Genomic DNA, 55,513 nt, shown 5'->3' on the forward strand with positions numbered 1-55,513 from the left:
TGAGTGGGGTCTGGAAGAGTTAGTCGAGTATGCGCACGTACGATGGCCGATTGAGCAATTTCACAAGGATGCAAAGCAGGTACTGGGGATGGATCAGTTCGAGGGACGAACGTGGACAGGGTGGAACCATCACGTATCAGTGGTGTTGATGACGTACTCGTTTTTGATGACCGAGCGAGCCGCGCAGGGCGCGGCCGCTCGGTTGCCCCCGTTTTCGCAGGTTGCTCGGATCGCAATTCACGAGATGGCGGTACGAACAGTCGAAGAACAAGGAGTTGATCGACAGACCGCTGAACGAGTAGCAGAGGCAATGCTCAGGGGGTTTACTGACTGGTGATCAACCGCCGAAGTAGTAGTATGCAACCTCGTCGGAATCGCAGTTATCACAGTCCATAGTCCCCCTCACGGGACAACACCCTTGAGTATGAACCCGTTAGTCGATTACTTTCACAGTTAGTGACTTGTTAGATCTGGATAATCTCGTGTTGAACTGGTATTTTCACGAGTTGATAGTCTAAGTTGAGTGACACGGCCGCAGGAACAATCGAAGGAGACAGCGTCGCGGCAGCAGTATCGAAACCCTTACTCTCCGGAAGCCGGTGCGAACACGTATGAGCGACGACGCCGTCAGTCCCGAGGAGGTCCGCCACGTCGCGGATCTGGCCCGCGTCGACCTCGACGACGACGAGGTCGACCGGTTTGCCGGACAGTTCGCGGACATCCTCGAGTATTTCGAGACTCTAGACGAGGTGCCGGAAGTCGACCGCGAGGCCGATCTCGCGAACGTGATGCGGCCGGATGAGGAACGCCCCTCCCTCGACAGCGAGGAGGCACTCCGGAACGCGCCGGAAACGGAAGACGGCTATTTCAAAGGGCCAAACGTCTCGTAATCATGTCGGAGAATATTTTCATTACCGAAGAACGGATCGAGGGTGCCGACGACGGCCCGCTGGCCGGCAAAACGGTCGCAGTCAAGGACAACATCTCCACCGCGGGCGTCCGGACGACCTGTGGCTCGAAGATGCTCGAGGAGTACGTCCCGCCCTACGACGCGACGGTCGTCGCCCGGCTCAAAGAGGCCGGCGCGACCATCGTCGGCAAGGCCAACATGGACGAGTTCGGGATGGGGACGACCACCGAGACCTCCTACTTCGGGGAGACGGACAACCCCGCTGCACCCGGCCACGTTCCCGGTGGCTCCTCCGGTGGCTCGGCGGCCGCTGTCGCTGCCGGCGAGGCCGACCTCGCACTTGGCTCCGACACCGGCGGTTCGGTTCGCTGTCCAGCTGCCTTCTGTGGTGTCGTCGGTATCAAGCCCACCTACGGGCTGGTCTCGCGGTACGGCCTCGTCGCCTATGGCAACAGCTTAGAGCAGATCGGGCCCTTCGGCGAAACCGTCGAAGACGCCGCCGCGTTGCTCGACGTGATCGCCGGCAGCGACGAACGCGACGCGACCACGCGCAGCGAGGGCGACGACGCGAACTACGCCGACGCTGCGACCGGCGACGTCGACGGGCTCCAGATCGGCGTTCCCACCGAGTTACTCGAGGGGGCCGACGAGGGCGTCGTCGAGACGTTCTGGGACGCCATCGCTGAACTCGAGGACAAGGGCGCGTCGTATCACGAAGTTAGCCTCCCGTCAGTCGAACACGCCGTCGAGGCCTACTACGTGATCGCGATGTCGGAAGCCTCGTCGAACCTCGCACGGTTCGACGGCGTCCGCTACGGTCACTCGGGCGGCTACGACGGCAACTGGAACGAGACGTTCGCGAAAGCTCGCGAGGAAGGGTTCGGCGACGAAGTCAAGCGTCGCATCCTGCTTGGCACCTACGCGCTCTCGGCGGGCTATCACGACAAGTACTACAAGAAGGCCCAGGACGCTCGCGCGTGGGTCAAACAGGACTTCGACGAGGCGCTTACCGAAGCTGACGTGCTCGCCAGCCCGACGATGCCGGTGCCGCCGTTCGAACTCGGCGAGAGTCTCGACGATCCGCTGAAGATGTACCTTGCCGACGCCAACACCACACCGGTCAACCTCGCGGACCTCCCCGCGATTTCGGTTCCGGCAGGCGAAACCGACGGACTCCCTGTCGGTCTCCAACTCGTCGGGCCAGCCTTCGGCGAGGAACGGTTGATCCGGGCCGCAAGCGCGCTCGCCTGAACGAGACATGGCGGTCGCTCGTCGTCGTTGACCGGCTCGCATCACGGCGTATTCAAGTCTGCTCCTTATTTATCAGCAATCAGTACGATGGGCGTGTCCGTCGCTCCGAGTCCCACCGAAATATTCGACCGCGCGGTCGACGAAGGCGAACGGCGACTCACGCAGTCGACGCTCGAGCTCGCGGCGACCAGCTTTATTGCGGGGTTCACGGTCGTCTTCGGTATCGCTGCACTGGGGGTCGTCGACGGACTAGTTCAATCGCGGTTCGGGGAGATCGCGCATATCGCGGGTGCGCTTGCATTCGGCGTCGGCGTTGTTTTCTTGGTCATCGGTCGAACGGAACTCTTCAACGAGAACTTCGTTGCTCCGGCCGCCAAGGCGGTCGATCAAGACGACTCGTGGATGCTCCGATCGCTCGGCCGCCTATGGACTGTGACCCTCGTTTTCAATCTCATCGGTGGATTCCTCTTCGCGTTCGTCTTCGCTGTCGACGGCGTCCTTCCGTCAGGATCGGCGCATGCGTTGGCGCGGACCGCCGAGGGGATCGTTCATCGACCCATACCGGGGATGTTCGCGAGTGCTATCGTCGGGGGCGCACTCGTGAGTCTCCTGTCGTACCTCCTCGAGGCCGTCAACAGCGTCCGAAGCCGCATCACGCTGGCCTACATCGTCGGCTTCCTGCTCGCGCTCGGTCCGTTCGATCACGTCATCGTCACGGCGGTCCACGTCTTCTTCGGCTTCCTCTTCGATGCTGCGATCGGCTATGGCGCGCTGTTCGAGACGGTCGTCGTCGCTACTGCAGGGAACGTCGTCGGGGGACTCGGGTTAGTGACGTTTACCCACGTTGCGCAGGTTCGGGGTGCGAGAAAATCGGAGTAGTTCGCCCCGGACGGTCTGTCAGAGCGACTTGACGGGGCCGAAAACGGGGCTTCGAGCTCGAGCGGCGATCGCGCCGATTATTCCTCGTATGCGAGGTTCATGATCCACTGCGAGAAGGCGTCGCTGTTGGGATCGACCTCTTCCTCGCCGATAAACGGCGAGAGCATGTCGCCGGCCATCAGGAGCCTGAAATCGAGGTCCCGTGCGGTCGGCGAGATGTAGTAGGTGTTGTGACCCTCGTAGACGGTTTCTTCGCGATCGACCAGATCCTTTTCGACGAGCGATTCGACGATCCGGCTGCCCTTTCGCGAGGAGACATCCAGTTCCTTCCAGAAGTCGCTCTGGTGGATGCCGCCGGACTCGCGGACGAGCTCGAGGCCGGCGCGCTCGTCCTCGGTGAGTTCGGCTTCGGCCGTGGAAACGCTCACGGTGACCACCTCGCCGTGCGCGTCGCTACAGGCAGGAGTGCGTCCATACTACATCCAAGGGAGGGCGAGCCGCTTAAATGTGCCTTTCGTCGTCGACTGTCGATTCGATCGCGGTGCCCTGACTCTCGAGCCCGTCGCCGATCGTGAGGTCGATCTCGTCGTAGCTCGTTCGACATGGCGGTCCCGGCGCGAAGGCGTGATATTCCAGTTCGGGGCCGATCGCGAGCAGTGACGACGACTGGGTGCCGTATCCGTTCTCGTGAACGCAGGCTCCGTATTCGTGGTCGCCCAGTACCTCGCTTGCCCGCTCGAGCCAGTCCATCGCCGACTCGTCGGGCTCGGCCGTCAGCGCTGCGCGAAGCGCATGCGCGTCGGTTGCCTGCTCGTGTCCGATCTCGGCCCGGTGCTCGGGAATGTCGACGTCGTCGTCGACGGCGACGTTGACGACGACGTGGACGCCCGGCTCGAACGCGGTCAGCGAGAGCGTGCCGTCCCACTGGTAACAGAACGCGTCCGTCGCGTCGGCGACGACGAGGTAGAAGCCGCTGTACTCGTCGGCGTCGGTCGCCGCGTTGACGATCGATTTCGCATCCGCGGCGGAGCGAGCCTCGAGGACGTCCGCGACGAGCAGCCCACGCGAGCGCTCGCCGGCCAACTCGGCGTCGGTCCACTTGTTCGTGAGACCGACGAAGACGCCGAACTCGTTGTAGCCGATCCACGTGCCGCCTGCTTCGGCATCCTGTGGCGCGATGACCAGTGGCTCGTCGTTGTAGACGGCAGGCGGAAGCGACTCCCGGTCGACCATTTCGTCACGGTTGGCGGCCACCGTGACCGGCGCGTCATCAAAGACCTGCCAAGCGAGCGTGAGCGTACACACGCGTCCAGCTAGGCACGCCACCGGCTTAACTTCGAGTCCGGCGGCAATCCGGTTCGGTCGACTGGTCTGGCAGCCTACAGCGAGGGTCGAGAGTCGTCCGAACCATCGCTAGCCGATCGAGTGCCGGGTGGAGACGGCTTGGTTGCGGTGTGGTATCATTGCTTTATCGGGTCCCGAGACAAAGAGCACTTGAGTAGCTAGTGGTGGGATCAGAGACACATCCGATGGTGACTCACAGATCCGTGAGTAGCAACGGCACGCGGTCGAACGACTGGGATCGAAACGACGCTCTCGGTCGGTCTGAACGATGAACGGTGCGAAACTCTTCGGCCTCGAGGAAGCCTCGTGGGCGGAACGAGGTCTCTTCGTCGTGACGATGAGCGTGATGCTCGCGCTTGGCGGAGTCGGATTGGCGCGGCCGTCACTGCTGAGTCGTGCGCTCACCGGCGCGAAGGGGTGGATCCTTACCTACTTCGGCTGGTGGTTCATCCTGCTTGGATTCGTCTTGCTCGCGGCCGTGATCGCCTTCACGGCTTCGCAATATGGGCAACTCCGGATCGGCGGGCCCGACGCCGAGCCGGAGTTCGATCTGTTCTCGTGGCTGGCGATGGTGTTTACTGTCGGGTTCGGTGCCTCAGTGCTCATCTGGGGCGTCTCGGAACCGGTCTCGATCGTCCAGCATCCGCCGCCGGAGCCGGCTCCCGTCCAGGGGGCGTCCCTCGAGTCGATGGCACTGGCGTTTATGTTTATTCACGAGGTGTTCCCGGGGCTGGCGATGTGGTATCTCCCCGTCGCGATCGCCTTCGGGATCGTCGTCTACACCGACGGCGTCGGTGACTACAAGATCAGTTCGATGCTCGCCGGGGTCGTCGGCGAAGACCGGATTCCCGGCCTCTACTGGCTGGTCGATCTGGCGGCACTGATCGCGACGATCGGGGGCATTTCGACGACCCTGGGGTTCAGTGCACAGACGATGTCGGCGATCCTCGGCCGAGTGTTCGGACTCGACGCGACGCTCCTGACCTACGTCGTGTTCGCGCTCATCGGGATCGTGTTCCTCGGCGACGTCTGGCTCGGGTTGCGAAAGGGCATTCGCAACGCGGCCCGCGCGACAGTGGTCCTCATCGGCGTCGCGATGGCCGTGCTCGTGGTCGTCGGGCCAAGCCTCTACATGCTCGAGTTGAGTCTGGACGCGACGGGCGTCTGGCTTAGTAATATGTTCCGCCTGACGCTGTATACGGCTCCGAACGCCGACGGCAACTGGGCAGCCAACTGGACCGGCTTCTGGTGGGCCTGGTGGGCCGCCTGGAGCATCTTCGTCGGAAGCTTCGTCGCCCGCGTCTCGAAAGGGCGGACTATCCGGGAGATGTTCGCCGTACTCGTCGTGGTCCCGACGGTCTTCACCTGGATCCAGCACGGGCTCATCGGCGGCTGGGTGCTCGCACCGGGCTATCAGGAACCGGTCGCCGAGGCGATGGCATCGGCGGGTAATCCCGCAGCAATCGCGAGAGCGCTCCAGATTACGCCGTTTGGCACGGTACTCGCGGTGCTGTTCGTCTTCATCATCGCCGGCTACATCATCACCTCGCTCGACTCGGCGGTCTTTATGATCTCGGCGATCACGCTCGGCGACGAGAACCCGAACCCACGAAACCGCGCGTGGTGGGGCGGGCTGCTGGCAGTCTTCGGGATGATGTCGCTTCGACTGGAGGAGTTCAGCGCCATCGAGTCGCTCTCGGTGACGATGGCGCTCCCGTTCTCGCTGTTCCTGTTGCTCGTCCTCTATGGCAGTTACGTCGTTGCCCGCGACTACGTCCGCGACAACGAGACTGCCACCTCGGAGTCCCAGCAACCCAGTCAGCAGCCAGCGGCCCAGAGCACAGCCGACGACTGATCGACGCGTCGGCACAGATACTTCTGAACGCTGAGCGACGAAAAACACCCATCGCCGCGGCGCTCAAGACGGTTCCGGGGACGGAACAACGCCGATCACCTCATATCGATCCCGACTTCGAGCAGCCGATCCCGAACCGCCTCGCGATCAACAGTCCCCGATGCCGTCCGGGGGAGTGCGTCGACGATCCCGACCGTCTTCGGCTGTTTGAATCCAGCAAGGTGGTCGTCGCAGTGGGCGAGGAGCGCTCGCGGCTCGATCGTGCTGTCAGCTGAACTCGAGTCCGCGTCCGGAACGACAAGCGCCGCGACCCGCTCGCCCCACTCCTCGTCTTCGAGCCCGACCACGGCGGCGTCCTCAACGCGAGGATGGTCCCGGAGGGCCGCGACCACTTCACCGGGGTCAACGTTCTCGCCGCCGGTGACAATGCGGTCGCTGCGGCGATTGAGGATCCACAGCCGCCCGTCCGCATCACGATAGCCGACGTCGCCGGTGTGCAAGCCGCGGTCGCCGAACGCCGCGTCGGTGTGTGCGTCGTCGAGATAGCCCGGCGTCACTGTCGGCCCCGAAACGACGAGTTCGCCCTGTTCGCCCGCCTCGACTGCCGCGCCGGTCTCGTCGACGACAGTGACGTCTGTGAACATGAGCGGCTGCCCGACCGTTCCCTCGTGGGCAGCACCCTCCTCGGGAAATGCCGTTGCGATCTGGGAGGCCGTCTCGGTCATGCCGTAGGTCGGACAGACCGGCACGTCACGCTCCCGGCAGCGCTCGAGCAACTCACTCGAGGCCGGTGCGCCACCGAGCAAGACGAACCGAAGGTCGTCGGTCGGTTCCCAGCCGGCGTCGAGCAAACGCTTGCACATCGTCGGGACGAGCGAGACGCCGGTTATACTGTAGTCTTCGAGCACGCGCGCGGTCGCGGCCGGGTCGAACGCGCGCTGGATCACGACGGGCGTGCCGTACAGCGCCGACCGAACGACGGGTGCCAGCCCACCCATGTGATACATCGGGAGACAACACAGCCACCGGTCGTCGCGGGCGACGCCAAGCCGGAACGCGGAGGCGGTCGCGCTCGCGACGAGGTTGCCGACCGTCAACTGGACGGCCTTCGGCTCGCCGGAGGTGCCGGAGGTGAACATAATGAGCTGTGTCTCGTCGCGTGCGAGCGTGGCCGGCTCGACTGACCGCGCGTCTCGCTCGGGGACCGACTCGAGCGTCGCGCTCGTTGCCGGCCGAGCCAGTGCCCGTGTCCGATCGCGCTGTGGGTCGTCGACCGAGTACACGTCGACCGAGTCGGCTTCGGACGCGACTGCGAGTGCAGCCGTCTCGGTCTTGTGCTCACAGACGATGTCGGCGAGGTCGATTCGGGAGGTTTTCGCGGCGAGTTCGCCGGTCGTTTCGCGGACGTTCAACGCGACTACGGTCGTGCCGGTCCGCATCGCGGCGAAAAAGAGCGTCGCGAAGGCGGGGCGCGTGTCCATAAGAACGCCGAGCCGCTCGCCGGCGAGGCCCGCCGACGCGAGCGCTGCCGCAACGCGGTCGACCCGGCGGTCGTACTCGCGAAACGTCCAGTCCGTCTCCGTTGCGACATCGATCAGTGCCGTCCGCTGGGGCGTCGCCCCAACGCGGTGGGCGACCGGATCGCGCGTCGGCCAGTCGATCGGAGCAGTCATCACTCAGTCCAGACGTCGTCGACGCCGAGCCCTTTCGCTTGCGGAACGACTGCCGACCCTTTCTCGAGCAAGACGGGATCGCGCCCCAGGTCCTCCGCGAGCAGGCCGCCGGTCGCGAGCCCGCAGGCCGGCACGTCGGGGATCGCCGCCGCCAGGTGGACCGCACCGGTTCGCGCGACGACCCCGTCGATCGTCGTCGTGACCAGCGGCGTCACCTCGAGTTCGGCCAGCCAGGCCGCAAGCTTGCGTGCCACGTCGATCCCGCCCAGTGCCATCGGTTTCAGGACGACGACATCGGCCGCGTTGGCGTCACAGATCGTGTCGACGCCATGCTCGAGGAGGCCTTCGTCGAGTGCGATCGAAACGCCCGTGTTCTGAGCGCGCAGATCGGCATGGCCCTCGAGTGCGCCTGCAGGCAGCGGTTGCTCAAGCATCGAGACGTCAAGGTCCGCAAAGGCCTCGAGTGCCGACTGGGCCTGTTCGTACGTCCAGGCCTCGTTGGCATCGGCCCGGAGCTCCACGTCGTGGCTGACGGTTTCGCGCACGCGGCGAACGCGTTCGACGTCTTCCTCGACGCTTCGGAGGCCCACCTTCAGCTTGCAGGTGTCGAATCCACGGTCGACGGCTGCACGTACGTCACGTGCGGTGTCAGCCGGCGAGCCGTCGCCGATCGTCGCGTTGACCGGTACCCGACCGATCATCGGTCCCTGGCTCAGATAGCGATACAGCGGTGTCGCCTCGCAGGTCGCCTGTAGATCCGCAAGTGCAAGCGAGACCGCGTGGCGGGCGGCGACCTGTTGATCGACGACCTCGAGAGCTTCGCTCGGACCGCCCGTTCGGAGCGCGTTCTGGGCGCGCTCGAGTGCCTGCTCGCAATCCGCGAGCGACTCCGTCCAGCCCGCCAGCGGCGTCGCCTCGCCGTAGCCGACGACGGAATCGTCGCTGGCCTCGTCGACGAGTCGCACGAGAAACCCCTCGCGAGCGCTGATCGTACCGTCAGCCGTCTCGAGTGGCTCCGCAAGCGCAAGCGAGAACGGACGATACGCGAGCGAGAGGTCGGCGTCGGTCATAGCACCACCAACCCGCCGGCGAAACAGACGGCATAGAGTGCGAGCAATTTCCCCGTCTGCTCGAGTGCAGGGTTGAGCGCCTCGCCGTCGGTGCGTGTCAGGATGGTTCGGGCGACCAGCGCGGCGTAGGGGAGCGTGACCAGCGCCAGTAACACGCCCGGGCCGTAGTCGGTTCCGAGCCAGAACCAGACGGGGACGACGTAGGCCAGTGCGAGCATGGCGACGTACTCGAGGCGGCTCCACCGGTAGCCGAGTCGCACTGCGAGGGTTCGCTTGCCGGTCTCGGCGTCAGTTTCCATGTCACGGATGTTGTTCACGACGATGATCGCCGTCGAAATCGCGGCGATCGGCAGGCTCGCGACGACGGCCGCGGTCGTGATCGTTCCTGCGGGGAGCGTCGTCGTCAGCGGCTCGGCGAGGACGGCGGCGGCCTGCACGTAGTAGGTCCCCGTCACGGCGACGAGCCCGAAGAAGACGAACACGAAGAGATCACCCAGGCCGTGATATCCGAGCGGGTAGGGACCACCGGTGTAGGCCCATCCGCAGACGACGCTTACGAGCCCAATGACGAGGATCGGCAGCCCACCGACGTAGACGAGATAAGTTCCCGAGAGGATCGCCAGCCCGAAGGTCACGACGGTCGCGAGCTTGACCTGTTCGGGCGAAATCAGCCCCGACTGGGTGACCCGGGTAAATCCCTCGCGGTCCTCGGTGTCGGCACCGTTGATCGCGTCGTAGTAGTCGTTCGCGAAATTCGTCCCGATCTGGATCAGCGCCGCCCCCACGAACGCAAGCAGCGCCGGCAACGGCGCAAACACCCCGTCGGCGACTGCCAGCCCCGTTCCCACGATCACTGGGGCCGCAGCCGCGGGCAAGGTCTGGGGACGGGCTGCCATCAGCCACGCCTTCGTCCGTGAAATATCGACCTCGGCCGAACTCATTACTCGCATATCCGACTCGAAAGAGTGTCAACGTTGGCATTGCGAGCCGACAGCTCGGCCGAGTGTTCACTCTGTGGGGACTACACACTCGAGGGGCTCCATCTCGACAAACGCCGTTTCGTACCCCTGATGGCGGGCCACTTGTGGCGGGGATTCGACGGTGATCGTTACCGAATCGCCCGACTGGATGTCCGTGAGTGAGTGCCCGTAATGGAAGCCGACCGTGCCGTCGAGCGTCCCGACGAGGTCGTGGTCGACGACCCTCGAGCCGTCGCGATCGACAGTGGCCTGCAACGACATGTTCGAAAGCGGCACCCGGTTGTACGGTGTCCGCGGCGAGACGAGCAGATACCGGTCGTCGCCGTCGGCCAGTCGCGAGCCCGACTCGAGCAACGTGACCACGAACGCCGCGTCGCCGCTTCGTGGCAGGCCATCCCGTCGTTCGAGGTCGGATTCACGCAACAGGGTGCCGGGATACGCATCGGCAGATAGAAGTGTGGAGTACGGTATCTCGGAGTGGCTCCCGTTGTCACCGTCACCGCCGTGGGTCATCGGCTTGAGCGCGCCGCGTTCGCCCCACCGTTCCCGATCGAGCAACTCGATTCCCTCGACGACCGTCTCGCGAAACGCCTGATCGTACGTGAATTCGAACGTTGCGGTTGCGCCGTCGCCGAAACGTCCTTCGAACACCCCAGTTCGCCGCGTCGTAACCGGTGGCAGATCGACACGCACGGTGTAGGTGCCGTCGGCCGGCAGCGTGACGTTGTCGCCAAAGTGGAGTCCCATCTCCTGGGAGAGCATCGGCCACAGCGACGGGTGTCGCCGCCACCCGCCGTCGCCCTCGATCGTCGCTCGCGGACTGACATCGACGGGAAGCACATGTCCCGTCACGGCGTCCCAGACGACGAGCATCAGATGGATGCCGCGACCGGCCTCCGGTTCGACGAGCTGGCGCTCGGTTCCAGTGACGAGCCAGAACGGATGCGGGTACGTGACCATCGGTGCCAGTCTGTAGTCACCGGCAGTGACTGGCTCGAGCATCCGCATCGATTTCCGGTGACCGGGACGGTACACAGCGTCCGGCGGGTCCTCGAGCATCGGGATCGGCGCGGTGCCCGTGACGTTCCCGTCGCTTCCGGCTCCACTATCGCTTTCACTTTCGTTCCGATCGTCGGTGCCATCCTCCGGAGCCCCACAGCCCGCGAGGGCGATCGCAGCCGGAATCGGGGCCGTCCGTCGGAGGAACGTCCGTCGGTTCATCAGTAGCGTACTCGAGTAGTGTCGCCGTCGACGCCCCGGCTCAGTAGTGCCACGGGAACTCGTCGAAGTCCGGCTCGCGCCCCTCGACGAAGGCGTCGCGGCCTTCCTTTGCCTCGTCGGTCATATAGCCCAGCCGCGTCGCCTCGCCGGCAAAGACCTGCTGGCCGATCATCCCGTCGTCGGTCATATTGAAGGCGTACTTGAGCATCCGCATCGCCGTCGGGCTCTTTGCATTGATCCGGCGGCCCCACTCGAGGGCAGTCTCCTCTAACTCCTCGTGGGGGACGGCCTCGTTGACCATCCCCATCTCTTCGGCTTCCGCGGCGGAGTAGGTCTTCCCGAGGAAGAACACCTCGCGGGCCTTCTTCTGGCCGATCTGCTTGGCGAGATATGCCGATCCGAAGCCGGCGTCATAGCTTGCCACGTCGGGATCGGTCTGGAGGAACTTCGCGTGTTCCTCGCTCGCGAGGGTCAGATCACAAACGACGTGCAGCGAGTGGCCGCCACCGACGGCCCAGCCCGGCACCACACAGACGACGACCTTCGGGATGTGACGGATCAGCCGCTGGACCTCGAGGATGTGCAGTCGGCCCTGCTCCGAGGCCCGTTCCTCGTCGCCGTCGTACTGGTAGCCGTCTTCGCCGCGGATCGTCTGGTCGCCACCCGAGCAAAAGGCCCAGCCGCCGTCCTTCGAGGAGGGGCCGTTCCCGGTCAGCAACACACAGCCGACGTCGGTCTGACGTTTCGCGTGATCCAAGGCGTCGTAGAGTTCGTCGACCGTTCCCGGTCGAAAGGCGTTGCGAACGTCGGGGCGGTCGAACGCGATCCGTACCGTTCCGGAGTCGACCGCGCGGTGGTAGGTAATGTCTCTGAACTCGTCGTTCAGGGCCGTCGGCTCCCACTGTGCCGGATCGAAGAGGTCCGAAACCATTTGCTCGAGTGTCGTCCGCGATACGTGAAATAGGTTCGCGTCGCGATCTCGCGAATTCCGTATAGCATACTGTGATTCATTTGTTGGAAGATGATCGATCCAAGAGCTATCAAACACCGTGGCAAATGTTAGCAATCTTCTGCGGTCGTGCACACCAACGATCTGCTCGAGCGATCGGGACTCCCCAGCCCATCCGGTCGATGAGACAGGCGGCGAGGCCTCGTGATCAGTCCGACCGGTCGACTGCGTCGTCCTCGAGTGCGGTCGCCACGGCCGCAGAGACCTGATCCGCAAGCGCTTCGCGTCGCCGGTGGCTCGCTTCGGAATCGAAGTCGACGGCGAGGACCTGCGTCCCCGGCGTCTCGAGCGAGTCGCGATAGGCGGCTTCGAAGTCAGCGGGCGCGACGCGTTCGAACGCGAGCCCGTACAGATCGCCGAGCGCCTCGAACTCGAGGCCGTGGGGCGTCTTGAACTGCTGCGTAAAGGGTGGGTCGAACTCCTCGATTTGCAGTTTGTGGAAGATGCCACCGCCGTCGTTGTCCAGTAACACGATCGTCGCGTCCACGTCACAGCGCTCGACTGCGAGCAGCCCGTTCGAATCGTGATAGAAGGCCAGATCGCCAGTCACCAGCACCAGCGGGTCGTCGGTCGCGCTGCCGGCACCGAGCGCCGTACTCGCGATACCGTCGATACCGCTCGCGCCGCGGTTCGCGAGCACTGTCAGGTCGGCACCGCGCGGCCGGCCAAAGCGGTCTGCATCCCGGATCGGCATGCTGTTCGAGACGAACACCGTCGCCGGATCCGGCGCGTTCGAGATCGCCGACGCGAGGATCGCGCCCTCGAACGGCTGGGATGCGAGCGCGTCTGCGGTCAGCGCTTCGTCGCGAATCTCCCAGCGGCAGCGTTCGGCGGTGTCGAACTGGGCACGCCAGTCGTCGGTCGATGCGTGGGCGGCCGACTCGGCGCGCTCGCGCTTGTCGAGTGCCTCGAGCACCCCCTCGACCACAGTTCCGGGCTCGGCGGCCAAGAGATCGGTCGCAGTGAACGTCGCTTCACGCCACGCGCCCGCGGGATCGATCAAGAACTGTCGTGCATCGGCGTCCTGAAGCCAGTGGCGAAGCCGTTTCGACGTCGGAGACGCGCCAAACCGGAGGACGACATCCGGCGCTGGCAGTGCATCGATGTAGGCATCGTAGCCACCGTATACTGTTCGTGGTGTGTCACTCTCCTCGACGTGCGGGCCGTATCGCAGTCCCGACAGCGGATCCGCGAGGATCGGCACACCGAGCCGGTCTGCGAGGTCGGTGACCGCATCGGGCTCGAGAGAGCTGCAAGCGGTCGGGTCGGCAGGCCCCGCGACGATCAGCGGCCGGTCGGCGGCCTCGAGCGCCTGGAGCAGCTTCTGATGGTCGTCATGCGTGAGTGTCTGCGTTCCGTCCGCCGTCTCGACGAACGGCCCGTCTCGTCCCACTGCTGCCAGCGTATCGGCGAACGAGTCGGGGACGTCGCCGGGAACCTCGATCGGCTCGAGGGGCTTGCGGAACGGACAATTGCAATGGACGGGACCGGGCGGAACGCCGGTCGTCTCCGAAAGCGCACGCGCGGCACTCGTCCGAAGACTGCGCACCTTCCGCTCGTCGGCTTCGGGTTCGGGCAGTTCGGTGTACCACCGCACCGCGTCGCCGTAGAGTTTGACCTGATCGACGGTTTGATTCGCGCCGCTGTCGCGCAACTCAGGCGGGCGGTCGGCAGTGAGCACGAGCAGCGGAACGCGGGCCTGATCGGCTTCCATCACGGCGGGATGAAAGTTCGCGGCTGCCGTCCCGGAGGTACAGACCAGTGCCGTCGGCTCGCCAGTGCGGCGAGCGCGACCGAGGGCGAAATAGGCCGCTGAGCGCTCGTCTAAGTGCGAGTAGACGTCGATATCCGGGTGGTCGGCGAACGCGACCGTCAGCGGCGTCGACCGGCTGCCGGGGGCGATACAGACGGCCTCGAGGCCGCCCTTGGCGAGTTCGTCGGCGAGGATGCGACCCCAGAGGGTCGCACGGTTCGGTGCAGTCATTGGGTTACTACCGCAGTTCGTCGAGAATCGGGCGGAACTTCAACTGGACTTCCTCCCACTCCTCGTCGGGGTCGCTGTCGGCGACGATCCCGTTGCCCGCAAACAGCGTCACCGTCTCGTCGGCCGCGACGCCCGACCGTAGCCCAACCGCGAACTCGCCGTCGCCGGCGGCGTCGAACCAGCCGACCGGCGCGGCATACCAGCCACGGTCGAACGGCTCCGTCTCGCGGATCGTCTCCCAGGCTGCATCGGGTGGGACGCCGCCGACTGCAGGCGTCGGATGCAACGCCTCGACGAGTTCGAGAACGTGATGCTCGCCCTCGAGCGTCGCTTCGATCGGCGTCCGCAGATGCTGAATGGTCGCCAGCCGGCGGATCGTCTGTTCGCTAACGGTGAGGTCGCGTGCGAGCGGCGCGAGTTGCTCGCGGATCGCGTCGACGACGAGGCCGTGTTCGCGTTGAAACTTCGGATCGTCGCGCATCCGGTCGACGTGTGCCTCGTCTTCGGCCGGCGTTTCGCCGCGGGGAACCGACCCGGCAAGCGCTTCCGTCTCGACGCACGCGCCGTGTTTCGATACCAGTCGCTCCGGTGGCGCGCCGAAGAACGTCCCACCGTCGTCGTGGCCGATCTGAAAGCCATAGCAGTTCGGATATCGGCGGCGCAGTCGCTCGAGCGTCGCCGGGACGTCGATCGGTTCCTCGAGATCGACCGACAGCGACTGTGCGAGGACGACTTTCATCAGCCGACCGTCAGCAATTCGCTCGAGAGCGGTGTCGACCTGTTCGGTCCAGGCCGTCTGCGAGGTCGTCCGCCGCGTCGCGGCGACGCCGGGGGTCGTCTCGTCGTCTCGCGTCGCCGGCTGGTTCGTCAGGCGATCGTGCCAGTGCTCGAGGCGGTCGTCGACCGTCTCATCGTGTTCGCCAACAGCGGTCAGCCACGTCTCGCCGTCGTTGCAGGTCACGAACAGTTGCGGGACGACGAAGGAAGCCGCGTCGAAGCCGGTCCAGGGCGGGCCGGCCTCGTGGCCGTCGTGAAAGGAAAAGCCGCCGAACGCCCGCGGTCGCGCGTGTTCGGGGCCATCGTGTGCGAGGCCGTCGAAGACACGGCTCGCCTGCGTTCGAATCCGATCGAATCGGTCGGTGCCGGTAGCGGTAAAGCGGGCAGCAACCCCACGACCGACGATCTCGAGTCCGTCGGGTGTGGCCCACTGAATTCTCGACGCGGTTTCATCCTCGAGCACCGCACCGAACGCGGCGGTCTCGAGTTCACGGCTCCGGCTGATGAGGTCGACGGCGTTGTCAACCGACTCGGTCTCCCCCGTTAGTCGACCTTCACCCGACGATCGGTCCATCGACACAACCTCAGGACCGGCCCGCCTTCAGCCTAACTATTCGCTGACCTGGTGTATACGTCTAGCTGTACCGTTCTTCCTGCCACGGATCTGCGGTCCGCGAGTAGCCGCGTCGCTCCCAGTAGCCACGCTCCGGTTCGGTGAGGAACTCGATACCGTCGACCCATTTCGCGCCCTTGTAGGCGTACTTGTGCGGCGTCACGACCCGAAGTGGGCCACCGTGGTCTGCGGGCAGTTCGTCGCCGTCGAACGCCCACGTAAACAGCACCTCCTCACGCATGCAGTCCTCGAGCGGGAGATCCGTGGTGTAGTTGTCCAGCGCGGAAAACAGCACGTGGACCGCGTCGTCGTCGACGCCGGCCCGTTCGGCGAGTTCGGGAAACGGAACGCCGGTGAACTCGCAGTCGAACTTGCTCCAGCCGGTCACACAGTGAAAGTCCTGACGTTGGGTCACGCTCGGCAGCGATCGGAACTCCTCCCACGAGAAAGACAGTTCCTCTTCGACCGCCCCGGTGACGGTAAACTCCCACATCTCGGGGTCCCAATCGGGCGTCGCGCTCTTCGAAAGAACGGGGAACGCGTCCGTCTCACGCTGTCCTGGCGGCAGTCGCTCGTCACCGAATTCCCGATACAAGTCCGTTACGTCCGTCGCGTCCATACCCGTGGCTTCGTGCCGATCGACGTAGGTGTGACGCCATCGCCTGCCATCCCTCGAGAAACGCCGAATTTGGCAGCAAGCACAGGGGCAGAAACGAACCGAAACGGTCTCGAGACGAGCACAAGCGGCAGTTTCCATTGAAACCCTCGCTACGCCTTAGTACGATCTTCCCGAGGCTATCGATGCATGGCGAGCAGACAACAACTCACGGAGCAGGACGTCACCGAGAAGCAACCGGAAGCGATCAGTGACGAGGCGATGGGCCCCGCAGTCCTCGCATCGGCGGCGTCGGTCGGACTCTCGCTGTACTACTACTTCATCCGCGGCGATCGCCAGCTCGGGACGTTCGTCGGCCTCTGGCCGCCGACGATCCTCGCGTTCGCGAGTTACTTCAACCAGCGAAAGATGCGCCGACAACTCGAGACGCTGACCCAGCCGGGGACGAAGCTTCGAGAGGCGTTCGACTCGATGATGGGCAACCGATAAGCCAGGCTCGTCCTCGAGTCACGACCACCCATCCGGTCGTCAGTGGGCCAGCGACGCTCGCATACCAACTGTCGTTTCGGCTGCCTGAATTTTTCTTTCCGCTCCGTGTAGATTCCCCGTCAAACCTAAATACCCCCTCGCCGAAAGCCGAATCAGATGCCGAAAGTAGAGATCACTATCCCGGAGCACCTCGAGATGCAGATCGCGCAGATGGTCGAACGCGGTGAGTTCGTCAACCGCGAGGAAGCGATCGAAGACCTCCTGTCGACGGGTATCAAGGCCTACAAGACGAGCGGACCGATGGACGAAGAAGAGGGCGCGACTGGCGGCACTGGCCTCGAAGACGACGGCATGATGGGCCACGACGACGAATACGTCTTCTAACGTCTAGCTTTTCGGCAGTTCGTTCGGGCGTCCGGCAGCGCATCGACCCGTCCCGCCGTCGGTGACGGATTCGGCTTGCCGGACGACGATCAGTGCCGACTCGAGTATCGTGCGTAGCGGCTCGGCACCGTCACCTCCGCCGATCGCACGCGACCGGCGTCGAAATCGTGTTGACTGCCGGTTTACACGCCGACTGTGAGCAGCGGGATCCCGAAGGCAACTGCCACACCGACGAGCATGACGACGAAGCCGACCGCAACGTCCCGTGCTGAGTAGGGACTCATCGGTGCGGTCGTTCGCTCGGCCTCGAGGTCGTGACCGACGTCGGCTGCCGAGTCGTGATCAGTCTCCGTCGCGTGCTCACTATCGTCTGCCATGCCCGGACGTTGGTCCCTCTTCATCTTAAAGACACCTACGTGATGCTTGGAGCAATCGGCGAGACGTATCACCTAGGTATATTTATCAGGTGAGGGATAACCGATCCCACGATGCCCTCCAGTCTCGGACCGTGCTCTCGCCGGCAACTTCTCGCCGGCGCGAGCGGTCTTACAGTCGCACTCGCCGGCTGTACCGGCACAGAGGAATCGACGAGCTCGAGCAGACGCGATCACACGACGCGTCAGTACGAGTCGGCCACCGAGTACGAGCCGTTGTTCGTCCGCTTCGAGAACGACGACCGCTTTGTCTATCGGAACGAGGACGAGGCCACGGCGGCGGAAAACGGCAAGGACGCAGTGGGCAGCCGCTTGCCGCTGTTCGTTTGCTCCGAAAACGACGCTGCGGAACTCTGGATTGACCCTGCCCTCGCGGACGGCAAGACGCGCGAGTTCCGTGACTTCCTCGAGGCGACTGACTTCGGGAGCCAGTCGATCGTCGTCCTCCAGTGGCCGATCGAAGACTGTTACGAGCGGCACGTAATGGGCGTCCGGGCGCTCGACGACGATTTCAAGACATCGTTCTGTCGGTCCCTGAAAGCCCCGACGACGCCCTGTGAGGCAGACCGGGAACTGATGGAAGCGATTATCCTCCGAATCGACCGGGCGTACGCGGAGCGTCCTTCAAGCAGCGGCGGTTCCGAGAGTGCATCGTGTCGCGGCCCAATTATTACAGGAACGAGCAACCCCAACGGAGCCGAGAACGCGAGTGCAGACGCGGCGCTGAACGCGACCGTGAAGATGGAGGGAGACGAATGATCGGAAACGACCGGCAGACACGCCGTCGGTTCCTTGCCGGTCTCGGTACGGTCGCTAGCGTTGCTGTCGCCGGCTGTAGCACCCTCCCCTGGGGGGACGACGGGACGGCCACGTCACTCCGTATGTCGCCGGCCGAGGCCGGGAGCGTCCTCACGGACAACGAGCCGACGGTCGAGTGGCCGGCTCCGGTCCGGCCCGCCAAGAGCGCACTCGAGACCGAACTCGAGCGTGTCGACGCGTTGCTAGCCGACGTTCCCGACCCGCTGAGACCTGATGACGTGCCAAACGGCGTCGTTCGCGAGACGATCGTCGAAAAGCGTGACGAGGCGATGACCATTCGAGCGGACGGTGCCGACGCAATGGGTGCGGCGCAGTATCACGCGTTTCGGGAGACGAGAGACGCACGTGAGGCGGCCCGACACGCCGCAACGACGTGGCACGCTATCGACGCGGATAGAAAGTCGCTCGTCGCCGATCTCCATGACGAGCGAGACGCAGTCGATACCGCAGTGACGGACCGACACGAGGCGCTCGAGTATCGCGGCACCGACACGGCCGACGGGCGACTCCGTGCGTGCCTCTACTATTTCCAACACGAGACCGACCTCGCCAATGCGGCCCGGAGTCTCGACCGCTGGAGCGTTGCCGAGGCTGACGACGTTCTAGAACTCGGCGAGTCCGTCGGCACTCTCGAGTTCGCGACGGCGACGACGACCGTCTGGGAGCACCTCGATGCCCAATGGCTCGCGGACGACGAACCCGTCGCCCTCGAGTCGACGTTCGAGACCGTCCTCGAGCGCTCCATCGAGGCGGCCGACGAAGCCGGATTCCCTGCCCAAGACGACGACTGGTTCGAAGCGATCGGGCTCGGCGATCTGGACGACCAGTACCTCGAGTTCGTCCTCTGGCGGGCCGGACAGCCGGTCGAGGACGCCCAGAATGGCATGAAAGAGGCGTTGCGAGAAGGCGACCTGGCGACTGGACTCTCCACCGCCCTCGAGTTCGAGGTGGCGTATCGGGGGTTCCAGACGGTTCGCGGCCGAATCACCGACGGCGACGTTCGCGATCTCTCGGTCGAGGACGTTCGCGCCGAGCGCCGGGAAGCGCTCGTTGCTGCCCAGCAGGCGCGCAAAGCCGAACTCGAGGGCGGATCGCTCACCGAGCCGTCACTCGGTGCGTACATCCTCGCGGAGACGCTCCGGTCGCTCGCATGGGTTGACGACAGCGTGCGACGTGCCGCTGATCGGGAACCCGAGACGACCGTCTCGCTGACCAGCCAGTACCGCGACTACGTCCGATACCGGAGCCACCTCGAAGCACTGCCGGCCGCCGTTGAGGCGTTTCGCGCTCGGCTGCTCGAGTAGCCGATTGTCCGATCCAGACCCCTTTACTACCCTCGGTGCGAACGATCCGCTAAGAACACATGGCACTGACCAAGCGAATCATTCCCTGTATCGACGTGGATCTCGACGAGGATGGGAATCCGGCGGTCTACACCGGCGTCAACTTCGAGGACCTGAAATACACCGGCGACCCCGTCGAGATGGCCAAAGCGTACAACGAGTCGGGAGCCGACGAGTTCGTCTTTCTCGACATCACCGCTTCCGCGGAGGGTCGCGAGACGATGCTCGATGTCGTCGAGCGCGTCGCCGACGAGGTCTTCATTCCGCTGACGGTCGGCGGCGGCATCCGCACCACCGACGACATCAAAGAAACCCTGCGGGCCGGCGCGGATAAGGTCTCGATCACCACCGGCGCGCTCGAGCGTCCCGAGCTGATCAACGAGGGCGCACAGGCCTTCGGCAACCAGTGTATCGTCATCAGCGTCGACGCCAGACGGCGCTTCGACGAAAAGGGCGAACACTACGTCGAGATCGACGGCGAGTCCTGCTGGTTCGAGTGTACGAAGAAAGGCGGCCGCGAGGGTACCGGGATCGACGTCCTCGAGTGGGCCGCGGAAGCCGAGTCCCGCGGTGCGGGCGAACTCTTCGTCAACTCGATCGACAAGGACGGCACGAAAGACGGCTACGACCTGCCGCTGACGAACGCCGTTACTGACACCGTCGACACGCCGGTAATCGCCTCCTCGGGCTGTGGCAGCCCCGAAGACATGTACGACGTGTTCACCGAAGCCGATGCCGACGCCGGCCTCGCGGCCTCGATCTTCCACTTCGACGAATACTCGATCGAGGAGACGAAAGCCTACCTCGACGAGCACGGCGTGCCGGTTCGCCGCTAGACGACGCGGTCAGCCCGGCTGGCACCCACACGTTTATTTTCTCGGAGTCCTCCGTCTCAAGTAGTGAAATGGCGGTGTACGTGGTGTGGGAAACCGCACGCGGAGAACGACCCACCCTGTGACAACTGCGGGCACAACACCTTCGAGAAGGCAGTCGTCCGAGCGGACGAGACCGGTGAAGGCCACGGCGCGGCCGCCGCCGACGATACCGACGGCGAACCGATACCGTCCGGAACCGTCGATACCGGCCCCGACTACGTCTGGGCCTGCACGAACTGCGGCCGCGAGCACGTCCGCAACTCCCCGCCGTGCTCTCGCTGTGGCAACCCCGACCTCGAGAAAGTCGAACAGACCTACGAGGGGCTCGAGCGCGACCTCGAGACGTCGAGCTGGCTTGCGGTCGCGAAACCCTACCTCCCGATCCTCGCCGTAATCGGGATCGTCATCGCGCTGTTCGCGACGGGAACCGTCCCACCCTCGATACTGCCTGGAATCGGCGCGCCGTCGCCGCCGGATGCACCCGGCGAGGGGTCCGAAGCGGCAGGGATCGACCTCGAGGCGACCGAGCAGGCAGTCCACGATCGGCTCGAGGCCGACCGCAATCAGTCCGAGTCACGAACGTACGACGACGGACTTGCGGACTACGCCGAATACATGAATCGTGCGTTCGTGGTGATCGAGTACGAGGAGTCGAGACCCGACCCGGCCCAAGCGAGTGACTTCGGTGCCGACTGCCAGCGTGAGCCATACGCTGGACGGCTCCAGGGGACGCTGTCGATCGCCGACTACGACGACGAGGCGGCACTCGCCGACGACATCGCCACAGCCCTCAGCGAGGAGACCGGCGACAGCGATTTCGACAGGGAAGGGCTCGACCTCCACGTCGTTGACGGCTCTGTTTACGTGTTCTACGCGGCGTGTAGCAGTTCGAACTGATCGATCGATTACAGCCGGACCTCGTTCGTACCACGGCACCAAAAGAGAACGATCGGGTCGAACCCGAGACGACAGTGCTTACGCGGCCGCTTCGAACGCGTCGCGGAATGATGTCGCCTTCTCGCGGACGGTCACGGCCGCGTCCTCGAGACACTCGAGGGGGTCGGCCCCGCCCTCGGTCTTGATCGTCAGGATGGGCTCGGTCTGGCCGCCCGACTGTTCGGGGTTGACGTCGTAGGTCGCTGCACTCACATCGTCGTGCTCGAGCAGCGCGCCCTTGAGCACGTTCATGAACGTGTGGTCCTCGCCGGCGATTTCGATCGAGAGTTCGTCCTCGGTGCTCTCGGTGACCCGCAGTTCCATGTCAGTCAGTGCGGCCGTCGGCCGCTTGTACCTTTCGAAGCCGGCCCTCGGGACGGCTCACGTCACGATCGTCGTCGCTCGCCGCGACAGTGGGGCCGACCGATCCGGGAACGAGCGACTTTCGCTGAAGGCAAACCACTATACGGCCCCGTTCGAACCACGGCATATGCGCACCCTCGCGGCCCTGCTTGCGGTCCTCGTCGCCGCGTCGCTGATCGGGTCGATCGCGGTCGTCAGATGGATCCACCGGCCGGCACAGCGCTGGCGTGACGTCGCTCGAGCGCGACTCGTCTACGGGATCCCGTGGGGATCGCTGGTCGTGATCGCGTTCGTCCTCGCCGTCTACCTGTTCGTCCAGAGCGGGCTTGCGGACTTCGACGATCCCGTGACGATTCCCTTCCGCACGTGGTCGTATTTCTACCCGCTCGGGATGGCGACGGCGTCGTTTTCCCACGCGGGTCCCGGCCATCTCATCGGTAACCTCGCCGGGACCGCCGTCGTCGCGCCGATCGCCGAGTACGCCTGGGGCCATTATCCGGACGAGCGCGATCCGGTGCGAACCGACTCGTGGGCCGCCGATCCGCGCGTCCGGGCGATCGTCGTCTTCCCGCTTGTGGTCATCGGCGTCGGACTCGTGATGAGCCTGTTCGCGCTCGGCCCCGTCATCGGCTTTTCCGGTGTCGTCTTTGCCCTTGCAGGCTTTGCACTCGTTCAGTATCCGATCCTGACGATCATTGCCACGCTCGGCGTCCAAGACGTCGTCTTGCGGCTCTACTACGCGCTACAAGAACCCATCCGTGTCTATACTGCTGAGCCCCGCCCGCCGTCGGCACCCTCCTGGGCCGGTATCGCCATTCAGGGCCACGCACTCGGGCTCTTCGTCGGCTTCGTTCTTGGGGTCGCCCTCCTCAAACGCCGCCACAGCTGCCCCGATCCGCTACGGCTCTGGCTTGCCGTTCTGTTGTTTGGCTTCTCGAGGGAGCTGTGGGCGATCTACTGGTTTGGTGCCGAAAACACGTTCATCCTCTACCAGGGGCCGGGCGTCGCCATCGTCTCGATACTCGCACTCGTGGTCACGCTATCGATGACCGCCCCCGACACGCCTCTGCTCCCGCCACAGCTCCAGCGACTGGTCGCACAGCCAGCCGACGACGATTCGTCGCCTGCCACCAGGCCGCTCGAGCTCGCCGGCAGCGCTCGCGACCGCGTCGTCACTGCTCGTCTCGAGCGCGTACGCGAGATCACCGGTGCGGGACACGATCGCGAGCCGGGCCTGCTGGCGACGCTGACTCGCAGACGAGCCGCGTTTCTGGCGGTCCTCGGCGTGCTCGCACTGCTCGCCGGCATCGCCGTCCCCGCGAACTTTCTCGTCGTCGACGACGCGACGGCAACGTCGGATTCGCCGCTCCAGATTCAAGACTACACGGTCGAGTACGTCGAGGGAGTCCCCAACGAATACGTCTCCGGGATCGGTATCGAGGCCATCGAGAGCGACGACGGTCTCGAGTCGAGCGGGGTGATCGTCGCCAGCGAGCAACGCGAAATCTGGCTCGAGGCGGTCAGCACCCAACGGCTGGCCTTCACGGGCAAGGAAACGATTACCGTCGGCGGCTCCGGCTGGCGCGAGACGGTCCACGTCGACCGCAGCGGCTGGGAACCGGTCGGCAACGACACCGTCTATCAGGTCTGGCTGTGGGAGGACGGCACCGATCGCCAGCTCGCGTACGAATCCAACAACTCGCGGGCCGACGTGCGGATCGCCGGTCGAAACGTGACCATCGGCACCGACGACGGCACGTTCGACCTCGCGGTCACTGCGAGCGAGGACACCGTCACCGCGACGACAGCGATCCCAGCCGAAAACGAGACGACAACGGCTGGCGGGCTGACCTTCGAGCGAGACGAGGAGACGATCTACGCGGCCGCCGACGGGACGCGGGTCGCGATCGCGAGCAAAGAGACGTACAACGGCTTCTGACCGCTATTGCGTGCTGATTTCCGATCTCGTTATACTCGCGTCGGCCACTCGATGCGGAAGACCTCGGCCTCGAGCGTCGCTTCTGCTTCGGTATGGAAGTCGAACTGCTTGGGCAGCGGGAACGCCGCCCGAAACGCATGCGTTACCTCCCCGCCCTCGTCGGCAGCGAACGACTCGACGAACTCCTGGCTGCCCTCGTTGTGGATCGTATAGGAGACCGCCCCGATCTCGCGTGCCGTCTCGAGGAAGTCCCGATCCGCGTGTCGATTCCCACGCTGTGCGCCGAAGGGTGGATTCGAGAGCACAGTCGCATCAGTGACCGAAAACGGATGGCGGGTGACGTCGCCACGAAGCCAGTCGATAGCGCGACCGCGGTCGTCATCAGCCACGACTGCCTGTTCGTTCCGTTGGGCGACTGCGAGCGCGTCAGTGTCGACATCGATCGCCGCAACGCGGTCGCCACCGGCCAGTGCGGCCGCGATTGCGAGCATCCCGGTTCCAGTACCGAGATCGATGACCTGCCCCTCGAGATCGCCCTGTAATCCTGCCAGGTGGCAGAGATGTGCGGCCAGTTCCGGCGGGGTGAGATACTGCTCGAGGGCTGGTGACGGCTCCGAAAAGTCCTCGAGAGACTCGAGTCGACGAGCGAGCGTGCGTCGAGACGGGCTGGACATGATCAGGTATCAGTACTCGAGTGTAATGGCTTTCTCGAGGTCGCGGTCGCGTTGCTGGTCGTGTGAGTGTATACGTTCCGTTTTCATGATATATTCGAATAGAGTTAAGGAGAGTCCGTGGAAGTGATAGATATGGACGAGTGTCCACGGTGTGGGGGACCGATCAACGAACTCTCGCTTGGCGATGTGTCGACAGTCATGTGTTCACGCTGTGGTTTTGCCGACATCCCCGTCGAACACCAGCCGGCCAGCGAGGAGGTCGAGTCCTGGCGGGACGCGCTCAACCGGTTTTACGAGCAGTCGGCCGATCGCTGAGAGTCTCTTTCGCTCGCTGCGCTGCCTGACCGCGATACCTGTGAAAAATAACGCCGCTGGAGCGACGGCTTACTCGTTTGCAGGTGCTGCTTCTGCTTCGTCCGCTTCCTCCTCGTGATCGACGTCCTCGTCGGAGCGAGCCGCGACGAGCCCACCGCGAGCGACGCTGTACAGCGGTTCGTTCGCGTGCGAGACACCGCTGATCGAGAACGGAATGTTCGCCTCCTCTAAGTGGTCGCGGAACAGCGCCTCGAAGCCGTTGGGGCTCGAGGTGCCGCCGGTGACGACGACGGGGATGTCGAGTCCTTCTTCGACGTCTTCCTCGTCGACTTCCTGGACGATGTTCTCGATGACGTAGTCGAGTAAGTTCTCGTAGTAGATCGACAGCGCACCCTCGACGCCGCCGACGTCGGTCGTAAAGTCGAGTTCGAAGTCGTCTTCCTTGATCGAGGTGACCTTGTCGACGGGCGTGCCGGTTGCGCGGGCGGCCTGTTCGTCGACCCAGTCCCCACCACGGGCGACGGAGAACTTCATGACGGGCACGGCGTAGTAGGCCAGACAGACGTTGGTCATGCCGGCACCGAACGAGATCCCGAGGCCGGTGAAGTTGTTGTCCGCGAGTTCAGAGTAGATGACGGACATTCCCTCGTTGATCGGCTCGGCGTCGTAGCCCATGTCGTCGAGGAAGGATTCGATCGTCTTCTGGTGGTACAGCGTCGAGAGTTCGGAGTCGATCGGGTCCGCTGGCGTCGAGAAATAGAGCTTCTCGTCGGGATAGGCGGGCTCGCCGACGACCTGCTCGATGATGAGCTTCATCATCGGGATCGCACTCTGCTCGTCGTTCGAGAGGATCCCGTGTTTCATCGGCCGTCGAGTCTCCTTGTTGAAGATGTTCGCGAAATTGAGTGCGTCGTCGCCGACGACGTAGACCTTGTCGTCTTTGCGAATGTGGAGCACTTCGCTTCGCGAGAGCATCTGCTCGGCCATATCCGAGTACTCGATCTCGACGAATGAGTTACGCTGTTGCACGAATACCGTGTCGGTTCCATCCTGCTGTGCAGACAGGATGTTCATGGTCCCGACGTCTAGGCCTTTGGCCATGTGTGGGGAAGGAAACCGACGGATTATAAATCTATGTACGCCACTTACAGATCTGATACTATGAAGAAAGATGCTATTTCTTTCCGCCGCCCGGCGTTAATTTCGTCGTGTCAGATCCCGGATCCGATCGAGTAGCTTTGCGATCGGTGACGTCACCGTCTCGACCGTACTCTTCTCGTCGGCCGTCGCCAGTTCCTCGGCCCGCTGTTGTTCGCGAAGCTCTTTGAGTTTCGCCGTCTGATCGTCGACCGTCGAACTCGAGGTGGTCTGCTTTGTCTCGCCGCCCTTGAGGCCTTTGAGACCGGCGACCTGTGCGTCGACACCCGACGAGCGGGTCGTCGTGGTCCCGACGTTGGTTTCGACGTCGACATCGTCGAAATCGTCCTCGGAGAAGCTCAGTCGTGTGTGCTCGGTCTTCTCGACGCCACCCCACGAGAGTTCGACGCCGTCCATCGCGTCGTCGATGTCCTGTTGGACTTCTGCGTCGGTCACGTCGGGGTCGTCGTCCTCGTCGTCGGTTGCCACTACGTCGGCCTGCTGTGCCATATCGAGATAGTGGGCGATCAGTGCCGCACCCGTTGAAGCGGTGATACCAGCGAGCCCGACGGCGTATACTGCGACCACCTGAACAGTATAGTCGTTGTTGTAGCCGTTCCAGTGGTGTGGATAGGCGAAAAGGAAGCCAGCGACCGCAGCGACGGTGATCGCCGCGCCGCCGATCGACGTATACAGCATCCGCCGTTCCGACGGGAGGAGTGTGACGATCCCAAGCATCACGACGGGAAGAGACACCATCGCAAGTGCATATGCGGGACCGACCCACGCGAAGTAGCCGGCGGATCGGGCTTCGTGCGTGTTGCCCCACAAAAAGAGCACCAATGCGACGATGGCCAGCCCGATCCCGCCCAGAAACAGACCGAAGCCGACGTAGACGTCGGCCCGATCCTCCGGTTCACCGATGTATCGACGATAGAGGTCGAAGAGATACCCGTCAGGGGCCTGTTCCGCTGCCATTGACCCCCCGTTTACGCTCCAGTACTATGACTGTTGGGACGAGAAACGAACTCGATACCCGCCCGCTTCGCTCCGCGAACGGCACACTCGGTGTCGACGCGACATGACGTGTAAGCCACGGTGAACGACACCATAGTTTGATGATGGCTCGGCCAAAAGCTACTTCTATCTCGAATAATGGCTGGTAATACGAACACCGTCCTCGTCGCGGACGACGATCCCGCCGTCGTCGATCAACTCCGGTTGTGGCTCGACGACTATCGGGTTGAGGCGACGACGGATGGCGACGAGGCGATCGCACGCCTTGCGACCGCCGACGCAGTAGTGGTTGATCACGACCTCCTGCCAGTATCCGGAGCCGTCGCAGCCGAGCTCGAACACCGTGCGACGACACAGACGATGGCGATCCTGTGTGAGAGCACGGACGCCCATAATTGTCCGTTTTCGATCGGCAACACGCTCGTCAAGCCCGTCGAGAAGGACACAGTGGTCGAGACCGTCGACAGGCTCCTCCGTCGCGCCCGATACGACGAGCTGATCGCGGAATGTACGACGCTTGCAACGAAACGAGGGGCACTCGAGGCCGGTGGCGACACCGCATCCGGCGCACGATCTGAGACGGTCCAGCGGGATCTCGACGAGCTGTTTACGGAACTCGATGACCTGGTGGGAACGTTCGACAGCGATGATTTCCGGGCGGCGTTCGCGACGTGTGAGGTCGGGACGGCCATCCAGCCACGGTGTGCAAGCGAGTTCTCCTGACGGCACCGAGCGTGAGCACCATCGATATTCTCCGCTCTCGACAGCGTGCAGTATATACGTTCGTGGCAGCAAGGGCTGTCAATGAGTCAGGAGCCGGAGTACAGCGAGGGCGACCTCCGAAACACCGGGATGAGTCTCAAACACGACCGTGAGTGGGACTACGAACTCGAGCAGATCGTCGAGGCGATCGAGGAACGAGACGCAACGAAAGTCGGGCTACAGTTCCCCGAAGGGCTGAAGCGACGCGGCCCAGCCGTCGCCGACGACCTGCGCGAACTGACCGGCGACGACGTGACGTTCATGCTCTCGGGCCAGCCCTGTTATGGGGCCTGTGATCTTGACACCTATCTGATGAAACGCACCGACGTGTTCGTACACTTCGGTCACTCGCCGATGAAGAACACGGACAAGGTCATCTACGTGCCGCTGTTCTCGAACGTCGAGGTGACGCCGATCATGGAGGAAGCGCTCGAGACGCTCGAGCCAGCCGAGGAGACGGAGGGTGTCGGGCTCGTCACGACGGCCCAGCACATGAATCGCTACGAGGAGATGACGGAGTTCTTAGAGGAGCGTGGCTACGAGGTCCACAGCCGTCGCGGCGACGAGCGACTGACCCACGAGGGGCAGGTACTCGGCTGTAACTACGCGAGCGCGGCCGTTCCCGCCGATCAGGTGCTCTACGTTGGCGGCGGGAAGTTCCATCCCCTCGGGCTGGCGATGGAACACCCCGACAAGCACGTTGTCATCGCAGACCCGGTCAACAACGTCGTCACCGTCGCGGACACGGAGAAGTTCCTGAAACAGCGCTACGGCGCGGTCCACCGCGCGATGGACGCCGAGAAGTGGGGCGTCATCTTCTGTACCAAGATCGGACAGGGACGCTGGGAACAGGCCCAGGAGATCTTGGACGACAACGACAACGCCTACCTCATCACGATGGACGAGGTGACGCCGGATCGGCTGCGCAACTTCGATATGGACGCGTTCGTCAACACCGGCTGCCCGCGGATTACGACCGACGACGGCCCGCAGTTCCACAAGCCGATGCTTACCCCCGGCGAGTACCGAATCGCCGTCGGCGACGAACCGCTCGACAGCCTCTCGTTCGACACCTTCCACGGCACCTGGTAACGCCGACGCCATCCTTCGTCGACGCACAGTTGTGAGTCGATCACGCTGCGCTCGTCGCCCGTCGCATCGACGGTCAACAGAGACGATAACACTTACCCAGTCGGTCCCCGCATCCTCAGATATGATCGAAAGCGACTGGGACGACTGGCTCGTCCGCGACGTCGAAGACGCGACGCCAGAGGGTGTCGCGATCTGGTATCTCGGCTGTAACGGCTTCGTCCTGAAGGGGAGCGAGGGCACGACGATCTACATCGATCCCTATCTCGGACTCGGCGACCCGCCGCGGACGGTCCGGATGATTCCCGTGCCGTTCGATCCGGACGATGTCGCGGAGGCCGACGCCGTCCTCGCAACGCACGAGCACACCGACCACGTCCACGGCCCGAGTCAGGCCCCGATCCTCGCGAACACGGGCGCGACCTTCTATGCACCCGACGATAGCGTCGCGAAAGCCCGCAACGAAGAGGCATGGACCGACGAATGGGACGTCACCGACGAGCAGCTGACCGAAGTCACCGAAGGAGAAACCCTCGAGATCGGCGAGTTCACCGTCCACGTCGAGACGGCCAACGATCCCGACGCGACCCATCCCGTCAGCTACGTGTTCGAACACGACGCCGGGACCTTCTTCCACGGCGGCGATACGAAACCGACCGACGAGTTCGAGCGGATCGGCAACGAGTACGACATCGATCTCGCGGTGTTTGCCTTCGGGACCGTCGGACAGATTCCCGACAAACAAACCCGCGAGCCCAAGCGAACCCGCTGGTACAACGACGAAAATCAGGTCGTCGAGTGTGCCAGCGCCCTCGAGTGTGACCGCCTCCTGCCGAGTCACTGGGATATGTGGAAGGGCCTGACCGCCGATCCGAAGGCGTTACACCACCACGCAGCGAGCTTCGAGTATCCGAAGCGACTCGAGGTCGCCGAGATCGGCGATCGCGTCGATTTGTAGCGATTTTCGAACTGTCCACACGTTTTATAGTAATGGTATGGTAACGTTGAGCCCATATGACCAGCACCGCCGATATGGACGACGTAATCGAGGTCAGTGCCGACGGGATCTCCGTCCAGAAGACGTTCGAAGCGGACGAGTTTCCCGTTCCTGCGATCCGATTCGATCTCGAATCGGACCGTGACGAGCCAGTCACGGTGCAACTCTCTGAGGAGATTCCCGAATCGTTCCCGATGGACAAAGTCGGGTTTCATCCCGACTATCATAGCGACGACTGGACGGCCTACCAGGACAACCACGTCGAATTCACGGCGACGCTCGAGCCTGGTGGCGATCTCGAGACTGTCTATGGCATCCAGATCGACGACGACAGCCGAGCCACGGAGTTTCTGACGGAACCGACGATCGTCGAGCTCGAGGCTGGCGACGACGATCGGTCGGATGTCGACGAAGTCGACGACGACGTCATCGGCAACATCGTCTCCGAAGACAGCAATCAGGCCGTCAAAGACATGATCGCCGGCGAATCTGATGCCGTTCCCGGCCTCGAAGGCGACGAGGACGACGACAGCGACGTGGAAGATGACGAGGACGCCTCGGGACTCGACCTCGATCTCGAGGCTGTCGACACTGACCCCGATCCGGTCGACGACGAGACGGCCGACGGCGATGAAACGCCGGACATCGATCTCGGGTTCGATGACGAAGAGCTCCCGGAAGCCGACGACGAGCCGGATATCGACCTCGGCTTTGACGAGGATGATGAGCTGTCCGTCGGGGAAGACGAGCCGGACATCGACCTTGGGTTCGACGAGGACGACGACCTGTCCGTTGCGGAAGACGATCCGGATATCGATCTCGGAGTTGACGAAGACGACGACCTGTCCGTTGCGGAAGACGATCCGGACATTGATCTCGGAGTTGACGAGGACGACGCCGAATCGGACGCCGAGGATAACACTGAATCGGCTGCTGATGAGGACACCGAACCCGCCATCGAGGAGGACGCTGAACCGGCTGTTGAAGCGGATCCCGAATCGGCCGCTGAGGATGACGCCGAACTGACGACTGACGAGGACGACGAGCCGGCCGTCGAAGAAGACGCTGAATCGACCGCCGAGGACGACACCGAACTGACGGCTGAGGAGGACGACCCAGCCGTCGAAGAAGACGCAGAACCGACCGCCGAGGACGACACCGAACTCGATGTGACGATCGACGCCGACACGGACGAGACAGCCACCGAAGACGAGTCGGAAACTGAAGACGCCGAACCGATCGACGACGATGCCGAACCGGCGGCAGACGAGGAGGACGTCTCCGACACTGCACTCGAGACGACCGATGATGCTGCAGACGAGCCGGTCGAAGCGAGCGGCGACGAATCGGACTCCGAGATCGAAGCGGACACGACCGACGACGAGGAACCGCCGGCACTCGAGGGTGAGCCTGACGCAACTGCCGAGACAGAGCCAGACGACCAGGATGACGACGACACGGCCGAACCGGAAGCCGAGCAGACGGACTCGGCCGACGAAGCTGACGCTGACGAACCGACGGCTGACGACGCGGTCGAGTCGCCCGCTGACGTCGAAACCGCGACCGTCGAATTTGACGGCTCGGTTGCGGCTCGTCTCGCGACCGAGATCCGCGACGGGACTGTCGACGACGACGATCTCGAGACGATTCAGGCCGAACTCGACCTCGAGCCGTCGGGGCCGGAGATCGCGAAAGTCGAGCACCTCCACTCCCGCGTCGAGGAAGTCGCAGCCTACACTGACGCACTTGAGACGTTCCTCGAGGACAACGGCACGGGCGCACAGCTCATCGAAGACGTCCAGGACGATCTCGAGGCGCTCGAAGACGATCTCGCGTCGATGGACGAACGACTCGAGGGGACCGAATCGCACGTCGACGAACTCGACGCGGACGTGGCCGATCTCACCGACTGGAACGCCGATCTCGAGACGGATCTGAGCGATGTCACCGACGACGTCGCCGAACTGGACGACACCGTCGAGGCGATCGACGACGATGTCGACGACCTCACGGATACCGTCGACGACGTGGAATCTGATCTCGAAACCGTCGCGGACGACCTCGAAGCGGTCCGGGAGGACGTAACGGACATTCAGGACTGGCGTGACCAGCTCGGTTCGATGTTCGCTAACTAAGGAGCGCGATCGTCGGCTATCGGATTCGGACTGTGCTGGAAACGCAACTCGTTTATCCGTCGCCGATTGAGAACTGGTCGATGGGCGAGACGATACCGATCGCTGTTCCACGAAAGGGGCGACCGCTCGAGTCTGTACTCGATCGGATCGCAGATCGCCTCGGCGTCCCCGACCTCGCCGACGACATTACATCGACGCTTCGTCACGAAAAAGCACTCACGAAGGGGTCAATCGAGCCCGACGAGGAGGACGTCTACCATCGTCTCGCAGACTACAGTACCGTCGCCGATCCGACCGCGCCCGAATATACGCTGTTGCGCGACGACCGCGCCGGCAAGCCACGACGGATCGTCTTCGACAGCGTCACGATTCCGTTAGCCGATGCCGAGGGCGCTCCTGACGACGCGGCGGTCCAGCTCGTGGGCCGCGAGGAACCGTTTCGGGCGCTGCGAACCCACGAGTTCGCACTCGGGTTCGACAGCGCCGATCTGGTCCTCGAGGAGGTCGTCGAGCTCCGACCGGAGCCACTCGATCGGATCGCCGACGTGAACGCCCGCATTAATCCCGCCGACACCGACGTGCAAGTCGTCACCGGGCTCGGCGATACCGTCTACCACACGCTACTGGCCACGCCCGAGGTCGCACCGTCTGCCGAATCGATCGATCGGGACTTCCTCGAGACCTACGAAGGACAGCTCTGTATCGAGCCCAGATACGAACGGCTCGTCCAGGCCGTGCTCGGAACGCGGCTCCTCGATGGCATCGGCTTCCGGTATCCGGACGAGGGCCGCGAGGAAGAAGCGGCGATCGCCGACGCGGGACTTGGCGTCTATCTGACCGTGACTGGCTCGACCGCCCGCGATCACGGCCTCCTGCTCGGTGAACAGCTGTTCCCAAGCGAGACCGTCCTGCTCGAGAACACGGCAGAAACGACCGACACAGTCGACCACGTCCGCTCGCTGCTGAACGGGGCCGATCTCGAGACGGAACTTGCGGTCGGCCACTAAGCGCACTTACGAGTCTCTCCTACTCCCAGTTGTGCAGCGAGTCGCGGAAGATTTCCGCGACGTCGGCTTTCGTGACCGGGCGCGGATTACACCGGAGCAGCCGTTGCTGGGTGTCGACCGTCTGTTCGGCCAGCCAGTCGATCTCGTCGTCGGTGATGCCAGCGAGGTCGTGGAGCCCGCTCGGGAGGACGTTCAGATCACGCTGGAGTGCAACGAACTCCTCGCGTGCGCGATCGGCCGCCGTTCGCGTGCTCAGTCCGTCCGTATCCGCGCCGAGCAGCTCGGCGATGGTCGCGAAGCGTTCGGGATCGCTGGCGACGTTGTACCCCAACGTGCTCGCCGGTGTGAGCACGGCGATCGTTTCGCCGTGATAGGTGTGATACTTGTTGCCGACTGGATACGCCATCGCGTGACAGAGGCTTGCACCGGCGGTGAGACCGGCGATCGCGCCGTAGAGCGCCCCCTTCAACATTGCCTCGCGCGCCTCGAGGTCGTCACCGTTGTTGACGGCTCGTCGGACATTGCTCGAGAGGAGGTCGATCGCCTTCTCGCTGAACAACTCCGTAAAACCAGTGCGCCCGGCGTAGACCGGTCGGTCGGCAGGGTCCTCGGGACGGAGCAGGGTGTCGTACCGATGTGTCGTATATCCCTCGATGGCATGGCCGAGTGCGTCCATCGCCGTTTTCGCGGTGAGATCTGGCGGAAGTGACGTCGTCAGCGTCGGGTCGAGCACCGCGGCATCGGCTCGTACGTTATTGCTCGAGATACCCTCTTTGATCTCTTTCTCGGCAACCGACAGGATCGCAACCGGCGAAATCTCCGAGCCGGTGCCGGCCGTCGTCGGGAGCAAAACAAGGGGCGGGCCCGACTCGGTGAGTGTCTCGCCGGAGCCGGTCGGTTCGGCGACGTAGTCGAGGATTTCGCCGCCGTTGGCGACGACCGCACGCGTCGTCTTCGCGGTGTCGAGACAGCTGCCGCCGCCGAGCCCGATGTAGAAGTCGTAGCCGTCCGTGCCCATCTCCTCGCGGACGAACGAGATACACTCCTCGACGGCCTCGATCGAGGGTTCGCGCTCCGAGCCGTCGTAGACGTCGACATCGAATCCCGTGTCTTCGACGTGGTCGGCGACCCGGCCTGCATGGCCGAGCTCGGCGAGCGTCTCGTCGGTCACGATCAGTCCGCGTGCATCGTCTTCGACGCCCAGATCCTCGAGCTGGAAGCCGAGTTCGCTGGCTGCGCCGCGACCGACACGGATCTCTGGCATCTGAATCTGCCAGACGGTTTCAGGCATGCGTTCGTGTGGGCTAGCGGAGACGGACCGCTCGTAGCTCACAGCCCCCACCCCGGTTGCATGGCCTCGAACTGCTCGGGATCGTGTCCGTAGACGATTTCGGCGTCATGACGCCGCTCGAGTGCTTTGATGCGACGGAGGCTGTCGAACCACTCGGTTTTGCCCCAGAGGAGGTGTGCCCCGAGCGGAATCTCGTCCTCGAAGTTGTCGGCCATGTAGACCTGATCGCCGGTGAAGACGAGCGTTCCCTCGTCGTCAAGATGGATCACCGTCCCGGTGAGTCCGGGCGTATGGCCGGGGAAGCGGACGAACTCCATGTCCTCGAAGTGTTGCTCGCGATCTTGGTGTAACACGTGCCAGTTCAGGTCGTGGTCGAAGTCCTCGAGGATGTACGCGCCGCTTCCCTCGTCGGTCTTCGCGCTGTAGTAGGCGAACTTGATTTCGCGCTCGTGGACGAAAACGGGGACATCCGTCCCATCAAAAAACTCGAGCCCGCCGGCGTGGTCGAGGTGCAGGTGGGTCTGGAAGACGTAGTCGATGTCGTCGATACCGAATCCGGCCTCGTTCAGGTCGTCGTCGAGCCGATGTTCGTGGGCGTCGTGTGGATAAAACGCCTGTAGGAGTCCCTCCGGCCAGTGCCCCTCGAGTGCGTCGTGATGGGAGCCAGTATCCCAGAGGATCGTTCCCTCGGGATGGTCGATTACGAGGCTCCAGACTGGAATTTCGCCGTAATCGATGTCGGGATTGGGCTCATCGTGTGTGCCGAGCACGTGCCCTTCCATCATGTAGTTCATGTCGACGTCGAGACCACCGCGGTCGAGAACGTGTATGGTAGCATCAACCATGGTATAGTACCACAACTAGGCAACCAGAACCTGCCTAATAATCATTCGGGCAGAGAGTTTGTCGCCGGTAGCACATCGAGACGACTCGATAACGGTCCGGTTGCGCTGCTCTAAGCGACTCAAATCGAACCGCTCTTACCTTGACCGGAGTCTGCTTGGCGCTGTACGCGCCAGCATATATTCAACGTCTGCTTGCAGAAAACTTATCACGAATATGGTCACTCTTCACGCACATGCAGTCCCCCTGTGACCGGCGTACCGCCCTTCGGATTGTCGGGCCAGCCCTCGCGGGCGCATTTGCCGGTTGTGTCGCTGATCGAGGCTCCGACAAATCGAATCCGTCTCCAAGCCAGCCCTCGACACCGACGCAAGCCCAACTAACGACTGCTGAATTCACGTTCGATATCGGAGTGGACGCCCAGTTCACGGACACGCATCCTGCCCGGATTCACACCGCGCTGACGAACACTGCAGCGACGCCGCTCACACTCGTTACAGGTGTAACGCCACCATTCACTTCGTATCTAAGCGATGGCAAGCCGGACACGAACCGACTCATCCTCATCCCCAACGGCCCGGATGCAGCCCATGACCCAATAGAATGGATGGGTGAGACCGATCCGCTTCCGATGACCGCTGAGGACGGGTGTTGGAACATAACACAAGGTGTGATATTCGAACAACTCGGTAGTTCCACGACGCTTGACCCGGGAGAAACCACTCGCCAGCAGTTCGCTGTGTACGGGTATCAGAACGACCCGTGCCTTCCACCCGGCACCTACAGGTTCGTCGATAACGCCACGATTCACCGAGGACGACCCTCGAGCGAGTCACCGGCGTTTGAGGTAACGCTCGAGTTTACGCTCACGCGTACCAACGACCAATCACTCTCAGTTACGGGATCTGGAACAACTGTTAGCAAACACGAACAGTAACCGACAGCTCGGTTGGCTAGCGCTTTCTCTCGTCGATTGTGAACTGCGGGCTGCGACTGCCAGACAACGGGTATCACCGGTCAAACGCACGTAGCGGCTCGTCTGATGCAGCCGACGACGGCATGATCTCGAGGTGCGAATTGATATAGCTATATGCAGTTTATCGGCCCAATTTGAGACACTGTCTTTGAGTACGATCATAGTTATACTCTATTCACTATTTCTCACAGAAGCGGAATGTGTCGACGTGAGGATCGGCAATTACGTAGTAGCCCGTACCGTCGAACTGCTCTGGCCGTCTCCTAGTGCACTGTACCGACATCCCAGTGAGATCACTGTCGATCCGACACCTATCACCGGGTGGCAGCGTAAATCGACTCGAGATAGGTCTCGCGGACGCGATCGCCCCAATTGTGGGTGTAGGTATCGATGACGTCGCCGGCGACGTCGCCCCGGAGATACTGCACGATCCCCCGATCACCAGTTCGGTCCCGCAGATGCGTCGTGAAGAAGTGCCGGAAGTAGTGTGGTGTGACGTTCTCCTGGGTCCCTCCACCGGTGCGGTACCAGCCGTGGTCGCGGGCGTGTTTCTCGACGAGATAGCGGACGTCCGACGGCGTGAGCCGCTCGCCCCACGAGTCGCGAGTATCGAGAAAGAGCGGCCGCGCTGACGATACCGCGTCCGGGCGGATCGCCAGCCACTCGCATACCACCTGCCGAAGTTCGCCGTCGACGGGGACGACTGTATCCCGCTTTCGTTTGTTCGAGGCCGTCCGTTCTTCACCGTTGATGGTTGCACCGCGGGCTGGCTCGGCAGAAATGAACACCGACGCGGGCCGGCGCTCGAGCCCGACACGCGGCGTCCAGTCAAGCTCGAGTGCCGGCGTCTCGAGGTGGAGATCCCGCAGATCGAGGTTACAGAGCTCGCCAACGCGCATCCCCGTCTTGAGGAGCGTGACGACGACAGCTCGCTCGAGGGGATGAGAAATCGAGTCAACGAACGACTGCATTTCCGGCACCGAGATATCGCGTCGCGTCGGATTCGTCTCGATCGATTCAGACAGTTCCTCCATGACGAGCGCCATCGGATTATCGTCGAAGACGCCGACACGAGTCATGTAGTCGTAGAACCGATTGAGATAGGATGCGTAGGTCGCGATCGTGCTGTCTTCGAACTCGCCGCGCAGCGAATGGACCCAGGCCATACACTCTCGGCGTTGAGCTGTGCCGACCGCGTCGACGTCGAAGCGCTCGCGAAGGAAGGTCTCGAATCGCCGCAGCACTCGCTCGTAGGCTGCAAGCGTCCGTTCGCTCTTGCCGTGATAGCGCTGGTCATCGAGGAAGTACGCGATCGGATCCGCTACGTCCGCCGGCGCGTCGCCGGTCGGTTCAGTCGCCATCCCCACCACCGTCGACGGTCGTATATCCACCGTGGCGACCGCTGTATCGAATTCGGTTGGTCGCCTGTAACTCCTCGAGTGTCTCGTCCAGTCGTGACTCGATGTCGTCGGAGACCGCCTCGAGTAGTTCGTCCCACGAATACGTGTCAGAAGAGAGTAGTTCGAGGACCTGTCTTTCGAGGCCGTTACCCCCAGGGTCTGGGTCCGGAGAATCGGGTTCCCCTGAGTCGGGATCGAACCCTTTGCGTCCGGCTTGGACCATCGTCCGAACGAATTCGCTTTGACTCATGTCGAGGTCGTCGGCGTGGGATTGCCACTCTGCTTTCTGGTAGGCTGGGACGTAAGTCTTGACAGTCGATCGAGAGGTATCGGCCGAATCGCTCATAGCAGATCGATCAATCGCGATGATATTCAATCTACCCATTATTCGAGCTAAGTATATTTATCTTAGAAGGTAGCACTTAAATAGCGCCAGTTGTGGTCCCACAAATCTAGATGTATATCATAGACGGTCCTATTAACCGATATATTAGATATTGCCAGCTAGTCCCACAATTCCAGATATACTACTGCGGTTGTGGTCTCGATAATCGGGCATACGACCGACAGTCGTGTGGATACGTTGTCTCGTCTCGGCCAACAAACGGGCAGAATAGTAGACAGTGTTTCACTTCGTCACCGGGATTGCTGCCTGAGAGAAGGACGGGAAACTCGGTAATTACGCATTCGTGCTGGGCAGCCATCATATTCTTTATCTAACTTAACATACGCTCTCAAATATGGCCAAGAGAGCAGCCACTCAGGAGGGGTCCACAGACGAAGACCAAAACAGCGGCAAGGGGAAACTCAGGAAGGCAGTGGAATTTATTCTGGACGTTCTGGATCTAATTGCCAGCTTCTTCTAGATCGATTCGTTCATCACCCCCCACTTACTCGAGCGGGCGCGTCACCAGCCAGCGATCACTCGCCGATCAGCGACTGATACCGCTGCTCGAGCACGACCATGTGCTTGCAGTGAACGGCAGCCGCCGTCGACGATCGTCTCGGGTGGCCTCGCATGGATGTCCCCAGTCGAGTGGCCACTCGGTCGACGGCTACTCCGGTCTCTGGGAGGGACTCTGTCCGTTACTCGAGTCGGCGTCACAGGGATGCGGTCGCTGGGATGTGGGAAGTGCGAACGGAGTGAGAAGACACTATCAGAGCTCATCGGGCTGTGGTCAGGGACCGATTTGTAGTGGACCGATTTTCACTGCCCAGTGAGGTGTGAGAGCCCTCACAGCCGTCGGGACACTCGTCTCGCACGCACCGTTGTACACTCATCTCGCATGCACCAGTACGATTGTGCGGCTGCATACGTGCTACATGCAACGCATGAATAGAGGTGACAACAGGTTCGGTTATTGTCTGCGGCCCTGCGTCCAGAACGCCGGAGACAGTGCGCTGCCAGACAGCTGAGGTAGATATTGAACCAATGCCGTTGTGGACGAAGACCAGCGCGAGCCGCCTTAGAACGCGACTGACGCGATTCTGTTGCGTTCTCATTGGCGGGATAGACACACAGCGGTTTCCGGGGACTGGTTTCCCGATCGATACACGCGACGACGTAGCGGTCAGATGATTACCGTCGTGCTCGAGCCCTTGCGGCGTTCCTGGACAGAATCAGGACAGAAAGCCACGAGCGGCCGGCCGAAATCCGACAGTCGTCACTGATAGAAGGGCAACAGCGGCTGTCACTGTGCCTGCCTCTTGCCAGTACCTCGAGGTGCGCACTGTCCACCTTCGAACTAATAAATCCTATAACGCTATACAGAGTTTCTTGACATCGACGGCAAACCACGGGACGATCAGCAGGGATCATCGTTGTCGACCATCGACGTGTCATCCGTCGGGTCGCTCGAGTCCTGAGCCCATCGGTCGGCTGGTTGCTGGCGCTTCCGGACCCGAAGTCGCTCCTGTAGCTGCTTCTCAATCGCGGCCTGTACCTCGAGTCCTCGATCGGCATCGATATCGTGGGCCGTCGCGGCCCGACCGAAAAACGAGGCGGAACTGGCGGTGTCTGCAGTCACACTGGCGAGGTGACGACGGCGCTGAAAGATCGTCGCCTCGTGAAGGACGGCCTGCACCCGGTAGTAGGGAACGATCTTCGTCGTTCGCCGCCAGAACCCCGTCTGGGTGAGGACGTATCGCTCACCGGTGTGGAACCCACGATTCGTCCATTTGAGGTGGGCAGCGACGGGGACGACCGCGACGAGAACGGCGGCGATGTACCACCGGTCAAGCGGCGTGTAGCGCGCGACAGCGAACGCACCGGCGACCGACGCAGCGACGACCAGCAGGTAGCGGACTGCGTACCGTTCTCGAGCGCGACGGGGTGGCGACTCGAGGTCGATCGGGCCGAAGGGTTCGATCGCACGCGCAAGCGCGACGACGCGGTCGGCATCGGCGAGGGGAATCGCGGATTCGGTCCCGCGAGAGTCGGACTGGCCGGGGGCGTAGCCGGCCGTCTCGACGCTCAACGCGGCGTAGCCGAACCAGCGGAAGGGAATCGCTTCCGAGATCGTTAGTGCCTGGACCTTCTCGAAGGGGATCGTCCCGCTGTAGTGCTGGAGAAGCCCCCGCTCGTAGTAGAGTTCGTCGCCGGAACGCGTGAGTCGGAAGCCGTAGTAGCGGGTAAACGTGAGGATTGCACTGATGAGCCAGGCAGCAAGCAGGAAGACCAGAATCGCCCACACGAGCGCGAACGCCCCGGTTGCCGGACCCGGGAGGCCGCTGATGCGGTCGGCGGGGACCAGCGTAGTGGGATCGAACCCGCTGGCAAACGAGAGCGCGATCCCGCCCAGCACGCTCGCGCCCGGGTCGATGGTGAAGACGCTCAGGATCACGAGTTCACGGGGCTGGATTTCGAAGAGGAGTTCTTCCTCCTCGGCCGTCTCTGCTGTGGATCCAACGGCGGCTTCCTCACCCTCGAGTGAGTCCGTGTCTTCGGCCTCGGTACGTGTGCCCTGTCGCAGTTGCCGTCTGAGGCGATGGGCTTCTGTCTCGGAAACGTACCGAAGACTGACTTCGGTCTCGCCACCACCAGCAGTTTCGATGTGGACGGCGGCGATGCCGAGGAGTCGGTCGACCACGTTCTGTCTGATGTCGACGTTCTGAACCCGCCCCAGCGGGAGTTCGCGGGTGCGACGTGAGAGGACGCCGGAGGTGACGTCGAACGTGTCCGCGGTGAGTTCATATCTGAACCGCTGGTAGTAGGCGAACTCGTAGACGATCCCGGTGATGATCCCGAGGACGACGAGGCCGACGATCGACAGCAGATCCATCCCGTTGCCGCCCGGCGAGACGACGACGCCGATGATGAAGAAGACGAAGCCGGTATTGAGGCTGCGCGAGAGCGACCGGACGGCCACCGACGCTGGATGGAGTTTCTTCATACGGCGTCTTCACCCGCGCTCTCGATTGCAAGTCGGCGAAGCGACTCCTGGAGTGCCTCGGCGCGTGCCGGCGTCAGGCCAGGGATCGCGACGTCCGAACTCCGCGAGCCAGCAGTGTAGACGACGACCGTCGCAAGGCCGACCGCTCGCTCGAGCGGTGATCGCCGAGAATCGACGTGCTGGACGCGAACGAAGGGCACGACCGTCTTGGTTCGCGTAAAGACACCCCGGCGGATGTAGAGATCGTCGTCTCGAAGCTCGAATCGCCAGATGCCGTAGCGTCGCCAGGCGATGAAGACGCGAATCACGGCGAGTGCAACTGCGATCACCGCGGCAGCGGGGACGATCGCAACCGGCACGGCGTCGCCGAGTTCGGTTCGTGAGAGGCCGATCGCCCCGCCGACGATGAATCCACCGATGATCGCGGCTCGAGCGAGTGCGAGCACGAGCCAGACGATCCGAACGCGCGGCGTGAGCCGTTCCATACGTGTCGTGACGGAACTGATTCGATTAAAGGGTGGGAAAGCGGCGGTCGTTTGCACCGGGTGAGAGCTCCGATCGAGACATGGATTTCGTTCGATTCGGAGTTCCACGACCGCCCGTAGTGCGACCGAGCGTCGTCGACGTGGACTCCAGTAACTAGAAGAAAGGAAACGAACCCTCGGGATAAGACCGACTCCTGTCAGTGAGTCGTCGTTCGGACGTCTTCGACGCGATAGAGGTCGTCCTGCAGGCCGTCGCCGTCACAGTCTTCGTTCGGACACTCGTAGTGCCAGCCGTCTTGGGTCGCGTCTCCTTCTCGGAATCGATCGCCACATACCTGACAGAAGAGTTGTCCCTTTTTGCACGTATCGCGGTGTAGCTCGAGGGCGAGCTCGGTCTGGAACGACTGGTTGCAGTTACGACAGGTGTGCATATTTCGTCTGACGTGAGCATCCGCCAAAACTGCTTGGGTTCTTTTATTCCGCCAGATTCGTGCGTGATTCGGCGTCACTGACCCGATTTGGGGCCGATAGCCGGGCAAAAAAGAACGGTTGAAATTCGTGTTTACTCGACCTCGAGTTGTTGATTTGTTGGGGGATCGGCCATCTCATGTTCTGTGTGATCGCGCACCACTATCGAGTGTCGAAATAGTGGTAGTTAGAGTTACGGGAGTGGGTCAAACCGGCGATAGTCTCCCTGATTGATTTCTGTCTGGCGATCTAACCGCTCGGTAATGGACTCACTCGTCATCGGCGGCCGGCTGTTCGCAGGAGTGTTGCTGATTCTGGCGAACGCCTTCTTCGTCGCGATCGAGTTTGCGTTGACTCGTGCTCGACAGTTCACCAAGGAGGAGTTCGTCGGAGACACGCCCGCACTCGAGCGGGCATGGGAGATGACTGACAACCTCGAGCTCTACCTCACCACGTGCCAGGTCGGGATTACAGCCTCGAGTATCGCCGTCGGGATCGTCGCAGAACCGGCGCTGGCCGCGATATTCGAACCACTGTTCGTGAACACGGCGCTTGCTTCGATCGGTAGCGGAGCGATCATTGCCTTCCTCATCATCAACCTCGTTCACCTGACCCACGGCGAACAGACGCCGACGTATCTCGGCGTCGAGCGCTCACGGCTGGTCTGTCGGTACGGCGCGACACCGCTGTACTGGTTCCACTGGATCATTTCACCGATCATCACTCTCGGCGACGGCATCGCGAAGCTGACCCTCAAGCTCTTCGGGATCGAGATGACTGGCGCATGGCTCGAGACCGAAGAGGACGTCATCGAGTCGCGGGCCGACCTCCGGAACAAGCTCGGGTCGGTCCTCGAGAAGGGAGAACTCCCGGAGGAACGCCGCGAAGAGGTGATGAACGCGTTTCAGATCGGCGAGCAGGCGATTCGTGAGGTGATGGTGGATGCCGAGGATATTATCGCGCTGTCGACGGAAGCGAGCCCCGAGGAGAACTTTCGAAAAATGGAAGACCGCCCACAGACGCGGTATCCGCTGGTCGGCGACGACCTGACCGACTTTCGCGGGATCGTCTACACACCGATCCTCGTCAGATACCGCGAGGAACTGGCGAGCGGTGACGTCGACTTCGCGGAACTGGCAGCACCGCCGATGACGCTGTCCCCCGATACGGACGTCAGCGACGCGGTCGACCAGTTCCAGGCGGAAAATCAGGAACTCGCATTGGTGATCGAAGACAGCGAGGAACGGAGTTCCTCGAGCAGCCGGACGCAGTCCGGCGATGGCAATGTTACCGGCCTCGTCACTGTAACCGACTTGCTCGAGGCGGTGATGGGCGACATCGAGGACCCGCTCGATCAGCGGCAGGTCGAAGCGGCCGATCGGTAACGAGATCGAACCGACGAACCGATTACGTGACGTCGAGAGCGGACTACGCGGCTGCGCGCCGCCGGCTTTTCCGTGTCGCGGTGGAACGAACAGCCATGTATCACGACATTCTGGTACCGACCGACGGCAGCGACTCGAGCACGGCAGCGGTCGACGAGGCTGTCGCGATCGCCGACGGGGAGGCAGCGACGGTCCACTTTCTCCACGTTATCGACGAGGGGACAGAGATGTCCGCGGGTGCGTCGGGGATGATCGCACCGCAAGTCACGGAAACGCTCGAGGCGGAAGCGGAGTCGGCCCTCGACGATGCCGAACGACGGGCCGGGAATGCCGGCGTGACCCACGACCGGACGACCCGCGAGGGCGACCCCCACGATGTGATCGCGGCCTACTGCGACGATGCGGACATCGATCTCGTCGTCATGGGTGCAAGCGGCCGCTCGGGATTAAAAGAACACCTCCTCGGGAGTACGACCGATCGCGTCGTCCGAACGGTCGAGACGTCAGTGCTGATCGCACGGCCCTGAGCAGGGCGAATCGCAGAGCGAAAAAAGCGCTGTCGACTCGGTTAGTCGTCCTGGCCGAGAATGCCGCGCTCGGTCATCTTGCGGGGATCAAGGACCTCGTCGGCCTCGTCCTCGTCGAGGTAGCCCTTCTCTAAGACGACCTCGCGGACGGTCTTGTCCTCCTTGAGCGCGGTCTTGGCGACCTCGCTGGCCTTGTCGTAGCCGATGTGGACGTTGAGCGAGGTGGCCATCGCCATCGACTCCTCGACGCGGTCTGCACAGTACTCCTCGTTGGCCTCGAGCTTGCGGACGAATCGATCGCCGAACACCAGGCTCGCGTTCGAGATGAGTTCAGCCGACTCAAGGAAGTTGTGTGCAAGCACGGGCTTGTAGAGGTTGAGGTCGATCTGGCCCTCGGCAGCGCCGGCGGAGACAGCGGCGTCGTTGCCGACGACCTGCTTGTGGACCTGGTTGACGGCCTCGGCGACGACCGGGTTGATCTTGCCGGGCATGATCGAGGAACCGGGCTGGTTCTCGGGCTGTTCGATCTCACCGAGCCCGTTGCGCGGCCCGGAGGCGAGCAGGCGCAGGTCGTTTGCGATCTTGTTCAGCGAGCCGGCGACAGTTCGCAGCGCGCCGTGGGCTTCGCTCATCGCGTCGTGGGCCGCCTGGGCCTCGAAGTGGTTGTCGGCTTCGCGGAACTGGACGCCAGTCTCTTTCGTGATGTACTCGGCTGCGCGACCAGGGAACTCGGGGTGGGTGTTCAGACCGGTGCCGGTCGCCGTCCCACCGAGCGCGAGTTCCGCGAGGTGGTCGCGGACGTTGTCGACGCGGGCCAGTCCCTTCTCGACCTGCGTGCGGTAGCCGCCGAACTCCTGGCCGAGCGTGACCGGCGTCGCGTCCTGCAGGTGGGTGCGCCCGGTCTTGACGACGTCGTCGAACTCCGCTTCTTTTTCCTCGAGCGCCTCGCGGAGTGCGTCGAGTGCCGGAATGACGTCTTTCTCGACGGCCTCGAGGGAGGCAACGTGCATCGCGGTCGGGATGACGTCGTTGCTCGACTGGCCGTAGTTGACGTGGTCGTTGGGGTGGACGACGCGGTCACCGATCTCGCTGCCCATGAGCTCGGCGGCGCGGTTGGCGATGACCTCGTTGGCGTTCATGTTCGAGGACGTGCCGGAGCCGGTCTGGAAGACGTCGACCGGGAACTGGTCGTCGTGTTCGCCGGCGATGACCTCGTCTGCAGCCTCGATGATCGCCTCGGCGACGTCCTCATCGACGAGGCCGAGGTCGCGGTTGGCCTGTGCCGCGCCTTTCTTGACGACGCCGAGCGCGCGGACGAACCGACGGCTGAACGTGATTCCCGAGATGGGGAAGTTCTGGATCGCGCGCTGGGTCTGTGCGCCCCAGTAAGCGTCCGCTGGCACCTGCATCTCGCCGAGACTGTCCTCCTCGATTCGGTATTCGTCTTCGTCTCCCATACGCGAGAACTCTCAGTCAGTCAGGTAAAATCCACCGAAAGCCCAGTCTCGTCCGAGCGAGCGCGCTCACGGACGGCCGACTGGAGCCGTTCCCGGCCGATGCCGTGGAGCTCGCGGGCCGTCTCGAGTTCGAGATCGGGAACCGTTGGCGTCCCCCAGGAAAACGTCCGCGAACTAGCCGTATCGACGGCGAGCGACGCCAGTCCGAGCCGGCGCTGGAAGATCGACCGCCGCGTCGAGACCGTCTGAATCCGATAGTAGGGGATGACGGTCGTCCGGCGGTTCCAAAACCCCGACCGAATCACGAGATGCTCCTCGCCGACGTGATAGCCCAGGTTGACGTACTTGAGATGAGCCGCAAGGGGTACTGCGACGAAGACGGCCACGGCGAGATACCAGCGCTCGAGGCCTGTACCCTGTGCAAGTCCGAACGCGACGGCGACGACGATGGCTGCGATGGCCGAATAGCGGACGAGGTACCGCCGCCGAGCCAGCGTCGGCGGCCGCTGGAACCGTGGCGTTTCGACGTCAGTGAGGTTCTCGGCGAATCGATAGATGCGGTCGGTCTCGGCAAGTGGGATAGCTGATTGGCTGCCACCGCTACTTTCTGGCCCATAGCCTGCGGTTTCGACCCAGAGGCCGGCGTAGCCGACCAGTCGCTGGAGCGGATTCTCGGTGATGGTCACCGACTGGACCTTGTCGACGGGGATCGAGCCGCTGTAGCGCTGGATCAATCCCCGTTCGTAGACGAAGTCGGCCCCTGCTCGCCCGAGACGGAACCCGTAGTAGTTCGCGACCGTGTAGATCGCACTCGCGACGTACGTCGCGACCGACCACTGGAGCGCAGTGACAGCGATCAAAACGAGCAGTGATCCGACCGCGGCACCGTCGAGCGACGCCGGCCCACCGACGGGACGCGCGATCTCGAGGATGAACGCGGGAACCAGCCCTGACCCGGAGTCAGCGCTTGTGAGGAAGATCACCAGCGCGATCGGGAAGACCGCAGCGCCCCACCGGAACGATGTCAGAGCATACACCAGCAGTTCTGTCGGCTCGAGTTCGAACAGCAGCGTCGGCCTGCGGTCAGGGTGTGAGCGCTCGTGGCGCGTCGACTCATCGACGCCGCTAGCCGAAGCCGACCCACTCGCCGAGGCCGCGCGCTCGTCGCTGCTCGCGTCGTCGTCGTCCGCTCGAGCAGTTTGCCGGCGGATCTCAGCGCGAAGCCGCTCTGCTTCGGCCTCGCTGACGAAGTTTAGTGTCGCTTCCGTCTCGCCGCCGCCGGCAGTCTCGAGGGAGACAACGGCGAGCCCGAAAATGCGGTACAAGACGCCCTGGGAGACGTCGACGTTCTGGATACGGCGATACGGGATTTCGCGCGAGCGCCGGGAGAACACGCCCGAAGTAACGTCGAGCGTCCGCGAGGTGATCGCGTACGTGAACCGATAGTAGTACGCGATGCCGTAGCCGATCCCGACGACGAACCCGACCGGGGCCAACATGAAGATCCAGTCGATGTCGACGCCGTCGAAAATCGTCGAGAGGATCATCACGACGAAAAACGGCATCGACAGCCCGGTAAGGCCGCGCTGGAGCGCCAGCGTCACCGCGCTCAGCGGATGCAAGCGATTCGCATCAGACGGCATCGTCAGCCTCGCTTTCGACGGCCAGTTCACGAAGCGTATTCTGCAGCGTTCGTGCACGCTCCGGCGTCAGCCCCGGAATGCGAACGTCCGCGTTTCGGGACCCTGCCGTGTAGACGACGACGCTCGAGAGGCCGAGGACACGCTCGATCGGGCCAAACTGCGTGTCGACGTGCTGGACGCGGACGAACGGAACGGCGGTTTCGACGAACGTGACGACGCCGCGCTCGAGGTAGAGCGCGTCGTCCTGGAGTTCGAACTGCCAGACCTGGTACAGTCGGAGAGCGTAGCCGGTCCCGGTGACGAGCCCGAGTGCGACGACGCCACCGATCGCTACCACCGGGACAGTGACCTGCCACTGATCGATGGCGGTGAGGACGACGCCGAGGACGACCGCAGCGAGCGCCCCACGGGCGATCCAGAGGAGTCTGATGCGGGGATGGAGGGTTTCCATAGGAATGAAATGTCATTTCTAGTGGATAAAGCCACGGTTCCACGCGAGCGGTCTGCTCCGGTATCGGCGGCCAACCCGCAAGACGGGGTGACTGCGAGCCATCCGTCGCGAAGTCACGATCGTCGTCCCGGTTCGCTGGTGGGGTGGACCTTGCGAGTGTATAGTGGGTAATGACACCATTTATCACAACATATGGTCAAGTAGCGCACATGGCTTCCGAGACAGCGACGAGCGATCAGTGGGAGACTGTGGACTGCAGCCGAGACGAGCATGTCGGCCGGATCACGCTTGCCCGCCCCGAGGCGATGAACACGTTTAGCACCGAACTCGCACAGGACCTCGACGCAGCGCTGCACGCACTCGACGAGGACGACGACGTGCGGGTGATCGTCGTCGACGGCGCAGGCAAATGCTTCTCGGCTGGCATCGACCTCTCCGAACACGGCGACCACGAGACCGAGTCGGAATACGAGCAGTGGGTTGGACGGATGGAAGCACCGTTTCACACGCTAACTGAGATGCGAACACCAGTGATCGCCGCGGCCCACGGCCACGCGGCCGCCAACGGGATCGGACTGGTCGCAGCCTGCGATCTCGCCGTCGCCGCCGAGGGGACGAAATTCGGCGCGACAGCGCCCAAAGTCGGCCTGTTCTGTATGGGACCGGCCGTCCCGCTGATGAAGGCACTCACCAGAAAGCGGTGTCTCGAGCTCATCCTGACCGGCGAGTTGATCGATGCCGAAACCGCCCTCGAGTGGGGGCTGATCAATCGCGTCGCACCCGAGGGCGAGCAGCTGGACGCGGCGATGGAGCTCGCCGAAACGATCGCACAGAAGAGCCCGATGGGTGTCCAGATGGGCAAGCAAGCGTTCTACGAGATGGTCGAGATGGACTACGACGAGGCACTCGCGTACTCGAACGAGCAGTTCGCAACGCTGTGTACGACAGACGACGCGAACGAAGGCATCGCGGCCTTCCTCGAGGGTGAGCCACTCGCCGCCGACGAGTGGCCCGGCGAGTAACGACCGCGTGGCCGGTTTGGGCCCGGCTACTGATCAGCCTCGAGGTCGTCGTATTCGGCGGGCGTGTAGGTTGACAGCTCGAGGGCGTGGATGTCGGTCGTCATGTGCTCGTCGAGTGCGTCGTAGACCTGCTGGTGTTGCTGGACCAGCGGCAGACCTTCGAAAGCCGGCGAGACGACCGTCGCGGCGAGGTGGTCCTCGTCGTGTTTATCGCGGGCGTGCGTGACCGTCGCCTCGGCGTCCTCGAGATTCGATTCGATGAGTTCCTCAACGGTTGCTGGCTTCATACGGAAGGGATGTGTCGCTCGAGGCAAAAACGCCGCGGTCGCGGCCAGCGACACGGTGAGTGGGCCTCAGAACGGGACGTCCGGCGGCACGTCCGGGCCCGACGATCCCTGCTCGCTCAGTCCGTCGAGGCCGGTCGTAACGGTGACGTGATCGATCGCGTCGATCTCGGCCGGGAGTCGCCGCTGGATCGCCTGGGTCGTCATCGAACTGACCCCACAACCGCTGCACGCGCCATGCAAATTGATCCCGACGTGGCGCTCCTCGAGGTCGACCTCGGTGATCGAAGAGTCGCCGCCGTGGCCCTCGATCTGGGGGAAGTTGCGACGGAGGAACAGAGAGACAGCTTCGCGAACGGCGTCCTCGGGAGACTGATCCGACTCGGACTCGCTCATGGCTGTGGCGAGGGGCTGGAGCGATATATATGTCGGGCATTGGCCCGTGCGCTCGCAATCAGAGCGGCGATGACGGCGACTTTATGCCGGCTCGAGACGCCGTCCCCGATATGTCACTGGCAGCCGAGACGCGCCGAGCAGTCGATCGTCGGCCGTTCCTTCGAACCGCGTTGCGGGCCGGCGTCGTCAACTACACCGCCGCCGCCCGTACGCTCGCGGTCGACGGCGAGACCGACGCGATCGCGACGGCGCTGCGCCGCTACGCCGACGAGTTGCCGGCCTACGGGACCGAGTCGCGAGACGTCCGCGTCCGGATGGAGAGCGGAATCGGCCCGCTCGAGTCGGCACGCGACGACGCCGACACACTCCTGACGGTCGGCGGGCAGGCGTTCGGTCCCGTCGACAGCGATCTGACCGCCATCGTCGCCGCCGGCGACGTCGATGCGGCCGCGCTCGCGGCCGTGCTTGCACGACTCACCGCCGAGGAGCTGTCGCCGACTGCAGCCGGCGTCGCCGAAGACGCCCTGGTGATCGTCGTCGAGCGACTCGAGGGTGCGAACGCGCTGCGGGCGGTCGAGGACGCGCTCGAGCGCGTGGGTGCCCAATCCGGATGAGGGCACTCGCGGAGGGCTACTTCTGTTGGTTATGACTTTTTATACCCACACTTTCTGAGAAGTTATATGGGGATTTCCCAGGGCGTGTCGTTACCGGCAGCGTTCGACGATCTCGATATTGGCATCGTCTTACGCGACCCGGAAACCGGCGCAGCTCTCGACGTAAACGACCGGATCGAGGAGTTATACGGCTATTCTCGAGCGGAACTCCTCGAGATGGAAATCGGAGAGCTCACAGCACCATCGACGACGTTTTCTCAGGACGAAGCGGTCGATCGACTGCACGCTGCTGCCGCCGGCGAGTCGCAAGTGTTCGAGTGGCGGATCGAACGACCCACGGGTGAACTGGTCTGGATTCGCGTCCGGCTCAATCGGACGACGATCGACGACACCACGTGTGTCATCGCCGAGGTTCGGGAGATCACCGAGTACAAGGCGCGGGAACGTCGATTGCGGCTTCTCAACCGCGTCATCCGACACAATCTTCGAAACGAGACGAACGTCCTCATGGGGTATGCCGACCGTCTCAAACAAGCCGTCGAAGCGAAGACGCTCGAGGAGGAAGTCGAGACGATCCTCGAGATCGCATCGGAGATTGGGAGGTTGAGCGATTCGATTCGTCAGGTCGAGGAGATCGCAACGCCCGACGCGACGCAGCGGTCGCCCACGGACATCGGCGAGCTGGCCGAAGCGATCGTCGCGGAGGTTCGAGCGGACGAGACGGCGGCCGAGATATCCGTCGATATTCAGGACGCCGTCTGCGTAAACGCCGATACCGGCCTCCGACACGCGATTAGACATGCCATCGACAACGCGATCGAGCACAACGATCGCGACGTCCCGTCCGTCGACGTATCGGTTGCTATCGATCCAGACACCGAACAGGCCGAGATCGCCGTCAGCGATGACGGCCCGGCGATCCCGGACGTCGAGATCGACGTTCTCAGAGAGGATGTCACGGCGAGTACCACCTATCACGGCTCCGGCGTCGGACTGTGGGTGATGCAGTGGTGTGTCGACTCGCTCGGCGGTGAACTCGTCTTCGAGGAGAACACCCCTCGTGGCAACGTCGTTCGGTTCTTACTGCCACGGGTCGACCGCGCCGAGCCATAGCGACGGGTGGCACATCTCGCCGCCGGTACTGGCTAGCCGTCACATCCGGAGGGCATCACACGCTTTAACTTTCGCCCGGGGGAAGGGAGGATAATGACCCTGCACGTGACGAACACGTTGACGGGCGAAAAAGAGCCGTTCGAGCCACAGGACCCCGAGAACGTCTTGCTCTACTACTGTGGCCTGACGGTCTCTGACCCGCCACATCTGGGCCATGCACGCTCGTGGGTCCACGTCGACGTCATGCACCGCTGGCTCGAGCACGAAGGCTACGACGTGCGTCACGTCGAGAACTTCACTGACGTCAATGAGAAGATCGTCGCCCGGATCGGCGAGGACGACCTCGGTGAAAGCGAAGGCGAGGTGGCCGAGACCTACATCCAGCGGACGATCGACGACATGCGCTCGCTGAACCTCCTGCGTGCGGAGGTCTATCCCCGCGTGTCCGAGCACGTTCCCGAAATCATCGACCTCGTCGAGACGCTGATCGAGAAGGACTACGCCTACGAGTCCAACGGGTCGGTCTACTTCGACGTGACCAGTTTCGAGGAGTACGGCAAACTCTCGAATCAGGAACTCGACGAGATCGAATCCCAGGGTGATCCCGACGAGCGCACCGAGAAGCGCAACCCAGCGGACTTCGCGCTCTGGAAGGCCGACGGCGTCGACCCCGACGCGATCGACGAACACAGCCACGAGGGCGTCGACCACGGGGAGACCCCGCCCGAGGGCCTGACCTGGGACTCGCCGTGGGGCGAGGGCCGGCCCGGCTGGCACATCGAGTGCTCGGCGATGAGCATGACCCATCTGGGTGAAACGCTCGACCTCCACGTCGGCGGTCGGGATCTGGTCTTCCCCCACCACGAAAACGAGATCGCCCAATCCGAAGCCGCGACCGACCAGCAGTTCGCCAACTACTGGCTTCACTGCGAACTCTTCCAGATGGACGACGAGAAGATGTCCTCGAGTCTGGGCAACTTCGTCACCGTCGACGAGGCCATCGACCGCTGGGGAACGAACGTCATGCGGACGTTCCTGACCGCGGGGTCGTACAACAGCAAACAGCTGTACGCCGACGAGACGATCGCCGAGGCCCAGGAGCGCTGGGACCAACTCGAGCGGGCCTACGAGGCCGCTGTCGACGTGCTGGATTCGCCACAGGCGAGTGCGAAAGCCACGGACGAGTCGCTGCGCGACGAACTCGACAGTGCGCGCGAGGCGTTTGCGACCGCGATGAACGACGACTTCAACACCCGGGAGGCGCAGTCGGCACTGCTGTCGGTCGCGGCGGCGATCAACCGACATCTCGAGGCGATCGGCGGTGCCGCCGACGGCGAGGGTGGCTACGATTACCGCGGGCTTCGGCGCGCCGTCGAGACGCTCGAGGAACTGGGCGGCGTCCTCGGGCTGTCCTTTACGGGCGAGACGACGGGCTCGGCCACACTCGCCGGTGACGTCGTGGAACTCGTCCTCGACGTGCGCGAGGCCGAACGCGACGCCGGCAACTACGAGCGTGCCGACGAGTTGCGCGACGAACTCGAGGCGCTCGGCATCGAAGTCCAAGATACTGACGAGGGGGCGACCTACCGGCTGCCGTCGGGCGAGTGAGGCTGTCTCGTCCGAATTCGTGAAAGGATAGTTATCTGTAACCTCCTCGCTCAAGTAGGTGGCGCGTCTCTAGACGATAATGACTGATTCTCGGTCGATCGTCACCGCTGGGTTCGATGCCATGCCTGCACATGTGGCGATCCTCGACGAGATGGGGGAAATCGTCTACACCAACAGGGCATGGGACGCGTTCGGCGACGAGCAGGGGTTGGCTGACGCGGCGGGCGGGGTCGGCACGAACTATCTGACGGTCTGTGAGGGCAGCAACGCCAACGAGGCGGCGGAGACGGCACGCGGGATTCGGGCGGTCGCAAACGGCGACCGCGAGGCGTTCAGCCTCGAGTACCCCTGTCACACGCCCGAGTGCAAGCGCTGGTTCATGATGCAGGCGACGCCGTACGACCACGCGGGCGAGCGGTTCGTCCTCGTCATGCACGTCGACATTACCGAACGTCGCCGCCTCGAGCAACGAACCCAGGCCCAAGCCGAGCGTATGGAGCGGTTCGCGAGACTCCTCTCACACGATCTGCGAAACCCGCTGTCGGTCGCACTGGCAGAGGTTCACATCCTCGAGCGCGACGACGATATCGATCTCAGATCCGAAGACGGCGACCGCATTTCGTTACGCTCGTCGCTCGAGCGCATGGAGTCGATTATCGACGACGCGCTGGCGCTCGTAACGATCGACGAGGTCGCGGAGGCCGAGCGAGCGGCGATCCCGCTCGAGAGGGCAGTCGAAGACGCCTGGGCACACGTCCAGACGGCGTCATCGACCGTCGAGGTCGTCGGGACCGTTGCGATCCGTGCAAACGAGTCGCTGGTGAGCCATCTCTTCGAGAACCTCTTTCGGAACGCGATCGAACACGCCGGCGACGACGTGGCCGTCGAAGTCGGACCGCTCGAGCAGTCGAGGACGGCTGCAGGCGACACTGCGTTTCCCGGGTTCTACGTCGAAGACGACGGTCCGGGGATTCCACCTGACCGCCGCGAACGGGTGTTCGAATCGGGGTATTCGGCCGCCTGCAGTGAGCCGGGAGCAGGAGCAACCACGGGTGGCTCTGGACTGGGGCTTGCGATCGTTCGGGAAGTTGCCGACGCACACGGCTGGTCGGTTTCGGCGACGACAGGCGAAGACGGCGGCGCGCGATTCGAGATTCAGGGCGTCTCGATGCTCGAGCGGTCGGTCTAGAACCCGAGTGCAGTAACGATCGAAAGCCCACTCGCGAGCGCGCCGAGCAGATAGCCGCCGATCGCGCCGCCGTTGAGCAGCGGCAAGCCGGCGTGGGGTCGGCCCTTGAGGACCATGTACATGAGCACGAGCAGTCCAGCGATCGTTCCCACCAGCGCGCCGAGTGCAGGTAGGTTCAGCGCGATCAGGGGCACTGAAATCGCCCCGGCCTCGAGGAAGTACGCCGCGCTGGCGACGAGAATCGACGGGATAACGGCGTCACCGAGGCCGATAAACAGCGCGTCGCGGTCGAGGGCACCTGCGTCGTCGGCAGCGCTGGCGTCGATGTCTTGTTCGGTGCCGCCGTCGGCAGCGCTCGTGTCGGTCTCGCGATCGTCCTCGAGCACGTCGTCGGTGCTGCCGTCGGCGAGATAGGAATAGGACAGCGTCATCGGGACGACGAGGACGACGGGAATCTTGAGGTCCATGACGCCTTCGGCGAGGTCGAGCATGTGTTCAGTGCCGTAGACGCTGATCGCATCATAGACTGCCAGTACCGCGAGCAACAGCAGCGCCGGCAGCAAGCCGAAGCTGATCCCGAACAGGGCGGCAGCACCGGCACCCATCACGACGCCCGTCGTATCGATGACGTACCACTCGGGGTACAGGAGAAGCGCCGCCCCGACGGCAAGCGCGACGACGATCGCGAGCGCGTCGGCTACAGCCGCAGCGAGCGGCGGCGCGAGCAGTGCCGGCACGAGTTCGGCAAAGACGTACCACGAGATCATCACGCTGACGCCGACGATCAGCAGCCGGATGAGCCACTCGAGGTCGTATTTAAAGGCCGCGAGCATCAGCCCGGTCGCGATGAGCATCACCCCAAAGTAAAGGATGCTGTTCGTCGGATTCTGGGGATTCTCAACGGCTTGCCGACCCGATTCGTGGAAGGGCTCGATCAGCGCCAGCGCGCCGAGCTGGACGCCGAGAAAAAGCAGGACCGTCGTGCCAACGGCGACGAGGACCCGCATCCGATCGTTCATGTCGCGGCGTTCGCATCCCGCTCCTATTGGCTTTTCCACTCCGCAGTCGCGAGACGCGACCACCGCGGACGCAGTCGCGCCGACACTACCGCGCGTACAGCGTCGAGCTCACCAGTGACGGCAGATGGACGTCGTCGTCAGGCGTCACCGCCAGATACGGCTGCGAGACGGGTCCGAAGACGTCGACGATGCGGCCGACCTCCTCGAGGGAGTCGTCGAGGACGACCGTGCCGATCTCGTCGCGGTAGGCCTCGGCTGTCTCGTCGTCGACGGCGTCCGCGCGGAGTACCGCAAGCCCCTGTGCCGTACGGACGACTGCGCCGATCCGGCGCATCTCACTCGCGCATCGCGACGACGTACGCCGCGACGGCTTGCACGAGGTCATTTTTCGTCGAGTCGTCGGCTCCGCGGACGACGACGCGGCCCCGGTCGAGCCAATGCTCCCGGGAATACGCCTTGTCCCGCTCGATCGTGGCGTCGTACCCGATTTGCTGGACCGCCTTTGCGATCTCGTCGACTGTCGGTTCTTCGACTGCCAAGTCCTGGGACACGCGCCGTCCGTCGCTCCGCGAGAGGTCCGCATCGAGATAAGCGGGCCAGATGACGTTCTCGACCATGCGCCCCTCTGGGCGGTCCGGCGAGTAAACCCTTTTCAAAACGATACGTCGGCTGCCGTCGAGAAGACGGCCGAAACGAATCAGAAGCGTGTCTCTCCCTGCCCGCGTTATCGTCGCCGTGCGACGAATCCGATAGCAGCAAGCAGGGCGACGAGGGTGGCAGGAACGCCGAAGCCAGGAATGCTGTCGTTTTGCTGGTCGTTCGCTGTCGTGTCGTCCTCGGGTGCGGCGTCGAGTTCCGCGCTCGCCTCTTCGTAGGCCTCCGGATGGACCGTTTTGACGATGTCAGTAATCGCGTAGACGACCCGTGGCGCGGGCTGGTTGATGTAGTTTGCGTTCACCGGGAGGATGTTGTCGTCCTGGTAGGCAGGCGTCGCCGTGACCGACTCGTGGATCGGGACCTGCTCTCGGTCGTTCGGATAGACGATCCAGGCGG

General features: G+C 63.3%; 57 protein-coding genes and 1 pseudogene (1 of these 58 cut by a window edge). 27 read left to right on the top strand and 31 right to left on the bottom strand.

From position 1 onward, the window contains the following. The 4 genes and pseudogenes from BSG09_RS21110 to BSG09_RS12425 form a co-directional block, all read left to right on the top strand. Positions 1-337 (top strand): annotated as a pseudogene (locus tag BSG09_RS21110) (IS701 family transposase); the annotation flags it as partial. Between the two features lie 274 nt (positions 338-611). After that, a complete protein-coding gene (gene gatC, locus BSG09_RS12415; protein ID WP_092933579.1) occupies positions 612-890 on the top strand; it encodes an Asp-tRNA(Asn)/Glu-tRNA(Gln) amidotransferase subunit GatC in 279 nt (92 codons plus the stop codon). 2 nt (positions 891-892) lie between these two features. Next, the gene (gene gatA, locus BSG09_RS12420; RefSeq protein ID WP_092933581.1) at positions 893-2,161 is read left to right on the top strand and encodes an Asp-tRNA(Asn)/Glu-tRNA(Gln) amidotransferase subunit GatA; all 1,269 of its coding nucleotides are present in this window, start codon (positions 893-895) and stop codon (positions 2,159-2,161) included. 93 nt (positions 2,162-2,254) lie between these two features. Then, on the top strand, positions 2,255-3,040 hold the full coding sequence (locus BSG09_RS12425; RefSeq protein WP_092933757.1) for a formate/nitrite transporter family protein: 786 nt from the start codon (positions 2,255-2,257) through the stop codon (positions 3,038-3,040). 77 nt (positions 3,041-3,117) lie between these two features. On the opposite strand, the gene BSG09_RS12430 is transcribed toward BSG09_RS12425, so the two are convergent. Together BSG09_RS12430 and BSG09_RS12435 are read right to left on the bottom strand one after the other, a co-directional pair. Continuing rightward, positions 3,118-3,468 carry a helix-turn-helix transcriptional regulator gene (locus BSG09_RS12430; RefSeq protein WP_008010453.1) on the bottom strand — a complete coding sequence of 117 codons (351 nt, stop codon included), beginning with the start codon at positions 3,466-3,468 and terminating at the stop codon, positions 3,118-3,120. A 73-nt stretch (positions 3,469-3,541) separates the two neighbouring features. After that, positions 3,542-4,345, bottom strand: coding sequence for an NRDE family protein (locus BSG09_RS12435; protein ID WP_092933583.1), 804 nt, complete (start codon positions 4,343-4,345; stop codon positions 3,542-3,544). Between the two features lie 307 nt (positions 4,346-4,652). On the opposite strand from BSG09_RS12435, the gene BSG09_RS12440 reads away from it, so the two are divergent. Further along, positions 4,653-6,239: a BCCT family transporter gene (locus BSG09_RS12440; protein ID WP_092933585.1), complete on the top strand. Its 1,587-nt coding sequence runs from the start codon at positions 4,653-4,655 to the stop codon at positions 6,237-6,239. A gap of 95 nt (positions 6,240-6,334) precedes the next feature. Here the strand turns inward: BSG09_RS12440 and BSG09_RS12445 are convergent, their stop codons facing one another. The 8 genes from BSG09_RS12445 to BSG09_RS12480 form a co-directional block, all read right to left on the bottom strand. Then, positions 6,335-7,912, bottom strand: coding sequence for a class I adenylate-forming enzyme family protein (locus BSG09_RS12445; protein WP_092933587.1), 1,578 nt, complete (start codon positions 7,910-7,912; stop codon positions 6,335-6,337). Further along, complete coding sequence (locus tag BSG09_RS12450) at positions 7,912-8,982, bottom strand: mandelate racemase/muconate lactonizing enzyme family protein (protein WP_092933589.1); 1,071 nt, start codon at positions 8,980-8,982, stop codon at positions 7,912-7,914. Before BSG09_RS12450 ends, BSG09_RS12445 begins: the two co-directional genes overlap by 1 nt. Beyond that, entirely contained in the window at positions 8,979-9,923 is a 945-nt protein-coding gene (locus BSG09_RS12455) for a 1,4-dihydroxy-2-naphthoate polyprenyltransferase (RefSeq protein WP_092933591.1), read from the bottom strand. The genes BSG09_RS12450 and BSG09_RS12455 overlap by 4 nt, the downstream gene beginning before the upstream one ends. A gap of 66 nt (positions 9,924-9,989) precedes the next feature. Further along, complete coding sequence (locus BSG09_RS12460; protein WP_092933593.1) at positions 9,990-11,183, bottom strand: DUF7350 domain-containing protein; 1,194 nt, start codon at positions 11,181-11,183, stop codon at positions 9,990-9,992. A 40-nt stretch (positions 11,184-11,223) separates the two neighbouring features. Further along, complete coding sequence (locus tag BSG09_RS12465; RefSeq protein WP_092933595.1) at positions 11,224-12,114, bottom strand: 1,4-dihydroxy-2-naphthoyl-CoA synthase; 891 nt, start codon at positions 12,112-12,114, stop codon at positions 11,224-11,226. 226 nt (positions 12,115-12,340) lie between these two features. Then, entirely contained in the window at positions 12,341-14,176 is a 1,836-nt protein-coding gene (gene menD, locus BSG09_RS12470) for a 2-succinyl-5-enolpyruvyl-6-hydroxy-3-cyclohexene-1-carboxylic-acid synthase (protein WP_092933597.1), read from the bottom strand. A gap of 7 nt (positions 14,177-14,183) precedes the next feature. Then, on the bottom strand, positions 14,184-15,527 hold the full coding sequence (locus BSG09_RS12475) for an isochorismate synthase (protein WP_092933599.1): 1,344 nt from the start codon (positions 15,525-15,527) through the stop codon (positions 14,184-14,186). A gap of 61 nt (positions 15,528-15,588) precedes the next feature. Continuing rightward, entirely contained in the window at positions 15,589-16,185 is a 597-nt protein-coding gene (locus BSG09_RS12480) for a sulfite oxidase-like oxidoreductase (protein ID WP_092933601.1), read from the bottom strand. A 186-nt stretch (positions 16,186-16,371) separates the two neighbouring features. Here BSG09_RS12480 and BSG09_RS12485 point away from each other — a divergent pair, with 186 nt between their 5' ends. Further along, a complete protein-coding gene (locus BSG09_RS12485) occupies positions 16,372-16,671 on the top strand; it encodes a hypothetical protein (RefSeq protein WP_008014353.1) in 300 nt (99 codons plus the stop codon). A 156-nt stretch (positions 16,672-16,827) separates the two neighbouring features. Beyond that, positions 16,828-17,055: a ribbon-helix-helix domain-containing protein gene (locus tag BSG09_RS12490; protein WP_092933605.1), complete on the top strand. Its 228-nt coding sequence runs from the start codon at positions 16,828-16,830 to the stop codon at positions 17,053-17,055. Positions 17,056-17,237: 182 nt separating this feature from the next. On the opposite strand, the gene BSG09_RS12495 is transcribed toward BSG09_RS12490, so the two are convergent. Continuing rightward, positions 17,238-17,432 (bottom strand): DUF7550 family protein, encoded by a 195-nt coding sequence (locus BSG09_RS12495; RefSeq protein ID WP_092933607.1) that lies wholly within the window; start codon positions 17,430-17,432, stop codon positions 17,238-17,240. 111 nt (positions 17,433-17,543) lie between these two features. Between BSG09_RS12495 and BSG09_RS12500 the strand changes: the two genes are divergently transcribed. The 4 genes from BSG09_RS12500 (at position 17,544) to BSG09_RS12515 (ending at position 21,423) form a co-directional block, all read left to right on the top strand. Continuing rightward, the gene (locus tag BSG09_RS12500; protein ID WP_092933609.1) at positions 17,544-18,248 is read left to right on the top strand and encodes a hypothetical protein; all 705 of its coding nucleotides are present in this window, start codon (positions 17,544-17,546) and stop codon (positions 18,246-18,248) included. Next, positions 18,245-19,612, top strand: a complete 1,368-nt coding sequence (locus tag BSG09_RS12505) for a transposase (protein ID WP_092933611.1) — start codon at positions 18,245-18,247, stop codon at positions 19,610-19,612. The genes BSG09_RS12500 and BSG09_RS12505 overlap by 4 nt, the downstream gene beginning before the upstream one ends. Before the next feature lie 59 nt (positions 19,613-19,671). After that, positions 19,672-20,487 (top strand): imidazole glycerol phosphate synthase subunit HisF, encoded by an 816-nt coding sequence (gene hisF / locus BSG09_RS12510; protein ID WP_092933613.1) that lies wholly within the window; start codon positions 19,672-19,674, stop codon positions 20,485-20,487. Between the two features lie 63 nt (positions 20,488-20,550). Continuing rightward, on the top strand, positions 20,551-21,423 hold the full coding sequence (locus BSG09_RS12515) for a hypothetical protein (protein WP_092933614.1): 873 nt from the start codon (positions 20,551-20,553) through the stop codon (positions 21,421-21,423). Positions 21,424-21,501: 78 nt separating this feature from the next. Here the strand turns inward: BSG09_RS12515 and BSG09_RS12520 are convergent, their stop codons facing one another. Further along, positions 21,502-21,786, bottom strand: a complete 285-nt coding sequence (locus BSG09_RS12520; RefSeq protein WP_092933616.1) for a DNA-directed RNA polymerase subunit L — start codon at positions 21,784-21,786, stop codon at positions 21,502-21,504. A 166-nt stretch (positions 21,787-21,952) separates the two neighbouring features. Between BSG09_RS12520 and BSG09_RS12525 the strand changes: the two genes are divergently transcribed. Then, positions 21,953-23,764, top strand: coding sequence for a rhomboid family intramembrane serine protease (locus tag BSG09_RS12525; RefSeq protein WP_092933759.1), 1,812 nt, complete (start codon positions 21,953-21,955; stop codon positions 23,762-23,764). Between the two features lie 29 nt (positions 23,765-23,793). Here the strand turns inward: BSG09_RS12525 and BSG09_RS12530 are convergent, their stop codons facing one another. Continuing rightward, positions 23,794-24,438, bottom strand: coding sequence for an METTL5 family protein (locus tag BSG09_RS12530; RefSeq protein WP_092933618.1), 645 nt, complete (start codon positions 24,436-24,438; stop codon positions 23,794-23,796). Positions 24,439-24,570: 132 nt separating this feature from the next. Here BSG09_RS12530 and BSG09_RS12535 point away from each other — a divergent pair, with 132 nt between their 5' ends. Beyond that, positions 24,571-24,753: a zinc finger domain-containing protein gene (locus BSG09_RS12535; protein WP_092933620.1), complete on the top strand. Its 183-nt coding sequence runs from the start codon at positions 24,571-24,573 to the stop codon at positions 24,751-24,753. Between the two features lie 69 nt (positions 24,754-24,822). On the opposite strand, the gene BSG09_RS12540 is transcribed toward BSG09_RS12535, so the two are convergent. After that, positions 24,823-25,854: a disk-shape morphogenesis protein volactin gene (locus BSG09_RS12540; RefSeq protein ID WP_092933622.1), complete on the bottom strand. Its 1,032-nt coding sequence runs from the start codon at positions 25,852-25,854 to the stop codon at positions 24,823-24,825. A 96-nt stretch (positions 25,855-25,950) separates the two neighbouring features. Then, the gene (locus BSG09_RS12545) at positions 25,951-26,868 is read right to left on the bottom strand and encodes a cell division protein CdpA domain-containing protein (protein ID WP_092933624.1); all 918 of its coding nucleotides are present in this window, start codon (positions 26,866-26,868) and stop codon (positions 25,951-25,953) included. Between the two features lie 177 nt (positions 26,869-27,045). Here BSG09_RS12545 and BSG09_RS12550 point away from each other — a divergent pair, with 177 nt between their 5' ends. The 5 genes from BSG09_RS12550 to BSG09_RS12570 all read left to right on the top strand — a co-directional run bounded on the left by BSG09_RS12550 (position 27,046) and on the right by BSG09_RS12570 (position 32,897). Then, a complete protein-coding gene (locus tag BSG09_RS12550; protein WP_092933626.1) occupies positions 27,046-27,630 on the top strand; it encodes a HalX domain-containing protein in 585 nt (194 codons plus the stop codon). Positions 27,631-27,711: 81 nt separating this feature from the next. Beyond that, positions 27,712-28,761, top strand: coding sequence for a diphthamide biosynthesis enzyme Dph2 (gene dph2, locus BSG09_RS12555; protein ID WP_092933628.1), 1,050 nt, complete (start codon positions 27,712-27,714; stop codon positions 28,759-28,761). A 121-nt stretch (positions 28,762-28,882) separates the two neighbouring features. Next, on the top strand, positions 28,883-29,716 hold the full coding sequence (locus BSG09_RS12560) for an MBL fold metallo-hydrolase (protein ID WP_092933630.1): 834 nt from the start codon (positions 28,883-28,885) through the stop codon (positions 29,714-29,716). Between the two features lie 56 nt (positions 29,717-29,772). After that, a complete protein-coding gene (locus BSG09_RS12565; RefSeq protein ID WP_092933632.1) occupies positions 29,773-31,890 on the top strand; it encodes a midas domain-containing protein in 2,118 nt (705 codons plus the stop codon). Between the two features lie 80 nt (positions 31,891-31,970). Further along, the gene (locus BSG09_RS12570; protein WP_092933761.1) at positions 31,971-32,897 is read left to right on the top strand and encodes a hypothetical protein; all 927 of its coding nucleotides are present in this window, start codon (positions 31,971-31,973) and stop codon (positions 32,895-32,897) included. A gap of 19 nt (positions 32,898-32,916) precedes the next feature. On the opposite strand, the gene BSG09_RS12575 is transcribed toward BSG09_RS12570, so the two are convergent. Together BSG09_RS12575 and BSG09_RS12580 are read right to left on the bottom strand one after the other, a co-directional pair. Further along, positions 32,917-34,230 carry a hydroxyacid-oxoacid transhydrogenase gene (locus BSG09_RS12575; protein ID WP_092933634.1) on the bottom strand — a complete coding sequence of 438 codons (1,314 nt, stop codon included), beginning with the start codon at positions 34,228-34,230 and terminating at the stop codon, positions 32,917-32,919. Further along, the gene (locus BSG09_RS12580; protein WP_092933638.1) at positions 34,227-35,033 is read right to left on the bottom strand and encodes an N-acyl homoserine lactonase family protein; all 807 of its coding nucleotides are present in this window, start codon (positions 35,031-35,033) and stop codon (positions 34,227-34,229) included. The genes BSG09_RS12575 and BSG09_RS12580 overlap by 4 nt, the downstream gene beginning before the upstream one ends. Positions 35,034-35,266: 233 nt before the next feature. Between BSG09_RS12580 and BSG09_RS12585 the strand changes: the two genes are divergently transcribed. Next, positions 35,267-35,968 (top strand): cupredoxin domain-containing protein, encoded by a 702-nt coding sequence (locus BSG09_RS12585; protein WP_092933640.1) that lies wholly within the window; start codon positions 35,267-35,269, stop codon positions 35,966-35,968. Between the two features lie 353 nt (positions 35,969-36,321). Here BSG09_RS12585 and BSG09_RS12590 read toward each other — a convergent pair whose 3' ends face one another. Together BSG09_RS12590 and BSG09_RS12595 are read right to left on the bottom strand one after the other, a co-directional pair. Then, positions 36,322-37,368: a tyrosine-type recombinase/integrase gene (locus tag BSG09_RS12590; protein WP_092933642.1), complete on the bottom strand. Its 1,047-nt coding sequence runs from the start codon at positions 37,366-37,368 to the stop codon at positions 36,322-36,324. After that, positions 37,358-37,753 carry a DUF5805 domain-containing protein gene (locus tag BSG09_RS12595; protein WP_092933644.1) on the bottom strand — a complete coding sequence of 132 codons (396 nt, stop codon included), beginning with the start codon at positions 37,751-37,753 and terminating at the stop codon, positions 37,358-37,360. Before BSG09_RS12595 ends, BSG09_RS12590 begins: the two co-directional genes overlap by 11 nt. Positions 37,754-38,147: 394 nt before the next feature. Between BSG09_RS12595 and BSG09_RS21590 the strand changes: the two genes are divergently transcribed. Beyond that, on the top strand, positions 38,148-38,273 hold the full coding sequence (locus BSG09_RS21590) for a hypothetical protein (protein ID WP_277613172.1): 126 nt from the start codon (positions 38,148-38,150) through the stop codon (positions 38,271-38,273). Positions 38,274-39,212: 939 nt separating this feature from the next. Here the strand turns inward: BSG09_RS21590 and BSG09_RS12600 are convergent. The 3 genes from BSG09_RS12600 to BSG09_RS12610 form a co-directional block, all read right to left on the bottom strand. Then, positions 39,213-40,799: a PH domain-containing protein gene (locus tag BSG09_RS12600; RefSeq protein ID WP_092933647.1), complete on the bottom strand. Its 1,587-nt coding sequence runs from the start codon at positions 40,797-40,799 to the stop codon at positions 39,213-39,215. Further along, on the bottom strand, positions 40,796-41,284 hold the full coding sequence (locus BSG09_RS12605; protein ID WP_092933649.1) for a PH domain-containing protein: 489 nt from the start codon (positions 41,282-41,284) through the stop codon (positions 40,796-40,798). Before BSG09_RS12605 ends, BSG09_RS12600 begins: the two co-directional genes overlap by 4 nt. Before the next feature lie 197 nt (positions 41,285-41,481). Further along, the gene (locus tag BSG09_RS12610) at positions 41,482-41,715 is read right to left on the bottom strand and encodes an HVO_2901 family zinc finger protein (protein WP_092933652.1); all 234 of its coding nucleotides are present in this window, start codon (positions 41,713-41,715) and stop codon (positions 41,482-41,484) included. 300 nt (positions 41,716-42,015) lie between these two features. On the opposite strand from BSG09_RS12610, the gene BSG09_RS12615 reads away from it, so the two are divergent. Both BSG09_RS12615 and BSG09_RS12620 read left to right on the top strand, forming a co-directional pair. After that, positions 42,016-43,137: a CNNM domain-containing protein gene (locus tag BSG09_RS12615; RefSeq protein WP_092933654.1), complete on the top strand. Its 1,122-nt coding sequence runs from the start codon at positions 42,016-42,018 to the stop codon at positions 43,135-43,137. 95 nt (positions 43,138-43,232) lie between these two features. Continuing rightward, entirely contained in the window at positions 43,233-43,664 is a 432-nt protein-coding gene (locus tag BSG09_RS12620; RefSeq protein ID WP_092933656.1) for a universal stress protein, read from the top strand. 41 nt (positions 43,665-43,705) lie between these two features. On the opposite strand, the gene BSG09_RS12625 is transcribed toward BSG09_RS12620, so the two are convergent. Genes BSG09_RS12625 through BSG09_RS12635 form a run of 3 tightly spaced genes read right to left on the bottom strand, consistent with a single transcriptional unit; the run spans position 43,706 to position 47,215 of the window. Continuing rightward, entirely contained in the window at positions 43,706-45,121 is a 1,416-nt protein-coding gene (locus tag BSG09_RS12625; protein WP_092933658.1) for a class II fumarate hydratase, read from the bottom strand. Between the two features lie 20 nt (positions 45,122-45,141). Then, positions 45,142-46,764 carry a PH domain-containing protein gene (locus BSG09_RS12630; protein ID WP_092933660.1) on the bottom strand — a complete coding sequence of 541 codons (1,623 nt, stop codon included), beginning with the start codon at positions 46,762-46,764 and terminating at the stop codon, positions 45,142-45,144. Continuing rightward, complete coding sequence (locus BSG09_RS12635; RefSeq protein WP_092933662.1) at positions 46,754-47,215, bottom strand: PH domain-containing protein; 462 nt, start codon at positions 47,213-47,215, stop codon at positions 46,754-46,756. The genes BSG09_RS12630 and BSG09_RS12635 overlap by 11 nt, the downstream gene beginning before the upstream one ends. A 209-nt stretch (positions 47,216-47,424) precedes the next feature. On the opposite strand from BSG09_RS12635, the gene BSG09_RS12640 reads away from it, so the two are divergent. Continuing rightward, on the top strand, positions 47,425-48,237 hold the full coding sequence (locus BSG09_RS12640; protein WP_092933664.1) for an enoyl-CoA hydratase/isomerase family protein: 813 nt from the start codon (positions 47,425-47,427) through the stop codon (positions 48,235-48,237). A gap of 26 nt (positions 48,238-48,263) precedes the next feature. Here the strand turns inward: BSG09_RS12640 and BSG09_RS12645 are convergent, their stop codons facing one another. Next, positions 48,264-48,524: a BolA family protein gene (locus BSG09_RS12645; protein ID WP_092933666.1), complete on the bottom strand. Its 261-nt coding sequence runs from the start codon at positions 48,522-48,524 to the stop codon at positions 48,264-48,266. Positions 48,525-48,590: 66 nt separating this feature from the next. Then, positions 48,591-48,917: a NifU family protein gene (locus tag BSG09_RS12650; protein ID WP_092933668.1), complete on the bottom strand. Its 327-nt coding sequence runs from the start codon at positions 48,915-48,917 to the stop codon at positions 48,591-48,593. Between the two features lie 110 nt (positions 48,918-49,027). Here BSG09_RS12650 and BSG09_RS12655 point away from each other — a divergent pair, with 110 nt between their 5' ends. The 4 genes from BSG09_RS12655 to BSG09_RS12670 all read left to right on the top strand — a co-directional run bounded on the left by BSG09_RS12655 (position 49,028) and on the right by BSG09_RS12670 (position 53,441). Beyond that, positions 49,028-49,531 carry a DUF7523 family protein gene (locus tag BSG09_RS12655; protein WP_092933763.1) on the top strand — a complete coding sequence of 168 codons (504 nt, stop codon included), beginning with the start codon at positions 49,028-49,030 and terminating at the stop codon, positions 49,529-49,531. 66 nt (positions 49,532-49,597) lie between these two features. Continuing rightward, the gene (locus BSG09_RS12660; RefSeq protein WP_092933670.1) at positions 49,598-50,644 is read left to right on the top strand and encodes a PAS domain-containing sensor histidine kinase; all 1,047 of its coding nucleotides are present in this window, start codon (positions 49,598-49,600) and stop codon (positions 50,642-50,644) included. Positions 50,645-50,737: 93 nt separating this feature from the next. Further along, on the top strand, positions 50,738-52,252 hold the full coding sequence (gene cysS / locus BSG09_RS12665) for a cysteine--tRNA ligase (RefSeq protein WP_092933672.1): 1,515 nt from the start codon (positions 50,738-50,740) through the stop codon (positions 52,250-52,252). A 79-nt stretch (positions 52,253-52,331) separates the two neighbouring features. After that, positions 52,332-53,441: a PAS domain-containing sensor histidine kinase gene (locus BSG09_RS12670; RefSeq protein ID WP_092933674.1), complete on the top strand. Its 1,110-nt coding sequence runs from the start codon at positions 52,332-52,334 to the stop codon at positions 53,439-53,441. On the opposite strand, the gene BSG09_RS12675 is transcribed toward BSG09_RS12670, so the two are convergent. From BSG09_RS12675 to BSG09_RS12690, 4 genes are all read right to left on the bottom strand, one after another. Next, entirely contained in the window at positions 53,438-54,460 is a 1,023-nt protein-coding gene (locus BSG09_RS12675; RefSeq protein ID WP_092933676.1) for a presenilin family intramembrane aspartyl protease PSH, read from the bottom strand. The genes BSG09_RS12670 and BSG09_RS12675 overlap by 4 nt on opposite strands. Before the next feature lie 85 nt (positions 54,461-54,545). Next, positions 54,546-54,794 carry an H/ACA ribonucleoprotein complex subunit GAR1 gene (locus BSG09_RS12680; RefSeq protein WP_092933678.1) on the bottom strand — a complete coding sequence of 83 codons (249 nt, stop codon included), beginning with the start codon at positions 54,792-54,794 and terminating at the stop codon, positions 54,546-54,548. A gap of 1 nt (position 54,795) precedes the next feature. Then, a complete protein-coding gene (gene srp19 / locus BSG09_RS12685) occupies positions 54,796-55,077 on the bottom strand; it encodes a signal recognition particle subunit SRP19 (protein ID WP_008014410.1) in 282 nt (93 codons plus the stop codon). A gap of 107 nt (positions 55,078-55,184) precedes the next feature. After that, a protein-coding gene (locus tag BSG09_RS12690; RefSeq protein WP_092933680.1) for a PGF-CTERM-anchored ABC transporter substrate-binding protein crosses the window boundary here: on the bottom strand, positions 55,185-55,513 show its end. The gene runs 736 nt beyond the window's last position; 329 of the gene's 1,065 nt are visible here — the last part of the coding sequence; its start codon lies off the right edge, out of view — the gene reads right to left on this strand; the stop codon is at positions 55,185-55,187.

The organism is Natrinema hispanicum, from assembly GCF_900111485.1.
In the GTDB taxonomy this organism is placed as follows: domain Archaea; phylum Halobacteriota; class Halobacteria; order Halobacteriales; family Natrialbaceae; genus Natrinema; species Natrinema hispanicum_A.

Excerpts from the sequence above, each read along its gene's own strand:
- BSG09_RS12495 (WP_092933607.1), bottom strand. The coding sequence starts at position 17,432 with ATGGCAGACGATAGTGAGCACGCGACGGAGACTGATCACGACTCGGCA.
- BSG09_RS12585 (WP_092933640.1), top strand. The coding sequence starts at position 35,267 with ATGCAGTCCCCCTGTGACCGGCGTACCGCCCTTCGGATTGTCGGGCCA.
- gatC (WP_092933579.1), top strand. The coding sequence starts at position 612 with ATGAGCGACGACGCCGTCAGTCCCGAGGAGGTCCGCCACGTCGCGGAT.
- BSG09_RS12655 (WP_092933763.1), top strand. The coding sequence starts at position 49,028 with ATGTCACTGGCAGCCGAGACGCGCCGAGCAGTCGATCGTCGGCCGTTC.
- BSG09_RS12670 (WP_092933674.1), top strand. The coding sequence starts at position 52,332 with ATGACTGATTCTCGGTCGATCGTCACCGCTGGGTTCGATGCCATGCCT.
- BSG09_RS12455 (WP_092933591.1), bottom strand. The coding sequence starts at position 9,923 with ATGAGTTCGGCCGAGGTCGATATTTCACGGACGAAGGCGTGGCTGATG.
- BSG09_RS12530 (WP_092933618.1), bottom strand. The coding sequence starts at position 24,438 with ATGTCCAGCCCGTCTCGACGCACGCTCGCTCGTCGACTCGAGTCTCTC.
- dph2 (WP_092933628.1), top strand. The coding sequence starts at position 27,712 with ATGAGTCAGGAGCCGGAGTACAGCGAGGGCGACCTCCGAAACACCGGG.
- srp19 (WP_008014410.1), bottom strand. The coding sequence starts at position 55,077 with ATGGTCGAGAACGTCATCTGGCCCGCTTATCTCGATGCGGACCTCTCG.
- BSG09_RS12675 (WP_092933676.1), bottom strand. The coding sequence starts at position 54,460 with ATGAACGATCGGATGCGGGTCCTCGTCGCCGTTGGCACGACGGTCCTG.
- BSG09_RS12610 (WP_092933652.1), bottom strand. The coding sequence starts at position 41,715 with ATGCACACCTGTCGTAACTGCAACCAGTCGTTCCAGACCGAGCTCGCC.
- BSG09_RS12450 (WP_092933589.1), bottom strand. The coding sequence starts at position 8,982 with ATGACCGACGCCGACCTCTCGCTCGCGTATCGTCCGTTCTCGCTTGCG.
- BSG09_RS12545 (WP_092933624.1), bottom strand. The coding sequence starts at position 26,868 with ATGGCAGCGGAACAGGCCCCTGACGGGTATCTCTTCGACCTCTATCGT.
- BSG09_RS12595 (WP_092933644.1), bottom strand. The coding sequence starts at position 37,753 with ATGAGCGATTCGGCCGATACCTCTCGATCGACTGTCAAGACTTACGTC.
- BSG09_RS12500 (WP_092933609.1), top strand. The coding sequence starts at position 17,544 with ATGCCCTCCAGTCTCGGACCGTGCTCTCGCCGGCAACTTCTCGCCGGC.
- BSG09_RS12590 (WP_092933642.1), bottom strand. The coding sequence starts at position 37,368 with ATGGCGACTGAACCGACCGGCGACGCGCCGGCGGACGTAGCGGATCCG.
- BSG09_RS12600 (WP_092933647.1), bottom strand. The coding sequence starts at position 40,799 with ATGAAGAAACTCCATCCAGCGTCGGTGGCCGTCCGGTCGCTCTCGCGC.
- BSG09_RS12525 (WP_092933759.1), top strand. The coding sequence starts at position 21,953 with ATGCGCACCCTCGCGGCCCTGCTTGCGGTCCTCGTCGCCGCGTCGCTG.
- BSG09_RS12445 (WP_092933587.1), bottom strand. The coding sequence starts at position 7,912 with ATGACTGCTCCGATCGACTGGCCGACGCGCGATCCGGTCGCCCACCGC.
- hisF (WP_092933613.1), top strand. The coding sequence starts at position 19,672 with ATGGCACTGACCAAGCGAATCATTCCCTGTATCGACGTGGATCTCGAC.
- BSG09_RS21590 (WP_277613172.1), top strand. The coding sequence starts at position 38,148 with ATGGCCAAGAGAGCAGCCACTCAGGAGGGGTCCACAGACGAAGACCAA.
- BSG09_RS12550 (WP_092933626.1), top strand. The coding sequence starts at position 27,046 with ATGGCTGGTAATACGAACACCGTCCTCGTCGCGGACGACGATCCCGCC.
- gatA (WP_092933581.1), top strand. The coding sequence starts at position 893 with ATGTCGGAGAATATTTTCATTACCGAAGAACGGATCGAGGGTGCCGAC.
- BSG09_RS12580 (WP_092933638.1), bottom strand. The coding sequence starts at position 35,033 with ATGGTTGATGCTACCATACACGTTCTCGACCGCGGTGGTCTCGACGTC.
- BSG09_RS12540 (WP_092933622.1), bottom strand. The coding sequence starts at position 25,854 with ATGGCCAAAGGCCTAGACGTCGGGACCATGAACATCCTGTCTGCACAG.
- cysS (WP_092933672.1), top strand. The coding sequence starts at position 50,738 with ATGACCCTGCACGTGACGAACACGTTGACGGGCGAAAAAGAGCCGTTC.
- BSG09_RS12640 (WP_092933664.1), top strand. The coding sequence starts at position 47,425 with ATGGCTTCCGAGACAGCGACGAGCGATCAGTGGGAGACTGTGGACTGC.
- BSG09_RS12605 (WP_092933649.1), bottom strand. The coding sequence starts at position 41,284 with ATGGAACGGCTCACGCCGCGCGTTCGGATCGTCTGGCTCGTGCTCGCA.
- BSG09_RS12630 (WP_092933660.1), bottom strand. The coding sequence starts at position 46,764 with ATGCCGTCTGATGCGAATCGCTTGCATCCGCTGAGCGCGGTGACGCTG.
- BSG09_RS12460 (WP_092933593.1), bottom strand. The coding sequence starts at position 11,183 with ATGAACCGACGGACGTTCCTCCGACGGACGGCCCCGATTCCGGCTGCG.
- BSG09_RS12505 (WP_092933611.1), top strand. The coding sequence starts at position 18,245 with ATGATCGGAAACGACCGGCAGACACGCCGTCGGTTCCTTGCCGGTCTC.
- BSG09_RS12520 (WP_092933616.1), bottom strand. The coding sequence starts at position 21,786 with ATGGAACTGCGGGTCACCGAGAGCACCGAGGACGAACTCTCGATCGAA.
- BSG09_RS12635 (WP_092933662.1), bottom strand. The coding sequence starts at position 47,215 with ATGGAAACCCTCCATCCCCGCATCAGACTCCTCTGGATCGCCCGTGGG.
- BSG09_RS12625 (WP_092933658.1), bottom strand. The coding sequence starts at position 45,121 with ATGGGAGACGAAGACGAATACCGAATCGAGGAGGACAGTCTCGGCGAG.
- BSG09_RS12485 (WP_008014353.1), top strand. The coding sequence starts at position 16,372 with ATGGCGAGCAGACAACAACTCACGGAGCAGGACGTCACCGAGAAGCAA.
- BSG09_RS12650 (WP_092933668.1), bottom strand. The coding sequence starts at position 48,917 with ATGAGCGAGTCCGAGTCGGATCAGTCTCCCGAGGACGCCGTTCGCGAA.
- BSG09_RS12660 (WP_092933670.1), top strand. The coding sequence starts at position 49,598 with ATGGGGATTTCCCAGGGCGTGTCGTTACCGGCAGCGTTCGACGATCTC.
- BSG09_RS12620 (WP_092933656.1), top strand. The coding sequence starts at position 43,233 with ATGTATCACGACATTCTGGTACCGACCGACGGCAGCGACTCGAGCACG.
- BSG09_RS12465 (WP_092933595.1), bottom strand. The coding sequence starts at position 12,114 with ATGGTTTCGGACCTCTTCGATCCGGCACAGTGGGAGCCGACGGCCCTG.
- menD (WP_092933597.1), bottom strand. The coding sequence starts at position 14,176 with ATGACTGCACCGAACCGTGCGACCCTCTGGGGTCGCATCCTCGCCGAC.
- BSG09_RS12570 (WP_092933761.1), top strand. The coding sequence starts at position 31,971 with ATGGGCGAGACGATACCGATCGCTGTTCCACGAAAGGGGCGACCGCTC.
- BSG09_RS12440 (WP_092933585.1), top strand. The coding sequence starts at position 4,653 with ATGAACGGTGCGAAACTCTTCGGCCTCGAGGAAGCCTCGTGGGCGGAA.
- BSG09_RS12615 (WP_092933654.1), top strand. The coding sequence starts at position 42,016 with ATGGACTCACTCGTCATCGGCGGCCGGCTGTTCGCAGGAGTGTTGCTG.
- BSG09_RS12475 (WP_092933599.1), bottom strand. The coding sequence starts at position 15,527 with ATGGACCGATCGTCGGGTGAAGGTCGACTAACGGGGGAGACCGAGTCG.
- BSG09_RS12560 (WP_092933630.1), top strand. The coding sequence starts at position 28,883 with ATGATCGAAAGCGACTGGGACGACTGGCTCGTCCGCGACGTCGAAGAC.
- BSG09_RS12480 (WP_092933601.1), bottom strand. The coding sequence starts at position 16,185 with ATGGACGCGACGGACGTAACGGACTTGTATCGGGAATTCGGTGACGAG.
- BSG09_RS12645 (WP_092933666.1), bottom strand. The coding sequence starts at position 48,524 with ATGAAGCCAGCAACCGTTGAGGAACTCATCGAATCGAATCTCGAGGAC.
- BSG09_RS12565 (WP_092933632.1), top strand. The coding sequence starts at position 29,773 with ATGACCAGCACCGCCGATATGGACGACGTAATCGAGGTCAGTGCCGAC.
- BSG09_RS12680 (WP_092933678.1), bottom strand. The coding sequence starts at position 54,794 with ATGCGCCGGATCGGCGCAGTCGTCCGTACGGCACAGGGGCTTGCGGTA.
- BSG09_RS12535 (WP_092933620.1), top strand. The coding sequence starts at position 24,571 with ATGGACGAGTGTCCACGGTGTGGGGGACCGATCAACGAACTCTCGCTT.
- BSG09_RS12490 (WP_092933605.1), top strand. The coding sequence starts at position 16,828 with ATGCCGAAAGTAGAGATCACTATCCCGGAGCACCTCGAGATGCAGATC.